Raw genomic sequence first — 53651 nt, 5'->3', positions numbered from 1 at the left:
GCCGGGAACAGCAGCGTGCCGTCACGATGCATCTCGTACAGCCGGTGCACACCCGTCGTCGTCTCCTCCGTCACCCCACGGATCTCCGAGGCGAGCTGGGTCCACTTCTGCGGGGACTCGCCCAGGGTGCGGTTGAGGAGCGTGAGGATGTGCGCGTACTCCTCGCTGTCCGCCGTCGCCGGGTCCGGGGCCTCGCCGGCCTTCTCGAACTCGACGCCCTTGTGGACGAGGAGGGTGGCGTCACCCCCGTCGTCGAGGATCATGTTGGGGCCACCGGTGGGGGTGTTCGGCCAGGTCAGGGCCTGCTCCGTGCACCACCAGTACTCCTCCAGCGTCTCGCCCTTCCAGGCGAAGACCGGGACACCGGCGGGGGCCTCCGGGGTGCCGTTCGGGCCGACGGCGATGGCGGCGGCGGCGTGGTCCTGGGTGGAGAAGATGTTGCAGGACGCCCAGCGGACCTGGGCGCCCAGGGCCACCAGGGTCTCGATGAGCACGGCCGTCTGCACGGTCATGTGCAGCGAGCCGGTGATGCGGGCGCCGGCCAGCGGCTGCGCCTCGGCGTACTCCTTGCGGATGGACATCAGGCCGGGCATCTCGTGCTCGGCGAGCGTGATCTCCTTGCGGCCGAACGCCGCGAGGGAGAGATCGGCGACCTTGAAGTCCTGTCGGTTGGCGACCGTCGTCATAACGGGCTGCTCCTCGTATTGGGGTCGAGGGTGGGCAGGGCGGCTCTGCGGCGGTGGGCACGAACATGCCCGGACCGCTCGCAGCGCAGTCCGTCGGAGGCCCTCTCTCCCTCGGCCGGTCCGGCGTACGGACCGATCGACCGCCATCAGCAGCGACGTCTGACACTGCCGTCGAATCTACACCGAACGGCCCAGCCGCTCCCAGTCCGGCGGGGCCGGGAGCGGCTACGGGGCGGGGCCGGGACCGTCAGTGGCCGGATTCCTTCGGTGTGCCGCCCGGGTTCTTGGCCGGGTTCACACCGGCCGCGGCGGCGGCCTCGTTGTAGATGTCCGGCTCCAGATAGATGACCCGGGCGATGGGGACGGCCTCGCGGATGCGGGACTCGGCGGCGTTGATGGCGTTGGCGACCTCGGTGGCGGTGTCGTCGTGCTGGACGGCGATCTTCGCGGCGACCAGCAGTTCCTCCGGGCCGAGGTGGAGCGTGCGCATGTGGATGATGCCGGTGACGGTGTCGCCGTCGACGACGGCGGCCTTGATCTTGTCGACCTGGTCGGTGCCGGCGGCCTCGCCGAGCAGCAGGGACTTGGTCTCGGCCGCGAGGACGATCGCGATGGCGATCAGCAGGATGCCGATGCAGAGGGTGCCGATGCCGTCCCAGACCCCGTTGCCGGTGCCGATGGCGAGGCCGACGCCACCGAGGGCGAGGACCAGACCGATGAGGGCGCCGAAGTCCTCCAGGAGGACGACGGGAAGCTCGGGGGCCTTGGCGCGGCGGATGAAGTCCGTCCAGCTGAGGGAGCCGCGCGACTCGTTGGACTCCTTGATCGCCGTACGGAAGGAGAAGCCCTCCGCGATGATCGCGAAGACGAGGACGCCCACCGGCCAGTACCAGGCCTCCAGCTCGTGGGGGTGCTTGATCTTCTCGTAGCCCTCGTAGACGGCGAACATGCCACCGACCGAGAAGAGGACGATGGAGACGAGGAAGGCGTAGATGTAGCGCTCGCGCCCGTAGCCGAAGGGGTGCTGGGGGGTGGCTTCGCGCTGGGCCTTCTTGCCGCCGAGGAGGAGGAGCCCCTGATTGCCGGAGTCGGCGAGCGAGTGGACGCTCTCCGCGAGCATCGACGACGAGCCGCTGAACAGGAACGCCACGAATTTGGCCACTGCGATCGCGAGGTTGGCGCCGAGGGCCGCCACGATCGCCTTGGTTCCGCCTGACGCACTCATGGGTGCCTGATGTCCCTTCGTCGGTGCCGCTGCCCCGGTCGGCCGCGGTACGGCCGGACATTGTTGCAGCCGCCGGGGCGGACGGTACGTCAGGCCACCACAGTGGCGCGGAACAAGGTTCCCGTACCGGACACTTCGACCTTCTCGTCGGCTGGTACGAAGACCGACTGGCCCGGCCCGAGGGCGAGTTCTCCGGTTTTCAGGGCGCCGGCCGTGCAGAGCAGGATCTGCGGGCCGGCCGCGGTGAGGTCCACGGGGGCGGCGCCCGGCGGGAGGGCGAAGCGGGAGAGGCGGAACTCGTCGATCGGGGTCTCGTAGACCTCCTCGCCCAGCGGGGACGCCTCGGGGCGCAGGATGCCCGGTTCGGCGGCCTCGAAGCGGACGATGCGCAGGAGTTCGGGCACGTCGACGTGTTTGGGCGTCAGACCGCAGCGCAGCACGTTGTCCGAGTTGGCCATGATCTCGACGCCGAGGCCCTCGATGTAGGCGTGCGGGACGCCGGCGCCGAGGTACAGGGCCTCGCCGGGCTGGAGGCGCACATGGTTGAGCAGCATGGCCGCGATCACTCCGGCGTCGCCGGGGAAGTGGTGGGCGAGCCCGGCGAGGTGGGCGTGGGCGCCGCCGGTCCGCTCGGCCGCCTCGGCCACCGCCGCGACGGTCTCGGCCGTACGGGCCGGATCGGCGCCGAGGATCGCGCCGAGGGCCTCGCGCAGGGCGGCCTCCTCCGGGTGGGCGCGCAGCAGGTCGGCGTACGGCTTGAGGCTGTCGACGCCCAGCGCCTCCATCGCCTCGGCGGCCTCGGTGGGCCGGCGGAAGCCGCACAGGCCCTCGAAGGGGGTCAGGGCGCAGATCAGCTCGGGCTTGTGGTTGGCGTCCTTGTACACGCGGTGGGGAGCGTCGATCGGTACGGCGCGGCGCTCCTCCTCGGCGTACCCCTGGCGCGCCTGGGCGAGGTCGGGGTGGACCTGGAGGGAGAGCGGAGCTCCGGCGGCGAGGAGCTTGAGGAGGAAGGGCAGCCTGGGGCCGAACTTCTCGACGGCGGCGGCACCGAGTTCGCGGACCGGGTCGGCGTCGATGATCTCGTTGAGGGGCTGCTCGGCGGGTGGTGCGGAGCGGTCGGCGGCGCCGGGGCGGGTGGTGCGGGAGGGGGCGCCGGGGTGGGCGCCCATCCACATCTCCGCCTGTGGTTCGCCGGTCGGGGCGATGCCGAGCAGGGCGGGGATGGCGGTGGTGGAACCCCATGCGTACGGGCGCACGGTGTTGGAGAGCCGGTCCATGAAATTCGTCCTCGTGCGGGGCGGGATGGGTGGATCTCGTGGCGGCGAGGTGAGGGGGCGACGGGGCTGCGGGCGCGGTCCGTCGCGGGGTGCGCGGGTCGGGCGCGGGTGCGCCCGGTCAGGCGCGGGCTTCCGAGGCCAGGGACAGGTAGACGGCGGCGAAGTCGGTGATCGCGAGGAGTTCGGCGAGGGCTTCGAGCCGGGTGCCCTCCTCCGGTTCCAGTTCGCTGATCGCCGTGTCGTGGCCCAGGGCCAGTTCGCGGGCGGCGGGTGCGGCACTGAGGCCGCCGACGGCGCGGTCGCGGAGCAGGACGACGCGGGCGTGGAGCGGTTCGGACTCCTCGACCCGGTCGCGGAAGAAGTCGTCGGGGTCGGCACCGGCGGCGAACGCCCCGGCCAGCAGTCCGCCGTGGGCGGGCAGCGCCTCGGGGAGCGCGGCCGAGAGGGCCGGGCGGCCGGAGAGCTCGCACAGGACGGCGGCGAAGCGGCGGCCGACCGGTCCGGAGGTGTCGCCCTCCGTCCAGATCAGGGGCAGGGTGTCGGCCAGTTCGGCGGCGAGGGTCTTGGCCGGGTTGCTGTACGTGGCGATCGCCGGCCCGCACCGTTCGGCCGTGCGGTCCAGCCGGTCGGCCACGGACTGGAGCGCCTCGGCGGGCGCGGTGACCAGGCCGACGCGGTCGAGGAGGGCGAGCAACGGGGTGAACAGGGCCCAGAGCGTGCCGGGGCCGGCGGCCGAGGTCTCGGCGTCGTACTCGCCGTGCGGGGCGGAGGCCATCGGGACGACGAGGCCGTGCACGCCGTCGACCGCTTCGCGCAGCGGTGAGGTGCGGGGGGCGACGGCGACGACGGTGCAGCCCCGGCGGTAGGCCTGCTCGGCCAGGAGCGCGAGGCCCGGTTCGGAGCCGTCGGCGGTGGCGATGAGGAGCAGGTCCACGGAGCCGGCCCAGCCGGGCAGCGTCCAGCGCAGCGCCCCGGCGGCGGGGGCCACGCCGGTCGGGTGGATGCGGGTGACCGGGGCGGAGGCGCCGGCCAGGGCCGCGATGAGATCGGCGACGCCGGTCGCGGCGGTGCCGGGCCCCGCGACCAGGACGGCGCGCGGGCGGCCCTCCGGGTTCAGCTCGGTGATACCGGCCTCCGCCGCGTGGCGGGCGGCGGTGCGGACCCGGGCCCCGGCCTCGGCGGCGCCGCGGAGCAGACCGCGGCGGTCGGCTCGGGCCAGGGCTTCCGGGGCGTCGAGCAACGACTCGTCGAGCATGGGGACGGTCCTCCGATCACGTGCCGATCACACCGTGCGGGCGGGGCCCGGACTACGCGGGGCGGCGGGCCTCGTCGACGAGCAGGACGGGGATGCCGTCCCGTACGGGGTAGGCCAGGCCGCAGTCGGTGCCGGTGCAGATCAGTTCCGGGCTGTCGGCCGCCGACTTGTCGTCGAGGGGCGAGTGGCAGGCCGGGCAGGCCAGGATCTCCAGGAGGCCGGCTTCGAGCGGCATGGGGCGGGTCCCTTCGGGCGGTCGGACGGCGTGGGTGCGACGGGGCGCCGGTGGCGCCGGGTGCGGTGTTCGGTGCCGCGTGGTGTTCGTTCCCTGGGGAACGGGCGAGGTCAGCCTACCGCTGGGGTGGCGGGGGCGCGGCCCGGCCCGGCGGGTGGTTCCGCGGATGTGGCGGGGCGGGGTGGCGGGGCCGGGGGTGGTGGGGCGCGGGTGGTGGGTGCCTGCGGCAGGCGTTGTCCCCTCCCCGCCCCTTCCCGTAACCGGGGCGCCGGCCCGGACCCCGCGCCTCAAACGCCGGCGGGGCCGGATGTGGCCGGGTGGGGAGGCGTCAGGTCCCGGAGGTGCGGATCAGGGTCAGGACCTCGTCGCGTACGGCCGTCATGGTGGCTTCGTCCCGGGCCTCCACGTTGAGGCGGAGGAGGGGTTCGGTGTTGGAGGGGCGGAGGTTGAACCACCAGGTGGGGCCGGTGACGGTGAGGCCGTCGAGATCGTCGGTGGTGACGCCTTCGCGGGAGGCGAAGGCGGAGCGGACGTCGGCGGTGCGGGCCGGCTGGTCGTCGACGGTGGAGTTGATCTCGCCGGAGCCGGTGTAGCGGTCGTACTGGGCGACGAGGGCGGAGAGCGGCTCGTCGGTGCCGCCGAGGGCCGCCAGGACGTGGAGGGCGGCGAGCATGCCGGTGTCGGCGTTCCAGAAGTCGCGGAAGTAGTAGTGGGCGGAGTGCTCGCCGCCGAAGATCGCGCCGTGGGCGGCCATCTCGGCCTTGATGAAGGAGTGGCCGACGCGGGTGCGGACGGGGGTGCCGCCGTTCTCGCGGACGACCTCGGGGACGGTCAGGGAGGTGATCAGGTTGTGGATGACCGTGCCGGTGCCCCCGTTGCGGGCCAGTTCCCGGGCGGCGACCAGGGCGGTGATCGCGGACGGGGAGACGCCCGCGCCCTTCTCGTCGACGACGAAGCAGCGGTCGGCGTCGCCGTCGAAGGCGAGGCCGAGGTCGGCGCCCTCGGCGAGCACGCGCGCCCGGAGGTCGACGATGTTCTTGGGGTCGAGCGGGTTGGCCTCGTGGTTGGGGAAGGTGCCGTCCAGCTCGAAGTACATCGGGACGAGGTCCAGCGGGAGGCCGTCGAAGACCGTCGGGACGGTGTGGCCGCCCATGCCGTTGCCCGCGTCGACGACCACCTTCAGGGGGCGGATCCCGCTCAGGTCGACCAGGGACAGCAGGTGGGCGGCGTAGTCGGAGAGCGTGTCGCGGCGGGTGACGGAGCCGATGCGGCCGGCCGGGCCGGGGGCGCCGGTCGTCGTCCACTGTTCGACCAGGGTGCGGATCTCGGCGAGGCCGGTGTCCTGGCCGACGGGGGCGGCGCCGGCCCGGCACATCTTGATCCCGTTGTATCGCGCCGGGTTGTGGGAGGCCGTGAACATCGCGCCCGGCAGGTCCAGCGCCCCGGAGGCGTAGTACAGCTGGTCGGTCGAGCAGAGGCCGATCAGGGTGACGTCGGCGCCGCGGGCCGCCGCGCCCCGGGCGAAGGCGCCGGACAGGGCGGGGGACGTGGGGCGCATGTCGTGGCCGACGACGACGGCCTCCGCGCCGGTCACCTGGACGAAGGCCGACCCGAACAGCTCGGCCAGGTCCTCGTCCCACTGGTCGGGCACGACCCCCCGCACGTCGTACGCCTTCACGAGCTGCGACAGATCTGCGGTCACGGGCCGGTCCTCCTGAGGTGTCTTCGGACCGCCAAACTACCCGGCGGCCGAGGGCGCCCCGGCCGGCGGTCAGGAGTCGGGCGACCGCAGCACGCGGAGGTGGCCACGGCGGGCGACCTCCATCGGGTCCGCCGTGCGCGGGCCGCCGCGGCCGCCGTCGCCCCGGTCCTGCGGGCGCGCCGCCTCGCGGACGGCGTTGGCCAGCGCTTCGAGGTCGTCACCGCTGGGGCGGGTGGGGGCGGAGGGATCCGAGAGCCGGACGACCTCCCAGCCCCGGGGCGCGGTCAGGCGCTCGCTGTGCTCGGCACAGAGGTCGTAGCAGTGGGGCTCGGCGTAGGTGGCGAGCGGGCCGAGGACCGCAGTCGAGTCGGCATAGACGTACGTCAGTGTCGCGACGGCAGGGCGGCCGCACGCGGTGCGCGAACAGCGACGTACAGGGCTCACGATGTTGGACGGTACCGCACTCTTGAGCGGGCTGCGACGACTCTCCCTCAGCTCACCCCACCGTGTCGGCCTGTGAAACCGGACACACCGGACCCCCGGGCAACTCCCCTGACCTGGGCGGGAGGAGAGGCACGCGCCGTCGCGCGGTGGTCGCCGTGGTCGCCGCGCGGTGTAAATCCTGTCATGCGACCGGGTCGCGGCACGAGGGAGCGGGGCCGAAAACGTGACGCCCCCTGGCTGGATCGAGCCCCGCGCGCAGGCGCCCCGGCCGGGTCCCGCGCAGCGCCGGTCCGCGCCCGCGATGCGGGGTTACGCTGCGTCAGTGATGGACAGTTCCGTACCTTCCCACTCGCCCGAGCCCCGTCCCCGCCGCCGCGACCGGCACGGGCGGGGGATGCGCGGCCCCGTAGCCCCGCCGCAGGTGCCGCTCTCGGCCAGCAGGGCGGACAGTTTCCGCGATCTGGTGCAGGACTCGGTGGAGCGGCTGGAGCGGCGCTGGCCGCAGCTGGCCGAGGTCGACTTCGTGGTCCTCGACGTGCCGGAGACGTCCGAGGAGACGGTGCCGCTGGGCAGCGCGGTGTCAGCGCGCAAGGAGCGGCCCGCGCAGATCGCCGTCTACCGCCGCCCCGTCGAGATCCGCACCAAGAACCGCGACGAGCGGGCGCTGCTGGTCCATGAGGTCGTGGTGGAGCAGGTCGCGGAGCTGCTCGGGCTGGCGCCGGAGTCGGTGGATCCCCGGTACGGGCAGGAGTAGCCCGCCGTACGCGGGTGGCGGCGCGCGCCGGGGGGAACAGCCGGCCGTACGCCAACGGCGGACGGCGGGGCGCCCCGGGAAGGGTCCCCGCCGTCCGCGTGCCGCGTGCCGTGCGTCAGTCGTCCAGGACCGAGAGGTTCTGCTCGGCGGCCGGAACCTCGACCGTGCCGCCGTCGTCCGGCAGGGTCTGGACGGTGAACATCGGGATGCCGTCCTGGGGCACCGTCAGCGTCCGGGCGGCGTGCACCGGGCCGCCCGACTCGGTGCGGACGGTGAGCGCGTACGTGCCCTTGAGGCCGGCCGGGACGGGCGGGGTGACGGCGAGGGTCGTACCGGCCGGGACCTGGTAGGTCTTGCTGACCGGGGTGCCGCCCCCGCTGCCCGCGGAGGCGGTCACCTTGACCGTGCCGGCGGCGCCGGGGGCGGTGAGCGAGAGGACCGATCCCTTGGCCCGGTTGTCGGCGGCGGTCGCCTGCGCGCCGACCGGGCCGGTGGCCGGGATGTAGCCGGTCTCCCGCTTGTCGCCCTTGCCCCGCACGATCCGCAGCGCGGCCACGACGGGGGTCGCCCTGCCCTTCTCGCTGGGCGTCAGGAGCAGCGATCCGGCCTCGCCCCGGGTGAGGTCCTTGAGGTCGACGCCCGCGGTCATACGGGACTTGACGTGCAGGTCCTCGTGACCGACCGGGGAGATCGCGCCGGTCTTGCCGAGGAGTTTGACCGTGAGGTCGGCGTCGTTGTCGCTCGGGGCGAAGGCCACCAGCCGGACCGAGGTCGCGTCTGCCGGGATGCCCGGCAGGACGACGGTGCCCGAGGGGTCGGCGGAGGCGGGGAGCCAGTCGGAGCCGGCGGTGTCGTCGGCGGTGCGGACGACCGCGCCGACGCGTCCGGTGCGAGTGGTGACGTGGACGGTCACATCGTCCACGGCCTGGCTGGTCAGCGTCGAGATGAGGACGCGGACGCCGGCCCCGGCGGGGACCGTGATGCCCTCGCCGACATCGGACTTGAGCGTGCCCTCGGGGCCGTACAGCTCGATGTCGGCGACGGCGGCGGTGTCGTCCGGGTTGGTGAGGTGGACGTAGTCCTCGCGGGTCTTCGCGGTGCTGGCGGCCGGGAACCAGAAGTCCGTGTCGGGCGCGGTGCAGCTGACGCCGAGCAGGCCGCGGCCGTCGCCCGCCTCGATGGTGGTGGTCTGCTGGGTGGTCCAGCCGGGGGCCAGCCGGCCGGTGGCGGTGCCGACGAGTGCGGGGGCGTCCGCGCCGGACGCCTCGCCCGTGCCGGGCTTGCCGGGCTCCTTGAGCGCGACGACGGGCTTGCCGGGCTCCGCCTTCTTGGACTTCTTGTCCTTGTCGTCCTTGTCGTCCTTGGCCTTCGTGTCGGCCTTGGCCGTGGCCGGTGCCAGGAGTTCGGCGGTGCCGGCCGGGCCGGAGGCGCCGCCCCCGCCGGAGAGCGGCGTGAAGGAGGTGTACGCCGTCTCGGCGAGGTCGGAGAGGCCGGGCGCCGGGCAGAGCAGGCTGGTCCGCTCCACGGGCAGCCGCTCGGCCGTCCTCGCCGACGTGGTGGTGCCCTGCTCCGGGGCGGTGACGGCGGCGAAACCGGTGACGGCGGCGAGGGCGACGACGCCCGCGATCAGGGACAGGCTGCTGGTGGACTTCACTCGGACTCGCCTCGCGATGCGTTGCCGGTCTGCCACGGGTGCGGGCCCGGGGCGGGGTTCTCGTCGGGGTTCTGCGGGTCGTAGGGGGCCGGGCCGCCGGGCGCGCCCTGGGCGTCGTACGCCCCTTGTGCGCCGTACTGGGTGCCGTCGTACGCACCGGCGTCGTACTGCGCCTGGTCGTACGACGGCGCGTTGCCGTACTGGCCCTGGTCGTACGGGGCGTATCCGCCCTGCTGCTGCGGATACCCGTACGCGTCGTAGCCGCCGGCGCCGCCCGTGCCGTCGGGCTGCTGCTGCGGGGCGGTGCCGTACGCGGGGTCCTGGTACGGGCCGTCCTGGTACCGGCCGTCCGGATACTGGCCGTCCTGGTACTGGGCGTAGCCGGCGTCCTGGTACCGCGTGCCGTCCCACTCGCCGTACTGCTGCTGCGGCACCGCGCCGTACTGACCGGTGTCGCCCTCCCCCTGCGGGGGCGGCGTCGCGTACTGACCGGTGTCGCCGTCGCCCTGCGGGGGCAGCGTCGCGTACCCGCCCGTGTCGCCCTCGCCCTGTGGTGCGGCGAAGGTGTCGGGGGCGTCCTGCTGCCGGGGGACGAAGGCGCCCGGGTCCTCGTCCCCGTGCGGCGCGGGGGCGCCCGGGGGCGGCCCGTCGCCCTCGCCGTCGGGCTCGCCCTCCGCCAGGGCGGCTGCGCGCAGCCTGCGGGCCCGGCGGCCCTCCCCCGCGACCGGCTCGGCCGGGACCGCGAGGTCCGCGTCGGGCAGGTCGTCGTCGATCTCCCGGCGCCGGCCCGGCAGGGCCATGACCACGAGGACGACGGCGAGGAAGATCTGGGCCCAGATCCACGCCCGGTGGGTCAGCGGCGTCTCGTACGTGAGGGAGAGGGTGCCGCCCTCGGCCGGCAGGGCGAAGCCCTGGGCCCAGCCGTCGACGGTCTTGCGGTCGAGCGTCCGGCCGTCGAGCGTGGCCTGCCAGCCGGGGTCGGCGGCCTCGGCGATGCGCAGGGTCCGGCCCTCGGCGCCCGCCGGGATCTCGGTGTGCGCCTCGACGGGGCCGGATTCGACGGGCAGCGGCTCGTCGGCGGCGGCGGCCGGGACGATCATGACGCGGGCGACCTGGCGGCGGTCCACCCGCCACAGGGCGCTGCCGTCCAGCTGGCTCAGCCGGCTGAGGCCCGGGGTGGCGTCGAGCAACCGGCTCATCTGCTTCGGGGCCCCGTCGCGCACGAGGACGTAGCGGATCGCGAAGCCGCTGAGCTGGCTGCCCTGGTCGGCGCCGGAGCCGGCCACCAGATTGGCGACAACCTTGTCGAGGTGGCTGTTGCCGCCCCCGGACTCGGCCAGTTCGGCGTCGCCGAGGCGGGCGCCGGAGCCGCGGACCAGGGTGTATTCGACCAGGTCGGACGTGGTGCCGCCGAGCACCAGGGTGCGCGGCTGGTCGCGGGTGCCGGACTCCTCGGCGACGAAGGCGGGCACCTGGACCGGGTCGCGGCGCTCCAGCGGCCCGGCCGCGCCGCCGATCATCCAGCCGGCGGCGGCGAGCACCGGGGCGGCCGCGGCGGCCAGCGCGATCAGGGCGGCGACGGGCTGGCGCCAGCCGAAGCTCTGCTCGGCGACCCGGACCCGGGCGCCGTCGGCGCCGACCAGCGCGGCGGCGATGAGCGCGGCGCCGTAGACGAGGGTGGCCGGTCCGGCCCAGCCGGAGCCGTTGGCCAGGGCGGCGAAGACGAGGCCCACCAGGGCGGCGGCCCAGGCGGTCCGTACGGCGAAGCGGCGCTCCGAGCGCAGCAGCGCGGCCAGCGCGGCCAGCACGATGCCGAGGAGCAGGACGCCGCCTGCCGCCTTGGGACCGCCGGGGCTGATGCCGAGCAGGTCCAGGGCGGAGGCGTCCCCCGAGCCTGTCTCCAGACCGGCTTCCTTGAGGAAGGATGAAGGGCTGGCCAGCAGCGAGAGCGACCAGGGCGCGAGGACGAGCAGCGGGGTGCCGACGGCGGCGGCGAAGCGCAGGGCGTACGCGGTGATGTCGTTGCGGCGCAGCGCCAGGACCCCGAGGCCGAGCACCACGGCGAGCGGCCAGACGATCGGCGTGAACGCCATCGCGAGGGTGAGGAGCAGGGTGTACGCCCAGGTGGCGCGCCAGCTGCCTCGGGCGTCCCCGGTGGCGCGCATGCCGTGCGCGGAGACGGCGGTGCGCGCGATCAGCGGGAGCAGGACCGCGAGGACGGCGGTGCCCAGCCTGCCGGTCGCCAGGGCGCCGGTCGCGGCGGGCAGGAAGGCGTACGCGATGCTCGCCCAGGCCCGCAGGAGCCGCGAGGGCAGCAGCGGGCGGGAGACGAAGTAGGCGGTGAGTCCGGCGAGCGGGACCGAGCAGACGAGCAGCAGGGTGAGCGCGAAGCCGGTGGAGCCGAGGAAGAGCGCGGACAGCGCCGAGAGCACGGCCAGATAGGGCGGTGCGGTCTGGGTGCCGCCGGTCCCGACGGTGTGCCAGCCGTCGGCGTAGCGGCCCCAGAGGTCGGAGACGTCGGCGGGGGCGGGCAGCAGGGCGCCGCCCGCCAGGGCGCCGCCGCCGAGCAGGCCCCGGCAGGCGACGAGCGAGACGAGGAGGAGGACGGCGAAGAGGACCGGGCCGGGTTTGCGGCCGATCTTCTTCAGCCGGGCGAACTGGTCGATCTCCAGGTAGTCGGCGTCGTCGCCGCCCGGTCCGGACTCGACGGCGCCGTGCCGGGAGCCGCCGGAGTCGGCGTCGGAACCGCCGCCGAGGTTCCCGGCGACCTGCTCGACGGTCGCGCGGACGGTGGCGCCGGGGGCGGGGAAGAGGCCGCGCAGTTCGGCCTGGTCGACGGCGCCCTTGCCGCGGCTGCGGCGCGCTCCGAGGATGCGGCCGGGGCGCAGCAGGGTGCCGAGGAGGCCGGCGACCTCGTCGAGCGCCTGGCCGGGCACCTTGCCGACGAGGTAGGCGAGGGTGCGCAGCAGGGTGCCGAGGACGAGCCTGAGCAGGACCCAGGGCAGCCTTTTGCCGGGGGTGTTCGCCAGCATGGTGTAGACGGCGCCGGCCTTGTCGACGCGGTGCGGGTTGGCCACCGAGCGGCCGGCGCAGTCGATGGGGCGGCGTTCGCGGGCGGATGCCTCGGCGTGCCGCAGGACGGCGTCGGGGGCGACGAGCACCCGGTGTCCGGCCCGGTGGGCGCGCCAGCACAGATCGACGTCGTCGCGCATCAGGGGGAGCCTGCGGTCGAAGCCGCCCAGCTCCTCCCAGACATCACGGCGGATCAGCATGCCGGCGGTGGAGACGGAGAGGACGGTACGGACCTGGTCGTGCTGGCCCTGGTCCTGTTCGCGCCGGTCCAGCCCGGTCCAGCGGCGGCCGCTGTTGGCGATCGAGACCCCGACCTCCAGCAGCTGGCGGCGGTCGTACCAGCCGCGGAGCTTGGGGCCGACGATCGCGGCGTGCGGGTCCTCGTCGACGACCCGCAGCATCTCGGCGAGGGCGTCGGGTTCGGGCGCGCAGTCGTCGTGGAGCAGCCAGAGCCACTGCACCGGTTCGCCGTGCGGCAGTTCGGGCAGGTCGTAGGCGTCGTCGCGCCAGGTGCGGGTGACCGGGTCCCAGCCGCTGGGCCGCTTCAGATAGGGCAGGTCGTCCGGGGTGAGGACGCCGGCGGTGCGGCTCGCCTCGTCGACGGCGGTGCCGAAGCTCGTACGCCGCGCGAGGTGCAGGACGCGGTCGGCGCCGAGCGCCTCGGTGACCAGGCGCGCGGAGTCGTCGGCACTGCCGGTGTCGGCGGCGACGGCGTTCTGTACGGGGCGTTCCTGCCCGAGGAGTCCGGCGAGCGCGTCGGGCAGCCAGCGTGCGCCGTCGTGGGAGACGAGCACGGCGGTGACGACATGCCGGGGGAACTCGGGGGCGGTGGCGGCCGCGTACGGCGCCGCCGATTGGCTGTGCACGGACATCGAGGTACGGGCCCTCCGGCCGGGTCCGGGGGGCGTCCCCCCGGGGGCTGCTTCGGTGTACACGCGCGCTGTGTCGGGTCGTTGGCGCGTCTCGGACGGGGCCCCACACTAACGGTACGGATAACCGGGGTGGTGAGGGAGCGGGGAACGGGGACGGTGGTACGGGGCGGAGGGGCGCCCGGACACGACGACGGCCCGCCGCCTGCGGGCTGGGTGCAGGCGGCGGGCCGTGGCCGAAAACCATGGGGCCGGGGCGTGGTCGGTTCCCGGCCGGGCGGAGCGGGTGGGGTCAGACGGCGGCCTTCTTCAGGCGGCGCCGCTCGCGCTCGGAGAGACCGCCCCAGATGCCGAACCGCTCGTCGTTGGAGAGGGCGTACTCCAGGCATTCGGAGCGGACCTCGCAGGCGAGACAGACCTTCTTCGCCTCGCGGGTCGACCCGCCCTTCTCGGGGAAGAAGGACTCGGGGTCGGTCTGGGCGCACAGTGCGCGCTCCTGCCAGCCGAGTTCCTCGTCCGCGTCCTCGACCAGCAGTTGCTGGAACAGCTCGGTCATGTGCGCCCCTCGTCTGTCTCTTGCGTCCCCGTGATGCGGCCGTGATCGAATCGACCGAACGACACGGGTGAAATTACAGGTGTGTAGCTCTGGGCGAGTCAAGCCCGCATCTGCTATTGGGCCCCGCATTCACTCTGCGGAACCAAGCGTACGCAGAAAGTGTGCAAATCACCAAAAACCTGACATATGCCATAGCCTCCTTCACCCCCGAACCTGCCACTGGAAGGAACTCCCCCGGGGGCGGACACGTTGCGATTCGGTCACCGAAGCGATCAAGATCACAGTCGGATCACGGACGGCCGCGTTTCGGGGCACGGCTGTTGCGCCACATCTCCGGCGCCGCGCCTGCATAAACCTTTCTCCGGATGGCGTAACCGGATGAGGTGAAACATTACCCCCAAATCGGGCATCGGGTTGACAGGCGCTGCTCCTCCCCGCTCTCCTTGATGGCATGCCAGCGACCTCAGCGATGCGCGCCACCCACGTCCGTGGGTTCCGCAGAGCTGTCCAGGCCCGCTGTTGCTGTTCCAGCTGTCTCGGCTGTTGAAGCCCGCGCGCTCCAGCCGTATCCAGCTCATCCCGGACCCCCGGACCCCGCCCCCTGCGGCCTGACGGCCCCTGCGGTCACCCGGTCCCGCGGTCCTCGCGACACCCCAGCACCCGCACCGCACCCGCGCCACCTGCCGAGGAACCACCGCACCCATGAACAGCGACAGCGACCTCCAGATCGCCGGGGACCTCCTCGAGGTTCCGCACCTCCTGCGCCCCGCCCGCGAACACCCCGCCACCGTCGCGGAATTCGTCGGGCTCGCCCGCGCCGTCGCCGCCGACCGCGCGGCCTGGGCGCCGCTCGTCCGGTACGACACCGCCACCCGCTGGTACCACCGGCTGCGCACCGGCCCCGGCTACGAGGTCTGGCTGCTCAGCTGGGTCCCCGGCCAGGGCAGCGGACTGCACGACCACGGCCCCTCCTCCGGCGTACTGACCGTGCTGGACGGCGAACTGACCGAGCGTACGGACCGCGGCACGCGGACCCTGACCGCCGGCGCCCAGCGCGTCTTCGCCCCCGGCTACGTCCACGAGGTGGCCAACGACTCCCTCGAACCTGCCGTCAGCCTGCACATCTACTACCCGGGCCTGACCGACATGCCGATGCACGCCACCCAGTGCGCGGCGGCCCCCGCCCCGACCCCGGCCTGAGGCCCCGGGCCCGAGACCACGGGCCTGAGACCCCTCCCCAACGATCGGGCCGCGCCTGACAGTCCCACCCGTCGCCCGCCACCACCCCCACAACGATCAGGCCGCGCCTGACAAACTGTCGCCATGCGCATTGTGGTTCTGGCCGGCGGTATCGGTGGTGCTCGTTTTCTTCGTGGCCTCAAGGAGGCCGCGCCGGACGCGGACATCACGGTGATCGGCAACACCGGTGACGACATCCATCTGTTCGGACTCAAGGTCTGCCCCGACCTCGACACCGTGATGTACACCCTGGGCGGTGGCATCAACGAGGAGCAGGGCTGGGGCCGCACCGACGAGAGCTTCCACGTCAAGGAGGAGCTCGCGGCCTACGGCGTCGGCCCCGAGTGGTTCGGGCTCGGCGACCGCGACTTCGCCACCCACATCGTCCGTACGCAGATGCTCGGCGCGGGCTATCCGCTCAGCGCCGTCACCGAGGCGCTCTGCGCCCGCTGGCAGCCGGGCGTGCGGCTGCTGCCGATGTCCGACGACCGGGTCGAGACGCATGTCGCCGTCGACGTCGACGGCGAGAGCCGGGCCGTGCACTTCCAGGAGTACTGGGTGAAGATGCGCGCCTCGGTCCCCGCGCGGGCGATCGTGCCCGTCGGCGCCGATCAGGCCAAGCCGGCGCCCGGGGTGCTGGAGGCCGTCGCCGGGGCCGACGTCATCCTCTTCCCGCCGTCCAACCCCGTCGTCTCCATCGGGACGATCCTCGCCGTGCCCGGGATCCGCGAGGCGGTCGCCGAGGCCGGGGTGCCGGTCGTCGGCCTCTCCCCCATCGTCGGCGACGCGCCGGTGCGCGGCATGGCCGACAAGGTGCTCGCCGCGGTGGGCGTCGAGTCGACGGCCGCTGCCGTCGCCGTGCACTACGGCTCCGGGCTGCTCGACGGCTGGCTCGTCGACACGGTGGACGCGGGCGCGGTGGACGAGGTGGAGGCCGCGGGCATCCGCTGCCGCGCCGTTCCGCTGATGATGACCGACGTGTCCGCGACCGCCGAGATGGCCCGGCAGGCGCTGGCCCTCGCCGAGGAGGTGCGCGCGTGAGCGCCACCGGGGAGGCCGTGCAGGCCGTGCCCTCCTACCGGGTGTGGGCGCTGCCGGGCATGCCCGAGGTCCGGGCCGGGGACGATCTGGCGAAGCTGATCGCCGCCGCCGAACCGGGGCTGGCCGACGGCGACGTCCTGCTCGTCACCTCCAAGATCGTCTCCAAGGCGGAGGGCCGGATCATGGAGGCCGCCGACCGGGAGGCGGCCATAGACGCCGAGACCGTACGCGTGGTGGCGCGGCGCGGCCCGCTGCGGATCGTGGAGAACCGGCAGGGCCTGGTGATGGCCGCCGCCGGGGTCGACGCGTCGAACACCCCCGCCGGCACGGTGCTGCTGCTGCCCGAGGACCCCGACGCCTCCGCGCGGGCGATCCGCCGGGGGCTGCGCGACACGCTCGGCGTCGACGTCGGCGTCGTCGTCACGGACACCTTCGGGCGGCCGTGGCGCAACGGGCTCACCGATGTGGCGATCGGGGCCGCCGGGGTGCGGGTCCTGGACGATCTGCGCGGCGGCACCGACGCGTACGGCAATCCGCTCGGCGCCACCGTCGTCGCCACCGCCGACGAACTGGCCTCCGCCGGGGACCTGGTCAAGGGCAAGGCCGAGGGGCTGCCCATCGCGGTCGTGCGCGGGCTCGACCAGGTGCTGGACCCGGACGACGCCGAGGGCGCGCGGGCCATGGTGCGGGGCGCGGCCGACGACATGTTCCGGCTCGGCACGTCCGAGGCGGTCCGCGAGGCGGTGACCCAGCGGCGCACGGTGCGCTCCTTCACCGACGAGCCGGTGGACCCCGGGGCGGTCCGCCGCGCCGTGGCCGCCGCGGTGACGGCCCCCGCGCCGCACCACACGACCCCCTGGCGCTTCGTCCTGCTGGAGTCGGCCGCCTCGCGGACCCGGCTCCTGGACGCGATGCGGGACGCCTGGACCGCCGACCTGCGACGGGACGGCAAGAGCGAGGACTCCATCGCCAAGCGCGTCCGCCGCGGCGACGTCCTGCGCCGGGCCCCCTACCTCGTGGTCCCCTGCATGGTGATGGACGGCTCCCACACCTACGGCGACCCCCGCCGGGACACCGCCGAGCGCGAGATGTTCGTGGTCGCCGCCGGCGCCGGCATCCAGAACTTCCTGGTCGCCCTCGCCGGCGAACGGCTCGGCTCCGCCTGGGTCTCCTCCACGATGTTCTGCCGCGACGTCGTCCGCGACGTCCTCGACCTCCCCGCCTCCTGGGACCCGCTCGGCGCCGTCGCCGTCGGCCACCCGTCCGAGCCGCCGACCCCGCGCACGGGCCGGGACGCGGAGGACTTCGTCACGGTGCGGTGAGGGCGCCGGGCCCGCGGCCGGACCGGCCGGGAGGCGGTGGGAGGATCCTGCCGATGCTGGCGCGCAAGGAGGCACGGTGGAGAACGGCTCGTCGCATGACCATTCCGACTGGGACGAGGTGGTGCGCGCGGCCCGTGAGCGGGCCCGCTCACGGCAGGCCCTCATGGTCGAGCGTTACGGACTGTCGGGCGACGTCCAGTACGACTGGTCGCTCGACGACGCGCGGATCACGTGGTCCCGCGACGGGAGGACGTTCCTCACCGGACGCCTCACGATGATCGGCAGCGTGAGCCTCGCCGAGCGGAGCTGGCTGTGGGCTTGGGCCAACGATTCGCTGCCGCCCGCGGTCCTGGGAGACATCGAGCGGGTGCGGGTCTTCGGGGAGACGCACGGGTATCCGGTGCTTCCGTGGCGGGGCTTCGCCCACGACGCCGGGCTCGTGGCCGAGGCCCGGATGGTCGCGGCGTCGGTGCTCGACGCCGACGGCCTCTGGGCGGATCAGGTGGACGACATGCAGCTGCACTTCGCGATCCACGGCCTGGAGACGGTCGCCGAAGCGCCCTGAGCGGGACCCGCCCCGTCGGCCCGCCCCGCTACAGCGGCGCGATGTTGCGCGGGGTCATCCGGGGGGCGCGGCGGGGTGGGGTGTGGCCGGAGAGCAGGATGAGGCGGGTCGCCCGGTGGCGTTGGCCCTCGTAGGGGGCGAGGAGGGTGAGCATCGCCTCGTCGTCGGCGTCGCGGTCGCCGGCCAGGGCGTGGCCGACGATGCCGGGGAGGTGGAGGTCGCCGACGGTGACGGCGTCGGGGGCGCCGTTGGTGCGTTGCAGGGTTTCGGCGGCGGTCCAGGGGCCGATGCCGGGGACGGCCTGGAGGCGGGTGAGGGCGTCGGGCAGCTCCATGGCCGCCGCCTCCTCCATGCGGCGGGCCACCCGGACCGCGCGCAGGATGGTGGCCGAGCGCTTGCTGTCGACGCCCGCGCGGTGCCACTCCCAGGAGGGGATCAGGGACCAGGTGCGGGCGTCGGGCATCACGTAGAGGCCGTACTCCTGGGGGCCGGGGGCCGGCTCGCCGTACTTGCGGACCAGCAGCCGCCAGGCGCGGTACGCCTCGTCGGTGGTGACCTTCTGCTCCAGGACGGAGGGGATCAGGGACTCCAGCACCAGGCCGGTGCGGAGCAGGCGGAGTCCCGGGCGGCGGCGGTGGACGGCGGCGATGAGCCGGTGGCGCGGGGTGAAGTCCTCCGGGGCGTCGCCCTCGCCGAGCAGCGTGGGCAGCTGGTCCAGCAGCCAGGACGCGCCCGGCCCCCAGGCCGTCGCCTCGATCCGCCCCTCGCGGGCGACGACATGGAGCGTGCCGGGGCCCGCCGGGGTGCGGCTGGCCCGGCGGACCGAGCCGTCGGCGGACATCCGGAACGTGGGATCGGCGGGGCCACGGCGCAGCGGGCCGAGAACGAGCCGCAGGTCGAGCGGGCCGGGCGGGGTCCAGTCGCGGGTCAGCGCCGCCGGTACGGGCGTCGCCGTCTGGCGCGGGACGGCCGCGCGCGGGGCGCTGCGGGGGGCGAATCGTCCTGCCACGGGTGAAGGTCCTCGGTAGTCGGGGCTGCCAGTCGAGGGTACGGCCGAATCCGGCCGGCCGGGCCGTCCTCGTACGGGTGGACCGCTCCGGTCATGCGTCCGAGGAGAACCGGAGGAGCCGCCTCATCCGTCCGAGGAGCGCCCGGCGGGTCCGGTCATGCGTCCGAGGAGAGCCCGGGGAGGCCGCCTCATTCGTCCGAGGAGAACCGGAGGGAGGCCGCCTCATTCGTCCGAGGAGAACCGGAGGGAGGCGGCCTCATTCGTCAGAGGAGAACCGGAGGGAGGCGGCCGGCAGCCGGGCCCCGCACCAGACGCGGACGCCTTCGCGCAGTTCGTTGTCGGCGCCGACGTGAGCACCGTCACCGACGACAGCGCCCGCCAGGACCGTACGGCTGCCGATCCTGGCCCCGGCGCCGACGAGGGAGTCCGTGATCACGGCGCCGGGTTCGACGACGGCGCCCGCGAGGACGGTGGAGCCCTCGATCCGGGCGCCCGCGCCGATCACGGCGTCGTCGCCGACCACCGTGCCGCCGGAGAGTTTGGCGTCGGGGGCGACGGTGGCGGTGGGCAGGACGAGCCGGTCGCCGCAGCGGCCGGGGACGGCCGGGGAAGGGGCGCGGCCGAGGACCAGGTCGGCGGAGCCGCGTATGAACGCCTGGGGGGTGCCGAGGTCCAGCCAGTACGTGGAGTCGACCATGCCCTGGAGGTGGGCGCCGTCGGCGAGAAGTCCGGGGAAGGTCTCGCGTTCCACGGAGACGGGCCGGCCGGCCGGGATGGTGTCGATGACCGAGCGGCGGAAGATGTAGGCGCCCGCGTTGATCTGGTCGGTGACGATCTCCTCGGGCGTCTGGGGCTTCTCCAGGAAGGCGGTGACGCGGCCGGTGTCGTCGGTGGGGACGAGGCCGAAGGCGCGCGGGTCCTCGACCCGGGTCAGATGGAGCGAGACGTCCGCCCCGGACTCGGCGTGGGTGGCGGCCAGGGCCCGGATGTCGAGGCCGGTGAGGATGTCGCCGTTGAAGATCAGGACCGGTTCGTCGGGCCCGGAGACCAGGCGCTCCGCGACGTTGCGCAGGGCGCCGCCGGTGCCGAGCGGGTCGCGTTCGGTGACGTACTCGATGTGGAGGCCCAGCGACGAGCCGTCGCCGAAGTACGGCTCGAAGACCTCCGCCAGGTACGACGTCGCGAGGACGATGTGCTCGACCCCGGCGGCCCTGGCACGCGCCAGCTGGTGCGTGAGGAAGGGGACGCCCGCGGCCGGAACCATGGGTTTGGGCGTGTGCACCGTGAGCGGGCGCAGCCGGGTTCCCTTGCCGCCGACCAGGAGGATCGCTTCTTTTGCCTCTGTCACAGCACTGTCTCTGCTTCCTGCTGGGGCCGGGCCGGGGTTTCGGCTGGCCAGTGTATGCAGACCGGGGGTGTCGTCCTCGGTCGGCGGCCCGCAGCAGGTCTCCGGCGCGTCCGGCGCCGGGCGGCCCCTGTCGCGTCAGCGGCCCTGCAGCCGGGCCGATCCGGTCCGCGCGGTGCCGAGCTTCTTGTAGAGACGCGCTCCGGGGCATTCGGTTGCGAATCCGTCGCGGTGTCCGGAGATGACGTTCAGTTTGACCTTCCTGCCCTTCTTGTACTTGTTGCTCCCGGCGGAGACGAGTGTCACCTTGCCCTTGGGGTTGGCGCCGAACAGGCCGAGCTTCCAGGCCGTGAGCTTCTCGACGGCGGTGACGGCCGCGGCGGGCGGGTTGGAGGTGGAGAAGGTCCCGAGCACGGCGATGCCCATGGTGTTGGTGTTGAAGCCGAGGGTGTGCGCGCCCATGACGGCCTTCGTCACGCCTCCGGCGCGGCCCTCGTAGATGTTTCCGCACTTGTCGACGGCGAAGTTGTAGCCGATGTCGCGCCAGCCGCTGCTCTTGACGTGGTAGCGGTAGATGCCGCGCAGCACCGAGGGCGCCTGGGAGCACGTGTAGTTGTTGCCGGTGGCGCTGTGGTGGATGAAGGCGGCCTTGACGCTCTTGGTGTACGCGAAGCTCTTCTCGCGGAGCTTCTCGTCGGCGCCCCAGCCCTTGCGGGTGATGATGCGGGGGCGGGGGCCGATGTACGGCTTGGCACCGGGGGCGAATCCGGCGGCCGCCCGCGTGGCCGCGCGGCTCAGGGCGGGCAGGGCGGCGGCGCCGAGCGCGGTGGTGCGGCCGGCGCCGGCCGCGCCAGTCGCGGTCTCCGCCCGGGGCGCGGCCCCGGGGTCGACGAGTTCGAGTCGGAGTCCGGCGGGGAGCGGCGCGGCGGACGCGCCCCGGGCTCCGGGACCCTCGGGCACCACCCGTACCTCGACGCCGTCGGAGTCACCGACCCAGAGCGGGGCGGTGGATCCCCGGGCGGCGCCGGAGTCGCGCTCGGTGGTTCCGGCGTCGGCGGAGTGCTCGGCGTTGTGGGTCTCCAGCTCCTGCCAGGGCGACCAGCGGCCGGTGGCGGTGGCGCGGGTGCGGACCTGGGCCGTGCCGCGGAGTTCGGTGTTCACGTCGTCCCAGACGACGCCGACCAGGGAGAACGGCTCGACGCGGGGTCTCGACAGCCCCTGCCCCGGGTCGGCGGCGCCGGCGGACCGGGTGGCGGGCGCGGTCAGGGGGGTCAGGGCCAGGGAGCGGGTCGAGCCGGGCGGTTCGGCGGGCTCGGACGCGGCGGCCGGACGGGCGGAGGTGTCGGGGGCGGCGCCCGCGGGCGCGGCGAGCGGCAGCACGAGGGCCGACGCGCAAGTGACACCCAGGGCGGATACAAGGAAGGCACGCATACACACGATCCTTGACACAAGGGGACGACTCCGGCTACCGGGACGGTGCGGGTGAGTTGACGCCCCGTCTGCCGAACCGGTGTACGGGGTGTCCGCCGCACCGGTGGCCCTCCACCGCCGCCGCGTACGCTTCCGTCCATGAACGCCAGCGACCGCACCCCTGCCGACCTGCTGCGTTCCGCGCTCGCCGCGGACCCGGCCCGCCCCTTGGTCACCTTCTACGACGACGCCACCGGAGAACGCGTCGAACTCTCGGTGGCCACCTTCGCCAATTGGGTGGCCAAGACGGCGAACCTGCTCCAGGGCGACCTCGCGGCGGAGCCCGGCGACCGGCTCGCGCTGCTGCTCCCGGCGCACTGGCAGTCCGCGGTCTGGCTGCTGGCCTGCTCCTCGGTCGGCGTGGTCGCCGAGGTGGGGGGCGATCCGGCCGCCGCCGATCTCGTGGTGACCGGACCGGAGGGCCTGGAGGCGGCGCGGGCCTGCTCCGGGGAGCGGGTCGCCCTGGCGCTGCGCCCGCTGGGCGGCCGGTTCCCGCAGGTGCCGGAGGGCTTCACGGACTACGCCGTCGAGGTGCCGGGCCAGGGCGACCGCTTCGTCCCGTTCGCGCCGGTGGACCCGGGCGCTTTGGCCCTGGTGGTGGACGGGAGCGGGCTGACCGGGGCGGAGCTGGTGGAGCGGGCGCGGCGGGACGGCGCGGCGCTGGGGCTGGACGCCGGTTCGCGGCTGCTGTCGGGGCGGGCGTACGACAGCTGGGACGGGCTGAGCGCCGGGCTCTTCGCCCCGCTCGCGACCGGGGGGTCCGTGGTGCTGTGCCGGAACCTGGACCGGCTGGACGCGCAGGCGCTGGCGCGGCGGGTGGAGAGCGAGCGGGTCACGCTGAGCGTGTGACGCCCCCGGTTGGCACCGCCGGTGGGGCCGGGTCCGTCAACGACCCGGTACGACAAGCGGCCTGAGAGCCACTCGTCCGGACCAGCGTGGGCCGAGCCCTCCCGGCGATCCGTCAACTCCGGTACATGATCTGCGGTACGGACCACTCAAGGCACAACCAAGCGTGAAGTTCAGCCGTCTACTTGTGCGACCGGCGGCCATGCGCGCTGCCGAACGTGAAGGATGGACGCAGACGTGACCGAAAGCGCCGGCACACCGGACGGGCCCGAGGACCCGGACGGGAAGGGAGAGCGGACGCCCGACGCGGCGGACCCGGCGGCGGGCGGCGCGCCCGGCCCGGACTCCGGTGAGCGGTCCGCCCCGGCCGACGCCCCGGGCGGCGAGACGCGCAGCGGCTCGGGCAGCGGCCCGGGGCACGGCGCCCGGCCCGAGGACGGCGTTCCGGCGGCCGTCGCCGTCACGGTGCGGCGCAAGCGGCACTGGCTGCGGTGGACGGCGCTCGGCGCCTCGTTCGTCGTCCTGGCCGCCGCGGGCACCGGCTGGTGGCTGTACAAGAAGCTGGACGGCAACATCCGGACGGACACCTCCGCCGCCGCCGAGCTGAAGGCGTACGAGAAGGAGCGTCCGGCCCAGGTCGTGCACGACGCGCAGAACATCCTGCTCATCGGCTCCGACAGCCGGGCCGGGGACAACCGGAAGTACGGGCGCGACGAGGGCGGCAGCCAGCGCTCCGACACCACGATCCTGCTGCACCTGGCGGCCGACCGGAAGAGCGCGACCGCGATGTCGCTGCCGCGCGATCTGATGGTGGACATCCCGCAATGCCATAAGACGGACAAGAACGTCAGCAAGCCGCAATTCGCTCAGTTCAACTGGGCCTTCGAGATCGGCGGAACCGCCTGCACCATCCGGACCGTCGAGAAGATGACCGGCATCCGGATCGACCACTACATGGTCGTCGACTTCAGCGGCTTCAAGAACATGGTGAACGCGGTGGACGGCGTCGAGATCTGCCTCAAGGAGCCGATCGACGACAAGTCCGCCCACCTCAGGCTCCCGGCGGGCCGCCAGAAGCTCAACGGCGAGCAGGCCCTCGGCTACGTACGGGCCCGCAAGTCCATCGGCAACGGCAGCGACACCGAGCGCATGGACCGCCAGCAGCAGTTCCTCGGCGCCCTGGTCAACAAGGTGCAGAGCAACGGCGTCCTGCTCAACCCCACCCGGCTCTATCCGGTGCTGGACGCGGCCACCAAGGCACTCACCACCGACCCCGGGCTGGACAGCCTGAAGGACCTGTACGACCTGGTACGCGGGATGCGCAGCGTGCCGACCGAGCGGGTCCAGTTCCTGACCGTGCCCCGGCAGTCGTACCGACTCGACGCCAACCGGGACGAATTGGTACAGCCCGACGCGGACAGACTGTTCAAGCAGCTGCGCGACGACGAACCCGTCGCCGTGGTGCCCGCGGACCAGCTGAAAGAGGACGGAGGAAAGAACACTGACGCCGACCCGGCCCCGGGCCCGTCGCCCACACCCACGTACTCGGGAAACAATGCGGCGGCCGACCTGTGCAAGCAGTAAAGCAATAGCCAAACAGTCATAGACGTTCGGCGCGCAATGGGAAGAATGCCCGGTTGTAAAGGCCGTGGAATGTGTCACGCCCGTCGCTGCGCACCGAACAGGACGGATAGTGTGACGCGATCCGGTGCTTCCGGCCTGCTGGCCGCGCACGTCAGGAACCAGGAACTGAGCGCCCTTTTCGGGGGGAGGGCGCGTCGCGTGGCACCGACGGAGGACTCAAGCGACCGTGGATGCGCAAGGCCGTGGGCGGGCGGACGAATTCGATCCCGCAGACCAATGGGTTCTCAACCCGGAGACCGGCGACTACGAATTGCGACTGAATCACTCCGGAGGGGATTCGACCCGGGCCCCGGGGGTTCCGGCTCCGCGTGGTTCCGCGCACGAGAGCGCGGGACGTGAGGGGGGCCGGCGCCGAGGCGCGCCCGCCGAGCCGACCGTACCCCGCCAGGGCGGCCGGCGCGCGGCCGGTCCGCGCGGCCAGGAGGCCGCCGCGTCCGCCGGGGACGGCCCCGGCCGCCGCAAGCGCAAGGCCCCCAGGAGCCGCCGCAAGAAGGCCCTGGTCTGGACCGGCGGCGTGATGGCCTTCCTGCTGGTGGGCGCCTCGGCCGGCGGCTACTGGCTGTACCAGCACTTCAACGGCAACATCAGCACCGTCGACATCGGCGACCGCGGCAACAAGGACGTCGTCACGGCCAACGCCCCGCTCAACATATTGGTCATCGGCACGGACAAGCGGACCGGCAAGGGCAACGAGGGCTACGGCGACAAGGGCAGCGTCGGCCACGCCGACACCAACATCCTCTTCCACGTCTCCGAGGACCGCACCAACGCCACGGCGATGAGCATCCCGCGCGACCTCATCACCGACATCCCGGAGTGCAAGTCCAAGCAGGAGGACGGCTCGGAGAAGACCATCCCGGGCCTGAACCACGTCCGGTTCAACCGGAGTCTCGGCGAGGCCGGCCGCGACCCGGGGTGCACGATGGACACCGTCAAGGAGCTGACCGGCCTCCAGGTCGACCACTTCATGATGGTCGACTTCAACGCGGTCAAGACCCTGTCCACGGCGGTCGGCGGCGTCAAGATCTGCCTCGCCCACCCGGTCAAGGACAAGGACTCCAAGCTCGACCTGCCGGCGGGCGAGAGCACCGTCGAGGGCGAGGAGGCGCTCGCCTTCGTCCGCACCCGGCACGCCTACACCAACGGCAGCGACCTCGACCGGATCAAGGGCCAGCAGCAGTTCCTCGCCTCGATGATCCGCGAGATGAAGTCGAGCGACACCCTGACCAGCCCGACGAAGCTCTACAAGCTCGCGGACGCGGCGACCAAGGCCCTCACGGTCGACTCGGCCATCAACTCGGTGCCGAAGCTGACGACACTGGCCAAGGAACTGACCAAGATCGACACCAAGAACATCACGTTCGTCACCATGCCGGTGATAGACAATCCGGACGAACCCAAGCCCGTCACCGTGGTCGCCCATCCGACCCAGGCGGAGCAGCTCTTCTCGATGATGCGCGACGACACCTCGCTCACCGAGGTGGCCGCGCAGAAGAAGAAGGCCAAGAACAAGCAGGACGCGCTCCTCAAGGGAACCAAGGCACCCGCCGCGGACGTCCGAGTCGACGTCTACAACGGCGGCGAGGTGCCCGGCGGTGCGCAGCAGACCGTGCTCTGGCTCCAGAACGACAAGGGCGTCCTGAAGTCCACGAACAAGGCCAACGCGCCGCAGAAGGCCGACAAGACGACGCTCGTGTACGCGCCGAACCAGGCCGACCAGGCCCGTGCGCTCGCCGAGATGATGGGACTGCCCGGCTCCGCCATGAAGCCGGGCACCGAGGACGCCGTGGGGAAGCAGCCGATGGTGCTGACGCTGGGGAAGGACTTCAAGGGAGCCGGTACGCCCATCAAGGCCCCCGCGAAGATCGACATCCCCAAGGCCAGCGCCGACAAGTCGGAGTGCGCGAAGTGACACCGGGTCACCGCGCCATACGAGTCTGAGCAGCAGGGGGGTCCGGTGGGACGGAGCGGTATGCCTGGGGAGGGGACCCGACCACGCGTCGGTCCCGCCGGCCGACTCGGCTGGGACGACGGGCTGTACGGCGCGGAGGACGGGAACGACGGTGAGCACTCCGCACCGTCCGACGCCGCGGGGGGCGGCGGCAACGGCCACCGCGCCGGGAGCCACGGCGGGCGCCGCGGCCGGTCCTCCCGCCGCGCGCCCGGGAAGAAGAAGCACCGTGTCCTGCGGTGGGTGGCCTTCTCGGTCGCCTTCCTCATACTCGGCACCGGCGCGGCCGGTTACCTGTATTACGAGCACCTCAACAGCAAGCTCCGCAAGGGCGAGCGCAGCGCCGGCAACAGCGGCGCGAAGAAGGCCGCGCCCAACGCGGCGGGCCAGACCCCGCTGAACCTCCTGCTGATCGGCTCCGACAGCCGCAACAGCGCGGAGAACCTGAAGCTCGGCGGCTCGAAGAAGAGCGTGGGGGCGGAACCGCTCGCCGATGTGCAGATGCTGCTGCACGTGTCGGCCGACCGGAAGAACGCCTCCGTCGTCAGCATCCCCCGGGACACCCGCGTGGACATGCCCGCCTGCGAGAACCCGGACACGCACAAGAAGTACCCGGCCACCAACGGCCTCATCAACGTCTCGCTGCGCGGCGGGGCCGGCTGCACCCTGGACACCTGGGAGAAGCTCACCGGCGTCTACATCGACCACTGGATGATGGTGGACTTCGCCGGTGTGGTGGACATGGCGGACGCCGTGGGCGGCGCCGAGGTGTGCGTGAAGCAGGACGTGTACGACCTGCCGAAGCCCCGGGTGCCCGGCGGCTCGTACCTGCGGATGAAGGCGGGCACGCACAAGATCAAGGGCAAGCAGGCGCTGCAGTGGCTGCGCACCCGCCACGCCTTCGGCAGCGACATCGGCCGTTCCCAGGCCCAGCACATGTACCTCAACTCCGTGATGCGCGAGCTGAAGAGCCAGAACGCCTTCACCGACACCGGCAGGCTGATGAACCTCGCCGAGACCGCGGTCGAGTCGCTCCAGGTCTCGGAGGAGATCGGCACGGTCAAGAAGCTGTTCGACCTCGGCATGCAGCTGAAGAACGTGCCGCTGGACAAGATGAACATGCTGACCATGCCGCGCATCACCGACCCGGAGGACGACAACCACGTCCTGCCGAAGCCGGGGGCGGCGGACAAGCTGTGGGCGCTGCTCCGCGAGGACCAGTCGCTCGACCCGAAGGACCGGGCGAAGGAGAAGAAGAAGGTCGCCCAGGGTCCGAAGGCGGGCGCTCCGGCGTCGCTCGGGATCACCGTGGTCAACGGGACCGGGGCCGACGGGCAGCAGCCTGCCCCGGGCCGCGCCGCCGCCGTCCGCGACCTCCTGACCTCCAAGGGCTTCACCGAGGCCGACACCACCAGCGAGCCCGGTTCGGCGCTGACCACCGAGGTGTCGTACCCGCGCAGCGCCGGGGCGCAGGGCAAGGCGGACGCGCTCTCGGTGGCGAAGGCGCTGGGGCTGCCGACGACCGCCGTCAAGGACACCCCGGACGGGGCCGGGCTGACGGTCACGGTCGGCTCCGACTGGCGTACGGGCACCGAGGCGCCGAAGACGGCCGGTGACGACGACAGCGACCCGCTGGAGGGCACCGAGGCGGTCAACAGCGCCAAGACGGACGACTGCATGGACGTCTACTGGCCCTACCGCACGCCGTAGCGGACCACGCGGTACGCGAGAGGGGGCGCCCGGTCCGGCCGGGCGCCCCCTCTCGTCGTCCGCGCGGGTCAGGCGACCGTCGTGCCCGCCTCGCCCAGCGAGGGCCGGCGGCTCGCGATGACCCGCTTCGCCAGGGAGCGGGGGCTGGTCAGGAAGCCGAAGCCCCAGGACATGTGCATGGTGGCCAGGGCGACGGGGATCTGCGCCCGCGCCTTCAGGGACAGGCCCTTGCCCGCCGGGAGGGATCCGGCGACGATCGCTGCGGCGTACCCGCCCGGGACGACCAGCGCCCAGGGGGTGACGGCCGCGCCCACCACGAGACCGGCCGCGATGGCGACGACGGCGGCCGGCGGGGCCAGATAGCGCAGGTTGATCGAGCCGGAGTGGTAGCGGGCGACGACATGGCGCCAGCGGCCGTAGTCCTTGTACTGCTTGGCGAGGGCCCGCACGGAGGGGCGCGGGCGGTACTGCACGCGCAGTTCGGGCGAGAACCAGATCAGGCCGCCCGCCTCGCGGATGCGGAAGTTCAGCTCCCAGTCCTGGGCGCGGATGAACTCCACGTTGTAGCCGCCGGCCTTCTCCAGGGCCTCGCGGCGGAAGACGCCCAGGTATACGGTCTCGGCGGGGCCGGCCGCGCCGCCGGTGTGGAAGGCCGCGTTGCCGACGCCGATCTTCGACGTCATGGCGGCGGCGACCGCGTCCTCCCAGGCGTTCTCGCCCTCGGCGTGCATGATGCCGCCGACGTTCTGCGCGCCGGTCTCCTCCAGGAGGCGGACGGCGGTCGCGATGTAGTCCGGCGAGAGCATGCCGTGCCCGTCGACGCGGACCACGATCGGGTGGCGGGACGCCTGGATCGCGGCGTTGAGCGCGGCGGGGGTGCGGCCGGTGGGGTTGGGCACGGTGTGGACCCGGGGGTCCTCCGCGACCAGCTCGGCGGCGATCGCGTCGGTGCGGTCCGTGGACGGGCCGAGCGCGATCACCACCTCCATCTCGCCGGCGTACTCCTGCTCCAGGATGTGCCGGACGGAGTTCCTGAGATGACGTTCCTCATTGAGCACCGGCATGATCACGGAGACGGCGGGGTGCTGCGCGGCAGACATGTGGTCCTCGGATGGTCCTCGGGGGCGCCGGGGGTCTCGCACCCCACCAAGCGGCATGATTCGGCCGCCCACGTTACCGCGAATGGGGGACACCGGCGCGCGCCACCGGCCGGGCTGCCGGGATGGAGATCGTATGGGCCTACCGTACGAATTGTCCCTCTTTCAGCGGAGGTCCCTCCCATGCCCGCACCCCGGCGCTCCCCCCGTCCGCCCCTGCCGCACCAGGTCCCGCCGCGCCCCCGCCGCCCGCCGAAGCGGAACGAGCGGCCGCGCTGGGGCATGCGGGTGGCGACCGGGCTCTCCGTGCTGGTGCTCGGCGCGGGCGGCATCGGCCATGCCGTGGTGAACGATCTGGAGAACGGGATCGACCGGATCGACCCCTTCAAGGACATGAAGAACCGGCCCGCCGGCGGCCACGGCATGAATCTGCTGCTGGTCGGCACCGACGGCCGCGACCGGATCACCGCCGAGGAGAAGCGGAGGTACCGGCTGGGCGGTGCGCCCTGCCACTGCACGGACACGCTGATGCTGGTGCACCTGTCCGAGGACCGGAAACGCGCGAGCGTCGTCAGCCTGCCGCGCGACAGCTACGCGGAACTGCCCGCGCACCGGGACGGGACCAGCGGCAAGGAGCACCCCGCCCACCCGGTGAAGCTGAACGCCGCCTACGCCGAGGGCGGGCCGAGTCTGACCGTGCGGACCGTCGAGAAGATGACGGGCGTCAAGGTCGACCACTACCTGGAGGTCGACTTCACCAGCTTCATGACGACCGTCGACACCCTCGGCGGGGTGGAGATCTGCACCACCCGTCCGATGAAGGACGCCTACACCGGTCTCGATCTGAAGCCCGGGACCCATGAGCTCAACGGCGGCCAGGCCCTCCAGTTCGTACGCTCCCGCCATATCGACGGCGACGCCGACCTGGGGCGGATGCAGCGCCAGCAGAAGTTCATGGCCTCGCTGATCAAGCAGGCGACGAGCAGCGGGGTGCTGCTGAACCCGGTGCGGTTCCGCGAGGTGGCCTCGACGATGCTGAAGTCGGTCCGGGCCGACACGGGCTTCGGTACGGAGCAGATGCTGGAGCTCGGTCAGGCGATGCGGGGCTTCTCCGCCGCCTCGTCCGAGTTCACCTCGGTTCCGCTGGGGAACGTCGCCTACCCGGTCAAGGGCATCGGTTCGACGGTGAAATGGGACCCGGAGAAGTCCCTGGCGCTGTTCTCGGCCCTGCGGGAGGACAAGCCGCTGGCGGTGGCCCGGCCGCACCGGGAGCCCGCGAAGAAGGTCGACGTGGACCCCCGGCGGATCCGGGTGCAGGTCTACAACGGGACGGCGAAGGACGGGCTCGGCGCCACCGTCGACACCGCGCTGCACGCCACCGGTTTCGACACCACCCGCGCCCCGCTCACCGCGCCGGAGCGCGACCTCAAGCACACCCTGGTGACGTACGACCCGCGCTGGGACCGGTCCGCGAAGACCCTGGCGGCGGCGCTGCCTGGGGCGGAGCTGAAGGCGGTCACGGGGCAGGGCGGCACGCTGAGGGTGACGGCGGGCGAGGACTACCGGGCGGTGGAGCGGGTGCGCGCCGAGGAGCCGGACCCGGGCCGGTTCGGCGCGGTGAAGGGCGACGAGGTGGTCTGCCCGTAGCCCCGGGGCCCTCCCGGGCGGGGCGGGGGGCCGGGAGGGCCCCGGGGTCGGCTACTCGTCCTCGATGCCGTCGGCGGCGCGCTGCTCGCGCAGTTCCTTGATGGCGCGGCGCCGGGCCAGCCGGTGGGTGCGGCGGATCTGGGCCTCCTGGTAGCGCCGCTTGTCGCGCTCGGTCTCCGGGACGACGGGCGGGACGCGGCGCGGCCTGCCGTCCGCGTCGACCGCCGCGAACACCAGATAGGCGGTGCCGACCTGCGTGGCGGGGGTGGACTCGTTCCAGCGCTCGGCCATGACGCGGACGCCGACCTCCATGGAGGAGCGGCCGGTCCAGTTGACCTGGGCGCGGACGTGCACGAGATCGCCGACGCGGACCGGCTCCAGGAAGACCATCTCGTCCATCGAGGCCGTCACCGCGGGCCCGCCCGAGTGCCGTCCGGCCACCGCGCCCGCCGCGTCGTCGACCAGTTTCATGATCACGCCGCCGTGCACCGTACCCAGCAGATTGGTGTCGTTGCCGGTCATGATGTGGCTGAGCGTGGTCCGCGAGGCTGCGGTGGGCTTGCCCGGAATGTCATCCTCCGGGCGCGGGGCCTGATCTGTCATGCCCTCCACCTTATGCGCGGCCCCGGAGCCCGTCGCAATGCATCAGCTTCGCAACAGGCGCGGCCCGATTTCCCTCATCCCCTGTAGGAGCGGCGCCCCCGGCCTGCACACTGGTCCGTATGAACGAGTGGCCCGAGGGCTGGAGCGACGACAACCGCAGCGGCGACCGCTACGGGCAGGGAAGCATGAGCGACCGGCCCGAGGGCGCCCGCTCGATGCCGCATGTCCAGCGCCGTCCCGCCCCGCCCCGGCAGCGGCCCGCGCCCCCGAGGCAGCGGCCGGTGCCGCAGCAGCCCGCGGGCTACGACGAGGGCCCGCAGTACGACAGCGGGTACAACACCGGCCAGGTCTACGGCGGCGGCCGGGGCGGAGGCCAGGGCGACGGGCCGGGGGGCGGCGGATATCCGCAGGGCCGCCCGGCGGCCGCGCCCGACTGGCGGCGCCGGATCAAGATCGGCGCGCTGACCCTGGTGGTCGTGGTGCTGGCGGTCTCCATCGGCACGTACTTCTGGGCCGACTCCAAGCTGAAGCGCGAGGTCGACCTCTCCAAGGTCATCGAGCGGCCCGAGGGCGGCGACGGGACGAACTACCTGATCGTCGGCTCCGACAGCCGCGAGGGCATGACGGCCGACGACAAGAAGCGGCTGCACACGGGCTCGGCCGAGGGCAAGCGGACCGACTCGATGATGATCCTGCACGACGGCTCGAACGGCCCGACGCTGGTCTCGCTGCCCCGTGACTCGAACGTCGAGATCCCCTCGTTCGTCGGCTCCGAGTCCGGCAAGCGGTACCCGGGCAAGGGCCGGACCACCAAGCTGAACGCGGCGTACGCCGAGGACGGCCCGGAGCTGCTCGTCCGCACGGTGGAGTTCAACACCGGCCTCCGTATCGACCACTACGTGGAGATCGGCTTCGGTGGCTTCGCCAAGATCGTGGACTCGATCGGCGGGGTGGAGCTGGACATCCCGAAGGCCTTCAAGGACAAGTGGTCCGGCGCCGACTTCCAGGCGGGCAAGCAGACCCTGGACGGCCAGCAGGCCCTCGCCTTCGTCCGGACCCGGCACGCCTTCACCTCCGACCTGGACCGCACGAAGAACCAGCAGAAGTTCCTCTCGGCCCTGGCCGCCCAGACGGCGACCCCGTCCACGATCCTCAACCCGTTCAAGCTGTACCCGACGATGGGCGCCGGCCTGGACACGCTGATCGTCGACAAGGACATGTCCCTGTGGTCCCTGGGCCAGATGTTCTTCGCCCTCAAGGACGTCACGGGCGGCGACGGCACCTCCCTGAACATGCCGATCTCCGGATCCACCGGCGGCAACCTGGTCTGGGACAAGGCCAAGGTCAAGCAGCTGGTCGAGCAGCTGAAGAACGACGAGAAGGTCACGGTCACCGACAACTGACCACGGCCGAAGGGCCCGGACGCGCCGTCCGGGCCCTTCGGCGTTCCCCTACGCCCTCCCGAATCCGCCGCTCACGCGTGCCGAACGCCGTCATGCGGTGCCTGCGGCCGGGCCCTGCGGCTCCGTCTCGTCCACTCAGTCGCGGAAGTGACGGGCCAGCCAGGGGCTGAGCAGGGTGCGCGGGACGAGTTCCCGGTACGTCTCGTCCCCGGGCAGCGGGACCACGAGCCACTGGCCGGGCGGGAAGAGCTTCCCCCTCACGAAGGCCGTGCCGCCGTACACGGAGCGCAGGAAGGCGGGCACGGAGTCGCGGGGGACGTCGTGGAACTCGACCCCGTCGACGGTGATCCGCGCGTCGTCCTCGGGGAAGACCTGGACGGTGACGGCGGGCGTGCCGCCCAGCTCGACGAACGCCTCGTGCGGCAGCGAGCCGTCGGTGTCGAGAACGGCGAAGGCGCCCGCCGAGGTGCGGCGCGAGGTCTGGTCGGCACCGATGTCGTCGGTGACGGTCATCTCCAGGCCGTACGCGCGGGCGACCTCGCGGATCGCGGTGACGGCGGCCTCGGTGCTCGGCAGATGCGGATGTCCCATGCCGTCGATCATGCCCGAGCGGGCCGAACGGACGGGGCGGGTGTCGGTGCCCGGTCGTAGGCTGCGTTCCGTGAGCGAGGAACGGGAGGTTCCGGTGATCGGGACGACGGTGGCCGAGGTGATGTCCGAGCTGGCCGCGCTGGAGGACCCCCGGGCGCGAGCGGTGAACGAGCGGCACGGCGACGACCACGGGGTGAACCTCGGAAAGCTGCGCGCGCTGGCCAAGCGGCTGAAGACCCGGCAGGACCTGGCGGAGGAGCTGTGGGACACGGGCGACACCGCCGCCCGGCTGCTGGCCCTGCTGGTCTGCCGTCCGAAGGCGTTCACCCGGGACCGGCTGGACGCCATGGTCCGCGAGGCACGGGCGCCCAAGGTCCTCGACTGGCTCGTGACCTACGTGGTGAAGAAGAGCCCGCACGCCGAGGAGCTGCGCCTCGCCTGGTCCGCCGACCCCGATCCGGTGGTCGCCGCCGCCGGCTGGGCGCTGACCACCGAGCGGGTGGCGAAGAGGCCGGACGGACTGGACCTGGGCGCGCTGCTCGACGTGATCGAGGCGGAGCTGAAGGACGCCCCGGACCGCTTGCAGTGGGCGATGAACCACTGCCTGGCCCAGATCGGCATCTCCCACCCCGCGCACCGGGCGCGGGCCCGCGCCATCGGCGAACGGCTGGAAGTCCTCAAGGACTACCCGACGCCCCGCGGCTGCACCTCCCCCTACGCCCCGGCCTGGATCGACGAGATGGTGCGCCGGAACGAGGGGGCGTAGCGAACGCGCGAAGCCCCACCGCCGGAACGGGTCCGGGGCGGGGCTTCGGGGGGCGTGGTTACGGCAGGTTCCTGGCCATCACGATGCGCTGGACCTGGTTCGTGCCCTCGTAGATCTGGGTGATCTTGGCGTCGCGCATCATCCGCTCCACGGGGTAGTCCCGGGTGTAGCCGTAGCCGCCGAGCAGCTGGACGGCGTCGGTGGTGATCTCCATGGCGACGTCGGAGGCGAAGCACTTGGCGGCGGCGCCGAAGAAGGTGAGGTCGCCGTCGACGCGCTCGGACTTGGCGGCGGCGGAGTAGGTCAGCTGGCGGGCCGCCTCCAGCTTCATCGCCATGTCGGCGAGCATGAACTGCACGCCCTGGAAGTCACCGATCGGCTTGCCGAACTGCTTGCGCTCCTGGACGTAGCCCTTGGCGTAGTCCAGGGCGCCCTGGGCGACGCCGAGCGCCTGGGCCGCGATGGTGATGCGGGTGTGGTCCAGGGTCTTCATCGCGGTGGCGAAGCCGGTGCCCTCCTCGCCGATCATGCGGTCGGCGGGGATGCGGACGTTGTCGAAGTAGACCTCGCGGGTCGGGGAGCCCTTGATGCCGAGCTTCTTCTCCGGGGCGCCGAAGGAGACGCCCTCGTCCGACTTCTCGACGACGAAGGCCGAGATTCCCTTGGAGCGCTTGGTCGGGTCGGTGACCGCCATGACCGTGTAGTACTCGGAGACGCCCGCGTTGGTGATCCAGCGCTTCACGCCGTTGAGGACCCAGAAGTCGCCGTCGCGGACCGCGCGGGTCTTCATGCCGGCCGCGTCGGAACCGGCGTCGGGCTCGGAGAGGCAGTACGAGAACATGCCCTGGCCCTTGGCCAGCGGGCCCAGGTACTTCTTCTTCAGGTCCTCGGAGCCGGAGAGGATCACCGGGAGCGAGCCGAGCTTGTTGACGGCCGGGATCAGGGAGGAGGAGGCGCAGGCGCGGGCCACCTCCTCGATCACGATGACGGTGGCGAGCGCGTCGGCGCCGGCGCCGCCGTACTCCTCCGGTACGTGGACCGCGTGCAGGTCGGCGGCGGTGAGGGCGTCCAGCGCCTCCTGCGGGAAGCGGGCCTCCTCGTCGACCGCGGCCGCGAACGGGGCGATCTTCGCCTCGGCGAGCGCACGCACCGTCTCACGGAGCATCTCGTGCTCCTCGGCCGGACGGTACAGGTCGAAATCGGTCGAACCCGCCAAGACGCTCACTCCCCAAGCTGCTAACTACCGTTAAGTAACCCAATTTTAGGGGTCCGCCCCGGCCCCGGCATACGGACGCGGGCCGTGAGCTTCACGACAGCCGGAACGGGCCGGTCCAGGGGCCAGGACTATGCTCGTGCACCGCACGTCTGCCCGCATCTCACAGGAGCACGTTCATGGCCCTCAGGATCACTGTGATCGGCACCGGCTACCTCGGCGCCACCCACGCCGCGGCCATGGCAGAGCTGGGCTTCGACGTCCTGGGCCTCGACATCGTGCCCGAGAAGATCGAGCTGCTGTCGGCGGGCCGGGTGCCGATGTACGAACCCGGGCTGGAGGAGATCCTGCGCCGGCACGTCGCGGGCATCGAGGGCTCCACCGGACGGCTGCGCTTCACCACCTCGTGGGCCGAGGTCGCCGAGTTCGGCGATGTGCACTTCGTCTGCACGAACACCCCCCAGAAGCAGGGCGAGTACGCCTGCGACATGAGCTACGTCGACAGCGCCTTCGACTCCCTGGCCCCCCTGCTCACCCGGCCCGCCCTGGTCGTCGGCAAGTCCACCGTGCCGGTCGGCTCGGCGGCCCGGCTCGCGGCGCGCCTGGCGGAGCTGGCCCCGGCGGGCGAGGGGGCCGAGCTGGCCTGGAACCCGGAGTTCCTGCGCGAGGGCTTCGCCGTCCAGGACACCCTGCACCCGGACCGGATCGTCGCCGGCGTGGAGAGCGAACGCGCCGAGAAGCTGCTGCGCGAGGTGTACGCGGGGCCGATCGCGGAGGGGTCCCCCTTCGTGGTGACCGACTTCCCCACCGCCGAACTGGTGAAGACGTCCGCCAACTCCTTCCTCGCCACCAAGATCTCCTTCATCAACGCCATGGCGGAGGTCTGCGAGGCCGCCGACGGCGACGTGGTGAAGCTGGCCGAGGCCATCGGCCACGACGAGCGGATCGGGAGCAAGTTCCTCCGGGCCGGCATCGGTTTCGGCGGCGGCTGCCTCCCCAAGGACATCCGCGCCTTCATGGCCCGCGCCGGTGAACTGGGCGCCGATCAGGCCCTCACCTTCCTGCGCGAGGTCGACTCCATCAACATGCGCCGCCGGGGCCACATGGTGGAGCTGGCCCGCGAGGCCGTCGGCGGGAGCTTCCTCGGCCGCCGCGTCGCGGTGCTCGGCGCCACCTTCAAGCCGGACTCCGACGACGTGCGCGACTCCCCCGCACTGAACGTCGCCGGCCAGATCCACCTCCAGGGCGGCCAGGTCACCGTCTACGACCCCAAGGGCATGGACAACGCCCGCCGCCTCTTCCCCACCCTCGGCTACGCCGACTCCGCCCTGGACGCGGTGCGCGGCGCGGACGTCGTCCTGCACCTGACGGAGTGGAGCGAGTTCCGCGCGCTCGACCCGGAGGCCCTGGGCACCGTGGCCGGGCGCCGCGTCCTCCTGGACGGCCGCAACGCCCTGGACCCGGAGGTCTGGCGCGCGGCCGGCTGGACGTTCCGCGCGATGGGCCGCCCGAAGGCCTGAGCCCCGGCCCCGCTCAGCCGCGCCTCGCGCGGTAGGCGCGCATCTTGGCGCGCGCCCCGCACACCGACATCGAGCACCAGCGGCGGCGCCCCGCCGGGCTGCGGTCGTAGTACGCCCACCGGCAGTCCGCCGCCTCGCACGCCTTGAGCCGGGCCCAGGTGCCGTCCGCGGCGGCGGCGGCCACGGCTGCCGCGACCCGGGCCGTGAGCCCCGGCGGCTCCTCCGCCGGCCGCAGCGCGGCCCCGCCCGCACCGTCCACGGCGACCCTCAGCGGCGCTTCGGCCAGCAGCCCGTCCAGCGCGCGGAGCGCAGCGTCGTCGGGGCGGTGGCCCGCATGGGCCAGACAGGCCGCGCGCAGGGCCTCGCGCAGCGCCCGCGCCGCCGGCACGTCCGGCTCCGCGAGGGCGAAGGCGGCGCGCCCGTCCGCCGTGTCCAGGGTGTCCGCGCCCGTCTCGACGTCCAGGGTGTTGACCAGCGCTTCGACCAGCGCGAGTCCACCGGGCGCGGAATCCCTCTCATTCATGGTTGCGACGTTACCTCCCATGCGGCAGCATGCAGTAACGGTTACCGGTTGAGCGACTCAAGCGGTAACCGCCTGTCCGTCGTTCCGCCCGAGGAGGAAGCACCATGGCTCTGGCAACAGTGGGTTCCGTCGTCCTGGACTGCCCCGACCCCGTCGCCCTGGCGACCTTCTACGCCGCGCTGATCGGCGGCGAGATCGAGCGGCAGGAGGGCTGGGTGGATCTCACGGGCGGCGCCGGGGCGCCGCTCGCCTTCCAGGCCGCGCCCGGGTTCGTCCCGCCGGCGTGGCCCCGCCCGGACGCCTCGCAGCAGTTCCACCTGGACCTGACCGTGGAGGATCTGGACGCGGCCGAGCGCGAGGTGCTGGCGCTGGGCGCGACCGTGCTGGAGGCGGACGACCGGAAGCGCAGCTTCCGGGTCTACGCCGATCCGGCGGGGCACCCCTTCTGTCTCTGCGCCGGCTGAGAAGGGCTGGGGGCGGCGCCCCGGTGGCTCAGGCCGCCGGGGCGTCCAGCTGCTCGATCGTGGCGTGCGACGGGCCGCGCAGCGCCTGCTGCTCGCGGGCCACGTCCTCGGCGGCGCGCAGCACCCGTACGGCGTTGCGCCAGGTCAGCTTGGACAGGTCGGCGGCGGACCAGCCGCGGCCGAGGAGTTCGGCGATCAGGTTCGGGTAGCCGGCGACGCTCTCCAGGCCCCGCGGGAGGAACGCGGTGCCGTCGTAGTCGCCGCCGATGCCGATGTGGTCGATGCCCGCGACCTCGCGCATGTGGTCCAGATGGTCCGCGATGGTGGCCGCGGTGGCGACCGGGCGGGGGTGCGCCGCCTCGAACGCGGCGTGCAGCTTCATCGCCCGCTCGGTGGTGTCCAGGTGGTGCAGGCCGTGGGCGCGCAGGTTCTCGTCGGCGGCCTTCGTCCAGGCGACGGCCTCCGGCAGGACGAACTTCGGCACGAAGGTGGCCATCGCGATGCCGCCGTTGGCGGGCAGCAGGGCGAGGACGTCGTCGGGGATGTTGCGCGGGTGGTCGCAGACGGCCCGCGAGGACGAGTGCGAGAACATCACCGGCGCCGTGGTGGTGGCGAGCGCGTCGCGCATCGTGGTCGCCGCGACGTGCGAGAGGTCGACCAGCATGCCGGTGCGGTTCATCTCGCGGACGACCTCGTGGCCGAACGCGGAGAGCCCGCCGACGCCCGGCTCGTCCGTCGCGGAGTCCGCCCAGGCGATGTTGTCGTTGTGGGTGAGCGTCATGTAGCGGACGCCCAGGGTGTGCAGGGCCCGCAGGGTGCCCAGCGAGTTGTGGATGGAGTGCCCGCCCTCGGCCCCCATCAGGGAGGCGATCCGGCCCTCGGCGCGGGCGGCCTCCATGTCGTCGGCGGTCAGGGCGCGCCGAAGGTCGTCGGGGTAGCGGCCGAGCAGTTCGGCGACCACGTCGATCTGCTCCAGCGTGGCGGCCACGGCATCGTCGCCGGCCAGGTCGGAGCGTACGTAGACGGACCAGAACTGGGCGCCGACGCCCCCGGCGCGCAGCCGGGGCAGGTCGGTGTGCAGATGGGCCGACTGGTCGGTGGCGATGTCGCGGGCGTCCAGGTCGTAGCCGACCTGTTCGCGCAGTGCCCACGGGAGGTCGTTGTGACCGTCCACTACGGGGTACTCCGCGAGGAGTGCGCGCGCCTCTGCCAGCCGGTCCATCGCCGTCCTACTTTCCGAAGCCGAAGGAGTCGGCGCCCCGGACCTTGCTCCGCAGGCGCTTGCCCTTCTCGGTGGCCTGGCCGTTCAGGTCCGAGAGGAACTCCGTCATCCTCGCCCGCAGCTCCTCGTCGTGCGCGGCGAGCATCCGGACCGCCAGCAGTCCGGCGTTGCGCGCGCCCGCGATGGAGACGGTGGCGACCGGGATGCCGGCGGGCATCTGGACGATGGACATCAGGCTGTCCATGCCGTCCAGGTACTTCAGCGGGACGGGGACGCCGATGACGGGCAGCGGGGTGACGGAGGCGAGCATGCCGGGCAGGTGCGCGGCGCCGCCGGCGCCCGCGATGATCGCCCGGAGGCCGCGGCCGGCCGCCTCCTCGCCGTAGGCGATCATCTCGCGCGGCATGCGGTGGGCGGAGACGACGTCGACCTCGTACGGGATCTCGAACTCGTCCAGGGCCTTGGCCGCGGCTTCCATGACGGGCCAGTCGGAGTCCGAGCCCATGACGATGCCGACGACCGGGGCGGTGGAGGCGGGGGAGGTCATTCGGTGATCGTTCCTCGCAGGTAGTCGGCCGCGTGCCGGGCGCGCTCGCGCACGTCCGCCAGATCGTCGCCGTAGGTGTTGACGTGGCCGACCTTGCGGCCGGGCTTCACGTCCTTGCCGTACATGTGGATCTTGAGCTGCGGGTCCCGGGCCATGCAGTGCAGATAGCCCTGGTACATGTCCGGGTAGTCGCCGCCCAGGACGTTGCACATGACCGTCCAGGGGGCGCGCGGGCGCGGGTCGCCGAGCGGGAGGTCGAGGACCGCCCGGACGTGGTTGGCGAACTGCGAGGTGATCGCGCCGTCCATGGTCCAGTGGCCGGAGTTGTGCGGGCGCATGGCGAGCTCGTTGACGAGAATGCGGCCGTCACGGGTCTCGAACAGCTCCACGGCGAGGTGCCCGACCACGCCCAGCTCGGCCGCGATGCGCAGGGCGAGCTGCTGGGCCTCGCCCGCCAGTGCCTCGTCCAGCTCGGGCGCCGGGGCGATCACCGTGTCGCAGACGCCGTCGACCTGGACGGACTCGACCACCGGGTAGGCGACGGCCTGGCCGTGCGGGGAGCGGACGATGTTGGCCGCCAGCTCCCGTACGAAGTCGACCTTCTCCTCGGCGAGGACCGGGACGCCCGCCCGGAAGGGCTCGGCCGCGTCCGCCTCGGAGCGGACCACCCACACGCCCTTGCCGTCGTAGCCGCCGCGCACGGTCTTGAGGACGACGGGGAAGCCCCCGGTCTCCTCGGCGAAGGCCGCGGCGTCGGCCGGGTCCTCCACGATGCGGTGGCGGGGGCAGGGCGCGCCGATCTCGGTGAGCTTCGCGCGCATCACCCCCTTGTCCTGGGCGTGCACCAGCGCGTCCGGACCGGGGCGCACGGGGATGCCGTCCGCCTCCAGGGCCCGCAGATGCTCGGTGGGCACGTGCTCGTGATCGAAGGTGATCACATCGCAGCCGCGCGCGAAGGCGCGCAGCGTGTCCAGGTCGCGATAGTCGCCGACGACGACTTCGCCCACCACCTGGGCCGCCGAGTCCTGAGCGGTGTCACTGAGGAGCTTGAACTTGATGCCGAGGGGGATGCCCGCCTCGTGGGTCATACGGGCGAGCTGTCCGCCACCGACCATGCCGACTACCGGGAACGTCACCCGTCCAGGGTATCCGCACCGCCCGGCGGCGCCCGACGACGCCCTCGGGACGCGGAGGCGGGCGGTCCGGGGGTGGCGGCTGTCACAGCCTCGCCACACCTGTACCGGTACTCACGGGCGGCGAACGGATCCCCTGGTTAGCATGGCTGGGTTGACGGAACACGGAGCGGAACCGACAGACGGGCTGAACGAGACCATGAGCGAACGGGGCGCACTACGGGCGCGGCTGGAGCTGCTGGCCCGGGAGATCGCCAAGTTCGGCGTGGTCGGCGCGGTCGGCCTGGTCGTGAACATCGCCGTGTCCAATCTGCTGTGGCGCTACACGGACATCCCGACGGTCCGGGCGGGTCTGCTGGCGACGTTCGTCGCGATCCTCTTCAACTACGTCGGCTTCCGCTACTGGACGTACCGGGACCGCGACAAGACCGGCCGCACCCGTGAGCTGACGCTGTTCCTGCTGTTCAGCGCGGTGGGCGCGGTCATCGAGACCGGCGTGCTGTACGCGGCGACGTACTGGTTCGGCTGGGACACCCCGGTCCAGAGCAATGTCTTCAAGGTCCTCGGCATCGGCATCGCGACGCTGTTCCGCTTCTGGTCGTACCGGACCTGGGTCTTCCGGGCGCTGCCCGCCAAAGAGCCCGCCCTGAGCCCCGCCGCCGAGGAGCCCGCGTCCGCCGCCCGGCCGGTGCAGGTGCCCGCCCCCGCACCGGCCGCGGTCGTCCGCGTCGAGGCGGACACCGCCCGGCGCTGACCCTCCGCCGACCCGGAGCCGTACCGCCCGCGTCACCTCACCGGACGTTCCGGTTCCTTCCGGGGCAGGGCCACCTGGCTGAGGAAGAGCGCGAAGACCGGCGGCTGCTGCTGGAGCAGTTCCAGCCGTCCGCCGTCCGCCTCCGCGAGGTCGCGGGCCACCGCGAGGCCGATGCCCGTGGAGTTGCGGCCGCTGATGGTCCGCTCGAAGATCCGGGCGCCGAGGTCGGCCGGGACGCCCGGCCCCTCGTCCGTCACCTCGATGACCGCCTGGTTCCCGGTGACCCGGGTGCGCAGCGCGACCGTACCGCCCCCGTGCATGAGCGAGTTCTCGATCAGCGCGGCCAGCACCTGGGCGACCGCGCCGGGGGTGCCGACGGCGCTCAGCCCGTGCTTGCCGGAGCAGACGATGGCACGGCCCTCGCTGCGGTAGGCCGGGCGCCACTCCTCGATCTGCTGCTTGACGATCTCGTCCAGGTCGAAGACGACGGCGGAGCCGGTGCGCGGGTCCCGGGCGTTGGTGAGCAGCCGCTGGACGACGTCGGTGAGCCGCTCGACCTGGGCGAGGGCGATGTTCGCCTCCTCCTTCACCGTGTCCGGGTCGTCGGTGACGGAGATCTCCTCGATCCGCATGGAGAGCGCGGTGAGGGGGGTGCGGAGCTGGTGGGAGGCGTCGGCGGCGAGCCGGCGCTCGGCGGTGAGCATCCGCGCGATCCGTTCGGCGGAGGCGTCCAGGACGTCGGCGACCCGGTCCAGCTCCGGCACCCCGTAGCGCTTGTGGCGCGGGCGGGGGTCGCCCGAGCCCAGCCGTTCCGCCGTCTCGGCGAGGTCGGTCAGCGGGGAGGCCAGCTTGTTGGCCTGGCGTACGGCCAGCAGCACGGCGGAGACGATGGCCAGCAGGGCCACCGCGCCGATGATCAGCAGGGTGCGGCCCACCTCGCGGGTGACGGCGGAGCGGGACTCCTCGACCGTGACCCGTTCGCCGTGCTCACCCTCCTCGGTGGCGCTGATCACACTGCCGCTGGGGCGCTCACCGACCTCGATCGGGGCGCGGCCGGGCATCTTGACCAGGGCGTAGCGCGTGTCGTCGATCTGCTCGGCGAGCACCCCGGGGTTGATGCGCTCGGCGCCCAGCAGCCGGCTCTCGATCACGCTGATCAGCCGCAGCGCCTCGGAGTCCACGCTCTCCTGGGCGCTGGTGCTGATGGTGCGGGTCTCGACGATGACGAGGGAGACGCCGAAGACCGCGATCACCACGAGGACCACGGCGAGGGTGGAGTTGATCAGGCGTCGGCGCATGGCGGCCTCTGGTGTTCGTCAGCTCGTGGGACCGGGGCGCGTCAGCTCTTCTCGAAGCGGAAGCCGACGCCGCGGACCGTGGCGATGTAGCGGGGGTTGGCGGCGTCGTCGCCGAGCTTCTTGCGGAGCCAGGAGATGTGCATGTCGAGGGTCTTGGTCGACGACCACCAGGTGGTGTCCCAGACCTCGCGCATCAGCTGGTCGCGGGTGACGACCCGGCCGGCGTCCCGGACGAGGACCCGCAGCAGGTCGAACTCCTTGGCGGTGAGCTGCAGTTCCTCCTCGCCCATCCAGGCGCGGTGGGATTCGACGTCGATCCGGACGCCGTGGGTGGCGGGCTGCGGGGCGGGCTCGGCGGAGCCGCGGCGCAGCAGGGCCCGGACCCGGGCGAGGAGCTCGGCCAGCCGGAAGGGCTTGGTGACGTAGTCGTCCGCCCCGGCGTCGAGGCCGACGACGGTGTCCACCTCGTCGGCGCGGGCGGTCAGCACGAGGACCGGCACGGTGTGGCCCTCGGCACGGAGCCTGCGGGCGACTTCGAGGCCGTCCATCCCGGGCAGCCCCAGGTCGAGCACGACCAGATCGACGCCGCCCTGGAGTCCGGCGTCGAGCGCCGTGGGGCCGTCCTCGCGGACCTCGACCTCGTATCCCTCCCGCCGCAGGGCGCGGGCCAGCGGCTCCGAGATGGATGCGTCGTCCTCGGCGAGCAGTACACGGGTCATGGACTGATGGTAGTCCGCGGACGCGAGAAGGCGTGAGGTGATGCGCGGGGCCTTCGGGTCAGCGCCCGACTGGCGCCCGGACCTTCGAACAGGAGAGTGTGGACACCCTCTGACCTGTGATCCATCTAACAAGTCCTGGTATATCGACTTCTGTCGTGCCGTATGGTGTTTGAACGCCTGTTGCACGACTCAAGGACCCTTGGGCAGCTGTTCACGCCCGGGGTCCTTCCGCGTGCGGGGCCGGTACCCGCCGGCCCGGAACAACCAGTGAATGACCTGTGGGCCGGGCCCGGCACGCCGACGAGGGCGTGACCGGGCGTGGATCCCTGCGTGGTGGGCGTACCCGCGCAGGTGCCGGCCTCCCCCCACCGGGCGCGTCCCGCTCACGAGCGCCGCGTCCCGAGCACACAAGGATCGATCATGGCGTCCAGCCTGACGAAGGACCCGGCGAGCACCGCGGGCGGCGAGAAGACCTTCTTCGGCCACCCCCGCGGTCTGGCCACGCTCTTCATGACCGAGATGTGGGAGCGGTACAGCTTCTACGGGATGAAGGCGCTGCTCCCGCTCTATCTGATCGCGCCCGGCGGCCTGCACATGAACGCCACCACCGCGACGGCGATCTACTCCGCGTACATGTCGATGGTCTATCTGCTGACCATGCCGGGCGGCTGGGTGGCCGACCGGTTCTGGGGACCGCGCAGGACGGTCGCCATCGGCGGCGGCGTCGTCATCCTGGGCCACATCACCCTCGCGGTGCCGAACTCGGCGAGCTTCTTCGCCGGCCTGGCCCTGGTCGCGCTCGGCTCCGGGCTGCTGAAGGCCAACATCTCCACGATGGTCGGCCACCTCTACAAGGGGCCGGAGGACCCGCGCCGCGACGGAGGGTTCACGCTCTTCTACATCGGCATCAACATCGGCGCCTTCCTCGCCCCGCTCTCCATCGGCACGGTCGGCGAGAACGTCAACTGGCACTTCGGCTTCGCGCTGGCCGCGATCGGCATGGCGCTGGGCCTCGCCCAGTTCATGCTGGGCACCCGCCACCTGAGCCCGCAGAGCAGCGTCGTCACCACCCCGGCGACGGAGGAGCAGAAGCGCTCGGCCCTGCGCAAGGGCATGATCTGGATGATCGTCGCGGTCGTTCTGTACGGCCTGCTCGGCATCACCGGGAACTTCGCCGACTGGGCCACCGTGCCGCTCAGCATCGCCGGACTGGTCATCCCGATCACCGTCCTGGCCCGGATGAAGCGGGACAAGGAGCTGACGGCCACCGAGCAGTCCAAGCTCTCCGGCTACATCTGGTTCTTCGTCGTCGCCGCCGTCTTCTGGATGATCTACGACCAGAACGGTTCGACCCTGTCGATCTTCGGTGAGAACTCGACGACGAACACCCTGCTCGGGTTCGACTTCCCGACCTCCTGGTACCAGTCGCTGAACCCGATCTTCGTGATGGCGATGGCCCCCGTGCTGGCCTCGGGGTGGCTGTGGCTGAACAAGCGCGGCAAGGAGCCGAGCACCGCGGTCAAGTTCGCCTCCAGCCTGGTGCTGATCGGCGCCTCCTTCGCGGTGTTCCTGATCCCGCTGATCGACACGGCCGCCAACGGCGGCAAGGTCAGCCCGATGTGGCTGGTGGCGATCTACTTCGTCCAGACCGTCGCGGAGCTGTGCCTCTCCCCCGTCGGCCTGTCGGTGACCACGAAGATGGCCCCCGCGAAGTACGGCTCCCAGATGATGGGCGTCTGGTTCCTCGCGGTCACCGCCGGTGACTCGCTGACCGGTCTGCTCACCGCTCCGCCGGTCGGTGTCGACCTGGACACCACGGGGGCGGTCGCCGTCGAGGTGGTCCTCGCCGTGGTCGCCGGTGTCGGCATCTGGATGTCGCGCCGGAGCATCGCCCGGCGGATGGGCGATGTGAGCTGAGCCGCCCGCTCCGTAAGCGAACGAAGGGGCCGTCGCACCGTTTCGCGGTGCGACGGCCCCTTCGCCGTACGGGTTCTGCCGTCCGGGTCACCGGCGGAGGGGTTCTACGCGGTCCGGGTCACCGGCCCGCGCGCAGCCGGCGCCACGGGGTGAAGGTGAACACCGCGCCGCCGAGCAGGATCGCCGTGCCGGCGACCAGGCCGAGGGCGCGCAGCGCCCCGTTGTCCTCGGCGCCGGTGGCGGCCAGCCCGCCGCCGGAGGCCGTGCCGCCACCCGCCGCGCCGCCGGAGGCCGCGTCGCCGCCGCCCGCCGCGCCGCCTTCCTGGGCGGTGGTGTCGAGTTCGAGCGAGGCCTGGACCGCGCCCTTGACCTTGCAGGCGATCGGAATCTTCGCGCTGCCCAGGGTGACGTCGATCTGGAGGGTGCCGGGCGTGAGCGTCGACTTCCCGGAGGCGCCCGGCTTGTACGTACCGGTCATATCGGGCAGGTTGACCGGCTTGCCCTTGGTCAGCGGCTCCGGATTGCCCGGACCCGCGACATTGACCGCGCCCTTGTCGGCGCCGCCGAGGACGACCTTCATCGACGGCTTGAGCGCGCCCGCCGGCAGGTCCGCCGGGCTGTCCATGACGCCCTTGGCGGTCTTGACCGTGAGGGCGAAGGCGCCGCCGTTCCTCTTGGCGTTGATCGTGACCTTGGAGGCGATGTCGGCCGGTCCGGGCGACTCGCAGGCGAAGTGGACGGAGACCTCCTTGCCCGGGAAGTCGGTGGCGCCGCCGGATCCGCCGGTCGTCCCGCCGGAGGTGGTGCCGCCCGCCGTCGTGCCGCCGCTCGTGGTGCCGCCGGAGGTCGTGCCCCCGGAGGTGGTGCCGCCCGCCGTGGTGCCGCCGGCCGTGGTGCCGCCCGTGGTCGTCCCGCCGGCCGTGGTGCCGCCGGCGGTCGTGGAGCCCGAGGTGGTGCCTCCGGTGGTGCCCCCGCCGCCCTCGGTGACCTTGATCGTCGCGCCGGGCCGCACGGTCTCCTTGGGCGTGCACTTGGTGTCCGTGGAGACGGGCCAGGAGACGTTGAGCGTGTAGGCGTCCGGGGTCAGCGTCAGCTCACCGGCCTTCTCCAGCTTCAGCGACCCCTTCATGTCCGACATGACCATCGGGCTCTTCTTGGGGATGGCCGGATTCTGGCGGGGCCCCTCCACCTTCAGGTCCCCGGTGGCGGCGCCGCCCAGCTTGATCGTCCCGGACGGCTTGACCGTGTCCTTTTTGAGGTCGATGACGTCGGGATTGTTGGAGGCGGGCTGGAGCGTCTTCCACACGACCTCGACGGTGTCGCCGACCTTGGCCTCGGCGGGCGCGGTCAGCTGCACCTTCGTGGTGCCCTCGATGGGCGGCAGCTGGGAGACGGCCGGCGGGACGCACTCCGTCTTGAACGAGATGTCGGCGGCCTGGGCCGGGCTCGCGGCCAACAGCATGCCCGCCCCGCCGATCATCATCGCGACTCCCGCCGCGACCGTCCTGCGTTGCGTACTCACGAATGTCCCTTCGTCGTCGGTCTGTGCTCTGACGGTGCGGATTCGGGGGTGAACCACGGCAGGGCCGCGGTGGTGGCGCTGCCCGGCGCGGCGGCCGGGGCGGGTTCGGAGGCCGGGGCGCGGCGCGGTCTCGACAGCCGGCCGCGCACTCCGGCGCCGGCGGAGGCGCGCCGACCGCGCCCGGCGGCTCCCTGTCCGGAGCGCGGCCGGACCCGGTCGACGACCGCCATGCCGATCCGGAAGACGGCGGCGGGCACCACCAGGCAGAGCAGGATCCAGAAGAGCGTCACGCCCCACGGGCGGCCGACCCCCCAGGGCTGCTCGGCCAGCACCTTCGTGCCGTACTTCAGGGAGATCTGGTAGTCGCCGTGGGCGCCCGCCGACAGCTCCACGGGCAGTTCGACCAGCGCCTTGCGGCCGGGCTCGACGGTGCCGCGCCACTGCCGGTCCTCCCATTGGGGGGCGTAGACGCCGTGCGAGACGCCGAGCCGGAAGACCGGGTCCTTGACCGGGGCGGAGCCCAGATTGCCGACGGTGAACACGAGCCGGCGCGAGGGCGGGGCGCCGAACCAGGTGAGCAGTCCGCTGTCGCCCTCCAGCCGAGTGGCGGCGAGGACGGCGAGCCTGCCCTCCCCCGACTCCTTCGGCAGCGGGGCGACGGGATGGCCCGCGACGACGAACGGCGCGTCGGCCAGGGCCTGTTCCCCGGTGACCGTGGCGACGTGGACGACGCACGGGCAGGGCGCGGGCGGCTCGGCCACCGGCAGTTTCTTGGTGAACGCGCCCTTCTTGTCGGTGGTGACGGCCCGGCCGTCGCCGTTGGCGCAGGAGTTCGTCCCGCCGATCACCCCGCGCGCCGGGGTGGACTGCCCGCAGATGAGCATCATCAGCAGGGTGTCGGGCCGCCAGCCGGTGCCCTTGACCGTGACCTCGCCGCCTTTGCCCGCCTGCTTCTGGGAGAGCGTCAGCGCCGGTTTCGGGTCGGCGGCGGCGGCGTCCGGTGCGGCGGCCAGCAGGGCCGGCAGGAGTACGGCCAGCAGGGCGGCGGCCAGTGCGGCCGCCCGGGGCCGTGCGGCCCGGGGCGCCGCCGGCCCGCTCCGCCCCCGCGCGCTTTCGGTCCGTCGAGTCACGATTCCGCTCCCGCCTTCACCAGGTGCCTCTCGTCGGAATGCTGTCGGGAATCCGGGCCGGGGACCCGCCCCGGACCGTCGGGGTCCGGGTCCCGCCGCCCCCGGACGCGGCGCCGCAGGGCGTATCCGCCCCCGGCGACGGCGGCCAGGAGCGCCGCCGCGCCCGCGGCCACGGCCGGCCACGGGGCGAAGAGCGCGGAGGCCGCCGCCTCGGCGTGCGCGCCGCCCGCCGCCGTGACCCGCAGCCGCACGGTGACCGCGTCCAGGGCCGGGGCGTCCCGCCACGGTTCGGTGAGCCGGACCCGCTGGCCGGGCAGCAGTTCCACCGGCAGGGTGCGCGGGCCGCGCCGCAGCAGCGCCCCGAACGCCCCGTCCGCCTCGACGGCCAGCCGGGGCACCAGAACGGCGTTGCCCCGGTTGACCAGCGTGTAGTGGACGGCCCCCCGGGAGACCGCCACCTTCTCCACGGTGAGCGCGGCCAGCGTCGGGCCGCCGACCCGCAGCCGTACCCGTACGCCCACCGCACGGCCCCCGCTCTCGGCGACGACGGCGCCCGGATGGTCACCGGGCAGCGCGTCGCGCGGCACGGTGAAGGAGACCGGCACGTCGGCCCGGGTGCGGGCGGGCACGGTCACCTCCGTGCGCGCCGTCCGCAGCCAGGCGCCGGTGCCGGTGGAGCCGTGCGCGCCGCGCACCGCGAAGCCGCCGTCGTCCGTGTTGTACGCGTCGGCCCCGCGCAGCCGTACGGTCACCGGCTCCGCCCCCGGGTTGAGGATCGACAGCCGGTCCTGGAGCACGCTGCCCGGTAGGCCCTCCAGATAGAAGGAGGGCCGGGCGTCGTCCGGGGCCGTACCGTCCGAGGCGGGCCGCGCCGTCCAGGCCGCGGCGGCCGGGCGCGGCGCGGCCCCCGCCGGCGCCGCCGGGGCGAGGACGCACCCCAGGGCGACGAGCAGCGGCAGGGCCAGGCGGAGGACGTGACCGGTCGGCGGCGGCATGGGCGGCTCCCTCGGGCGTGACGGCGGGGGCGGTTCGCGCGGGATCAGCCGGTGGCGCGCTGTCCGCGCCGGGTCAGCCAGAGGACACCGGCCGCGCCGGTCAGCAGCACCGTGCCGCCGAGGGTGCCGAGCGCCACCGCCGAGTCCATCGGGCCGGTCTTGGGCAGTGCGTCACCACCCGTGTCGGCGGCGGCGCCGCCGCCCGCCGCGGTGACGTCCAGGCTGAGCGAGGGGCCCGGGTTGTTGGAGGGGGTGCAGGTCGTCGTCGTACCGAGCGCCTTGATGGTGAGCACTCCGGCGGTGAAGTCGACCTTTCCGCTCTTCTTCGGGGTGTACGTCCCCGAGAGGTCGTTGATCTTGATGGGGCTGTTGGCGGGGATCGCGGCGGAGTTGGCGGGGCCCGAGACCCGGACCTCCCCCGGGTCGGCGCCGCCGACCTTGATCACCGCGCTGGGGTTCATCGCGCCCTTGCCCAGTTCGACCGGGCTGGAGGAGACGCCCTTCTGGAAGGACATGGTCAGCTTGTAGCCGCCCCCGCTCTTGACGCTCTTGATGTCGATCGGCGACACGGCCGCCTTGTCGCCGATCGGTGTCTTGCACTGGTAGTTGACGTCGACGACCGTCGCGTGGGCGGCGGGCGCGGCCAGCAGCACGGACGCGGCCGCCAGTCCGGACGCCAGCGCGAGAGCTGTTCGCTTCTGGTACGACACCTCGAATTCCCCTCAGGCCGGGAGTCGCCCGCGCCGCTCCTGGCGGCACCATTAACTGACGACACATCAGATTGGGCGCTCAAGGTACGCCCGGGGCCTTGTGGAGGGAAGACAAAGAGCGCGCCGATCCGGCGCGCTCTTCGCGGGGGTGTCGTGAAGGCCGAGGCGGCCGGTGCGCCGCCTAGAGCGTGTCTCCTTGACCGGTGATTCTCGTGGTGGGGCTGGTTAGTCTGCTGCGATGACGGACAGCGAGCTGATCGTTGACCTGCGGGGTCGGCTGATCGAGACACTCAACGACTTCTGGGACGCGGTGAGCGAGCCGTGCGGACTGCCAGAGTGGTTCGGCCGGAACCTGGACGCGTGGTCGGACACGATTGAGACCCGGGGCATCTCCGAGGTGATCGACAGCCACGACGTCCTGATCGTGCATGTCGACCAGCGGGGCCTCTTCGACGGGCACCGGCAGGAGGCCGACGTCCTGGCCGGCATCTTTGACGGAGAACAAAACCAGCTCATTCTCCATGGGCGGACCTGACGAATCCTTCGGACGTCTGGCTCGGCGTCGGCTCCACATGAGGATGGCGGCAAGGTGAAGTGCGGCCTGGTAGGCGATGGCGAGCTTGTCCGTTCGCATGGCCAGGCCGCGCCATTGCTTGAGCCGGTTGATGCACCGCTCGACCGCGTTGCGCTGCTTGTATGCCTCGGCGTCGAAGGTCGGCGGTCGGCCTCCGGCACTGCCTCGCCGCAGACGGTGGCCGACCTGGTCGGACGGCTGGGGGATGACAGCGCGGATTCCGCGTCGGCGGAGGTGACTTCGGATCGCGCGGGATGAGTACGCACGGTCCGCCAGGACCGCATCGGGCCGGGTCCTCGGTCTCCCCGGTCCGCTTCGCGGAACGCGGATGGCGACCATGACGGTCTCGAAGGCTGGAGCATCACCCGCCTGCCCTGCGGTGACGCGGAGGGCCAGGGGCCGTGCACGGGCGTCGCTGGCAAGGTGGACCTTCGTGCTCAGGCCGCCGCGCGAGCGTCCGAGTGCGTGGTCGTCGGGTTCGGCCCGGCCTGGAGCCCCTTTTTTCTGGCGCCAGCGGAATGCTGGTGAGCCCGGCAGACGGTGGAGTCCACCGACACGGTCCAGCCGATGTCGTCAGCATCGTCGGCCGCTGCAAGGACCGCGGCGAGGATGCGTTCCCAGGTGCCGTCCACGGCCCACCTGATCAGCCGCTTGTGGGCCGTCTGGAACGAGCCGAGCTCGTCCGGCAGGTCCCGCCAGGGCGAGCAGGTGCGGTACTTCCACGCGATGGCCTCCAGGGTTCGTCGGTGATCGGCCCACCGCCGACCACGGACCGGATCTGCCGGCATCAGCGGCTCGATCCGGTCCCACATAGCATCAGTGATCACTAATCGGACGGACACATCCGATCAACTGACCAGCCGATCAAAGAGACACGCTCTAGGCGGGCGCGGCCAGCTCCGCCCAGACGGTCTTGCCGGGCTCGCCCGGGACGCGGACGACGCCCCAGTCCAGGCAGAGGCGCTGCACGATGAACATGCCGTGGCCGCCGGGGCGGCCGGCCCGGTGCGGGGTCCGGGGCGCGGGCTGCCCGGCGCCGCCGTCGGTCACCTCGACCCGCAGGGCCTTCGGCAGCCGGGCGATGCGCAGCTCGTCGGGACCGTCCGCGTGCAGACAGGCGTTGGTGACCAGCTCCGAGACGACCAGCAGGACGTCCTCGGCGGCGGCCCGGCGGTCGGCCGTCGACGCGGGGAGCCACCCCCAGTCGTGGAGGGCCTGGCGGGCGAAATCACGCGCCGTCGGCACGATGCCGCCGGACAGTCGCAGCGACAGCGTCCGCCACTGCCGCTCGGCGGAGGCCGCGCCGGCGTCCACGTCCACACGCGGGCCGGCGTCGGCGCCCGCGCCGTCCGGCTCGCGGCCGAGGTCGCCCGGCGGATGCTGCCGGGTGGTGCTCATCAGCGCTTCACCTCACCGATTCACCATGTCGCCATTGGGGATACGAATACGAATACTGCTGGGAACTACGCATACTGCTGGCCCTACGGATACCGCCGGGGACACGGACACAGGCGCACCACGCGGAGGCGTATGCCCGCCGCCCGGCAGCCGAGGTGTCTCCCGCCCCGGCCGAACGGCCACCGAGGGGTCTCCTGCCCGGCCGAATCGCGACAACACCCACGCCATCCTCGCGGATCACGTGACGAGGGCGACAGAAGGGGTTCCCGGGATCGCGGCACGGGGCACCTCAGGTGTCCAGGGCCTCTTCCAGGGAGTCATGGACGGCGAAGACCGCCTCGGCCCCGGTGATCTCGAAGACCCGCGCCACCACGGGCAGCATTCCGGCCAAATGGACCCCTCCCCCGGCCGCCTCCGCCTTGAGGCGGGCACCGAGCAGCACGTTCAGCCCGGTGGAATCACAGAATTCGAGGCGCGAGCAGTCGACCACGAGACGCGCACGCCCCTCCTCGATCGCCTGTTCCAAGGGCTCGCGCAGCAGATCGGCCGTGTGGTGATCGAGCTCACCCACCGGCGTCACCACCTCGCTGCGGCCCTCGGTCCGGGCCTCGACCTGAAGCCGCCCCCGGTTCGCGCTGCCGACCGTCCCGCGGTCCATGCCCGTCCCTCTTCGCCTCGTCACTGTCTGCATCACTGCGCATGCAGATGCGTTGCAGCTCTCGCTGACGTTGCTGAAACCCTACGCGTTTCGTGCGCCACGCGGTAGCGGAAGACCTCAACAAACCGGACATTTAGCGTCAATTGGTGGTTGTGAGGGGCCGCACGGACCGGGTAAGGGTAGAGGGACACCCACAACACGGCCGGCTTCGGAGGCGCCGCTTCACCGCAGGAACACGTATGGGCATCGGCAGCCATATGCCGAGAACGATGGAGGAGACCATGTCACCCCGGCTCGACGGACCGCGTACCCACGACGCGACGTCGGCATGTCCTCAGGGACTGACCGCATCAGACTCCCCTGCCGCGACCGTCCAGGACGGCACGCGCACCCGCACCACCCGTCACGACCGTGACACCGACCCCCACCCCGGCGCCGCCCCCGCGGGCGACGGTCTCGAAGGACTTCCCGAGATACCGCCGTACGCCGAAGTGGGCCCGCTGGACGCCAGGGCGCTGTCGAAGACGCTCTTCGCCCGGCTCGAATCCCTCGAAGAGGGCACGCACGAGTACTCCTACGTGCGCAACACGCTCGTCGAACTGAACCTCGCGCTGGTCAAGTTCGCCGCCTCCCGGTTCCGCTCGCGCAGCGAGCCGATGGAGGACATCATCCAGGTCGGCACGATCGGCCTGATCAAGGCGATCGACCGCTTCGAGCTGAGCCGGGGCGTCGAGTTCCCGACCTTCGCGATGCCGACCATCATCGGCGAGATCAAGCGCTTCTTCCGCGACACCAGCTGGTCCGTGCGCGTCCCGCGCCGCCTGCAGGAACTGCGGCTGGACCTGGCCAAGGCGGGCGACGAGCTCGCCCAGCAGCTCGACCGCTCGCCCACCGTGGGCGAGCTCGCCGACCGCCTCGGCATCACCCACGACGAGGTCGTCGAGGGCATGGCCGCGAGCAACGCGTACACCGCCAGCTCGCTGGACGCCAAGCCCGAGGAGGACGAGACCGAGGGCGCGCTGGCCGACCGGCTCGGCTACGAGGACCACGGGCTCGAAGGCATCGAGTACGTCGAGTCCCTGAAGCCGCTGATCGCCTCGCTGCCCGCCCGCGACCGCCGGATCCTCTCGCTCCGCTTCGTCGCCAACATGACGCAGTCGGAGATCGGCGAGGAGCTGGGCATCTCGCAGATGCATGTGTCGCGGCTCCTCTCCCGCACGCTGGTCAGGCTCCGCAAGGGACTGACCCTGGAGGAGTGAGCCCGCTCCCCCGCGAACGCGCCGAGGACCTGCCCCGCCGGGCAGGTCCGCGGGGGGGTGGCGGCCCCTCAGCCCCCCGTCGGCGCCACCCCGCGCCCCCCCCCCCGCCAGAACCGG

47 protein-coding genes and 1 pseudogene are annotated in these 53651 nt (G+C 72.7%); 18 read left to right on the top strand and 30 right to left on the bottom strand.

All coding sequences use genetic code 11. The features are described 5' to 3' along the window. The 7 genes from ACWCXC_RS34315 to ACWCXC_RS34285 form a co-directional block, all read right to left on the bottom strand. Positions 1 to 686: adenosylhomocysteinase (locus ACWCXC_RS34315; RefSeq protein ID WP_450891528.1), on the bottom strand; the 686-nt coding region annotated here is incomplete at its 3' end. 247 nt (positions 687 to 933) lie between these two features. Then, positions 934 to 1911 carry a cation diffusion facilitator family transporter gene (locus ACWCXC_RS34310; RefSeq protein ID WP_450683436.1) on the bottom strand — a complete coding sequence of 326 codons (978 nt, stop codon included), beginning with the start codon at positions 1909 to 1911 and terminating at the stop codon, positions 934 to 936. A gap of 89 nt (positions 1912 to 2000) precedes the next feature. Beyond that, positions 2001 to 3188: a mannose-6-phosphate isomerase, class I gene (gene manA / locus ACWCXC_RS34305; protein WP_450683435.1), complete on the bottom strand. Its 1188-nt coding sequence runs from the start codon at positions 3186 to 3188 to the stop codon at positions 2001 to 2003. A gap of 118 nt (positions 3189 to 3306) precedes the next feature. Then, positions 3307 to 4443, bottom strand: a complete 1137-nt coding sequence (locus ACWCXC_RS34300) for an SIS domain-containing protein (RefSeq protein WP_450683434.1) — start codon at positions 4441 to 4443, stop codon at positions 3307 to 3309. Between the two features lie 52 nt (positions 4444 to 4495). After that, positions 4496 to 4678: a Trm112 family protein gene (locus ACWCXC_RS34295; RefSeq protein WP_450683433.1), complete on the bottom strand. Its 183-nt coding sequence runs from the start codon at positions 4676 to 4678 to the stop codon at positions 4496 to 4498. A gap of 328 nt (positions 4679 to 5006) precedes the next feature. Continuing rightward, complete coding sequence (locus tag ACWCXC_RS34290) at positions 5007 to 6380, bottom strand: phosphomannomutase/phosphoglucomutase (protein WP_450891527.1); 1374 nt, start codon at positions 6378 to 6380, stop codon at positions 5007 to 5009. A gap of 69 nt (positions 6381 to 6449) precedes the next feature. Further along, on the bottom strand, positions 6450 to 6824 hold the full coding sequence (locus ACWCXC_RS34285) for a DUF3499 domain-containing protein (RefSeq protein ID WP_450683431.1): 375 nt from the start codon (positions 6822 to 6824) through the stop codon (positions 6450 to 6452). Positions 6825 to 7149: 325 nt separating this feature from the next. On the opposite strand from ACWCXC_RS34285, the gene ACWCXC_RS34280 reads away from it, so the two are divergent. Further along, entirely contained in the window at positions 7150 to 7578 is a 429-nt protein-coding gene (locus ACWCXC_RS34280) for a metallopeptidase family protein (RefSeq protein WP_450683430.1), read from the top strand. A 115-nt stretch (positions 7579 to 7693) separates the two neighbouring features. On the opposite strand, the gene ACWCXC_RS34275 is transcribed toward ACWCXC_RS34280, so the two are convergent. The 3 genes from ACWCXC_RS34275 to ACWCXC_RS34265 form a co-directional block, all read right to left on the bottom strand. Continuing rightward, entirely contained in the window at positions 7694 to 9232 is a 1539-nt protein-coding gene (locus ACWCXC_RS34275; RefSeq protein WP_450683429.1) for a DUF5719 family protein, read from the bottom strand. Further along, the gene (locus tag ACWCXC_RS34270) at positions 9229 to 13176 is read right to left on the bottom strand and encodes a glycosyltransferase (RefSeq protein ID WP_450891526.1); all 3948 of its coding nucleotides are present in this window, start codon (positions 13174 to 13176) and stop codon (positions 9229 to 9231) included. Before ACWCXC_RS34270 ends, ACWCXC_RS34275 begins: the two co-directional genes overlap by 4 nt. 289 nt (positions 13177 to 13465) lie before the next feature. Beyond that, positions 13466 to 13729, bottom strand: a complete 264-nt coding sequence (locus ACWCXC_RS34265) for a WhiB family transcriptional regulator (RefSeq protein ID WP_030927001.1) — start codon at positions 13727 to 13729, stop codon at positions 13466 to 13468. 702 nt (positions 13730 to 14431) lie between these two features. On the opposite strand from ACWCXC_RS34265, the gene ACWCXC_RS34260 reads away from it, so the two are divergent. The 4 genes from ACWCXC_RS34260 to ACWCXC_RS34245 all read left to right on the top strand — a co-directional run bounded on the left by ACWCXC_RS34260 (position 14432) and on the right by ACWCXC_RS34245 (position 17896). Then, complete coding sequence (locus ACWCXC_RS34260) at positions 14432 to 14929, top strand: cysteine dioxygenase (protein WP_450683427.1); 498 nt, start codon at positions 14432 to 14434, stop codon at positions 14927 to 14929. 123 nt (positions 14930 to 15052) lie between these two features. Next, positions 15053 to 16009, top strand: a complete 957-nt coding sequence (cofD, locus tag ACWCXC_RS34255) for a 2-phospho-L-lactate transferase (protein WP_450683426.1) — start codon at positions 15053 to 15055, stop codon at positions 16007 to 16009. Continuing rightward, positions 16006 to 17331, top strand: coding sequence for a coenzyme F420-0:L-glutamate ligase (locus ACWCXC_RS34250; RefSeq protein ID WP_450891525.1), 1326 nt, complete (start codon positions 16006 to 16008; stop codon positions 17329 to 17331). Before cofD ends, ACWCXC_RS34250 begins: the two co-directional genes overlap by 4 nt. A 76-nt stretch (positions 17332 to 17407) precedes the next feature. Beyond that, on the top strand, positions 17408 to 17896 hold the full coding sequence (locus ACWCXC_RS34245) for a DUF6882 domain-containing protein (RefSeq protein ID WP_450891524.1): 489 nt from the start codon (positions 17408 to 17410) through the stop codon (positions 17894 to 17896). Between the two features lie 28 nt (positions 17897 to 17924). Here ACWCXC_RS34245 and ACWCXC_RS34240 read toward each other — a convergent pair whose 3' ends face one another. The 3 genes from ACWCXC_RS34240 to ACWCXC_RS34230 form a co-directional block, all read right to left on the bottom strand. Next, a complete protein-coding gene (locus tag ACWCXC_RS34240; RefSeq protein ID WP_450683424.1) occupies positions 17925 to 18905 on the bottom strand; it encodes a DNA-3-methyladenine glycosylase family protein in 981 nt (326 codons plus the stop codon). A 256-nt stretch (positions 18906 to 19161) separates the two neighbouring features. Further along, positions 19162 to 20253, bottom strand: a complete 1092-nt coding sequence (locus ACWCXC_RS34235; protein WP_450683423.1) for a sugar phosphate nucleotidyltransferase — start codon at positions 20251 to 20253, stop codon at positions 19162 to 19164. Between the two features lie 135 nt (positions 20254 to 20388). Next, the gene (locus tag ACWCXC_RS34230) at positions 20389 to 21681 is read right to left on the bottom strand and encodes a peptidoglycan recognition protein family protein (protein ID WP_450891523.1); all 1293 of its coding nucleotides are present in this window, start codon (positions 21679 to 21681) and stop codon (positions 20389 to 20391) included. A gap of 138 nt (positions 21682 to 21819) precedes the next feature. On the opposite strand from ACWCXC_RS34230, the gene ACWCXC_RS34225 reads away from it, so the two are divergent. The 4 genes from ACWCXC_RS34225 to ACWCXC_RS34210 all read left to right on the top strand — a co-directional run bounded on the left by ACWCXC_RS34225 (position 21820) and on the right by ACWCXC_RS34210 (position 27871). Beyond that, positions 21820 to 22569: a TIGR03089 family protein gene (locus tag ACWCXC_RS34225; protein ID WP_450683421.1), complete on the top strand. Its 750-nt coding sequence runs from the start codon at positions 21820 to 21822 to the stop codon at positions 22567 to 22569. Between the two features lie 234 nt (positions 22570 to 22803). Beyond that, entirely contained in the window at positions 22804 to 24150 is a 1347-nt protein-coding gene (locus ACWCXC_RS34220) for an LCP family glycopolymer transferase (RefSeq protein WP_450891522.1), read from the top strand. 226 nt (positions 24151 to 24376) lie between these two features. Beyond that, positions 24377 to 26122, top strand: a complete 1746-nt coding sequence (locus tag ACWCXC_RS34215; RefSeq protein ID WP_450891521.1) for an LCP family glycopolymer transferase — start codon at positions 24377 to 24379, stop codon at positions 26120 to 26122. A gap of 60 nt (positions 26123 to 26182) precedes the next feature. Beyond that, on the top strand, positions 26183 to 27871 hold the full coding sequence (locus tag ACWCXC_RS34210; RefSeq protein WP_450683418.1) for an LCP family protein: 1689 nt from the start codon (positions 26183 to 26185) through the stop codon (positions 27869 to 27871). 68 nt (positions 27872 to 27939) lie between these two features. Here the strand turns inward: ACWCXC_RS34210 and ACWCXC_RS34205 are convergent, their stop codons facing one another. Further along, complete coding sequence (locus tag ACWCXC_RS34205; protein WP_450683417.1) at positions 27940 to 28971, bottom strand: glycosyltransferase family 2 protein; 1032 nt, start codon at positions 28969 to 28971, stop codon at positions 27940 to 27942. 180 nt (positions 28972 to 29151) lie between these two features. On the opposite strand from ACWCXC_RS34205, the gene ACWCXC_RS34200 reads away from it, so the two are divergent. Continuing rightward, on the top strand, positions 29152 to 30615 hold the full coding sequence (locus ACWCXC_RS34200; RefSeq protein WP_450891520.1) for an LCP family protein: 1464 nt from the start codon (positions 29152 to 29154) through the stop codon (positions 30613 to 30615). A 51-nt stretch (positions 30616 to 30666) separates the two neighbouring features. On the opposite strand, the gene ACWCXC_RS34195 is transcribed toward ACWCXC_RS34200, so the two are convergent. Further along, positions 30667 to 31218 carry an acyl-CoA thioesterase gene (locus ACWCXC_RS34195; protein WP_450683415.1) on the bottom strand — a complete coding sequence of 184 codons (552 nt, stop codon included), beginning with the start codon at positions 31216 to 31218 and terminating at the stop codon, positions 30667 to 30669. A gap of 119 nt (positions 31219 to 31337) precedes the next feature. On the opposite strand from ACWCXC_RS34195, the gene ACWCXC_RS34190 reads away from it, so the two are divergent. Next, positions 31338 to 32621, top strand: coding sequence for an LCP family protein (locus ACWCXC_RS34190; protein ID WP_450891519.1), 1284 nt, complete (start codon positions 31338 to 31340; stop codon positions 32619 to 32621). A gap of 135 nt (positions 32622 to 32756) precedes the next feature. Here ACWCXC_RS34190 and ACWCXC_RS34185 read toward each other — a convergent pair whose 3' ends face one another. Beyond that, positions 32757 to 33212, bottom strand: coding sequence for a hypothetical protein (locus tag ACWCXC_RS34185; protein ID WP_450683413.1), 456 nt, complete (start codon positions 33210 to 33212; stop codon positions 32757 to 32759). A gap of 121 nt (positions 33213 to 33333) precedes the next feature. Between ACWCXC_RS34185 and ACWCXC_RS34180 the strand changes: the two genes are divergently transcribed. After that, a complete protein-coding gene (locus ACWCXC_RS34180; protein ID WP_450683444.1) occupies positions 33334 to 33978 on the top strand; it encodes a DNA alkylation repair protein in 645 nt (214 codons plus the stop codon). Between the two features lie 58 nt (positions 33979 to 34036). Here ACWCXC_RS34180 and ACWCXC_RS34175 read toward each other — a convergent pair whose 3' ends face one another. After that, complete coding sequence (locus tag ACWCXC_RS34175) at positions 34037 to 35194, bottom strand: acyl-CoA dehydrogenase family protein (RefSeq protein ID WP_450683412.1); 1158 nt, start codon at positions 35192 to 35194, stop codon at positions 34037 to 34039. Between the two features lie 176 nt (positions 35195 to 35370). Here ACWCXC_RS34175 and ACWCXC_RS34170 point away from each other — a divergent pair, with 176 nt between their 5' ends. Further along, the gene (locus ACWCXC_RS34170) at positions 35371 to 36711 is read left to right on the top strand and encodes a UDP-glucose dehydrogenase family protein (protein WP_450683411.1); all 1341 of its coding nucleotides are present in this window, start codon (positions 35371 to 35373) and stop codon (positions 36709 to 36711) included. Between the two features lie 13 nt (positions 36712 to 36724). Here the strand turns inward: ACWCXC_RS34170 and ACWCXC_RS34165 are convergent, their stop codons facing one another. Then, the gene (locus ACWCXC_RS34165) at positions 36725 to 37234 is read right to left on the bottom strand and encodes a CGNR zinc finger domain-containing protein (protein WP_450891518.1); all 510 of its coding nucleotides are present in this window, start codon (positions 37232 to 37234) and stop codon (positions 36725 to 36727) included. A 104-nt stretch (positions 37235 to 37338) separates the two neighbouring features. Here ACWCXC_RS34165 and ACWCXC_RS34160 point away from each other — a divergent pair, with 104 nt between their 5' ends. Then, complete coding sequence (locus tag ACWCXC_RS34160) at positions 37339 to 37698, top strand: VOC family protein (RefSeq protein ID WP_450683409.1); 360 nt, start codon at positions 37339 to 37341, stop codon at positions 37696 to 37698. Between the two features lie 28 nt (positions 37699 to 37726). Here the strand turns inward: ACWCXC_RS34160 and ACWCXC_RS34155 are convergent, their stop codons facing one another. Genes ACWCXC_RS34155 through ACWCXC_RS34145 form a run of 3 tightly spaced genes read right to left on the bottom strand, consistent with a single transcriptional unit; the run spans position 37727 to position 40603 of the window. Beyond that, positions 37727 to 38920: a dipeptidase gene (locus ACWCXC_RS34155; RefSeq protein WP_450683408.1), complete on the bottom strand. Its 1194-nt coding sequence runs from the start codon at positions 38918 to 38920 to the stop codon at positions 37727 to 37729. A 7-nt stretch (positions 38921 to 38927) separates the two neighbouring features. Beyond that, positions 38928 to 39467, bottom strand: a complete 540-nt coding sequence (purE, locus tag ACWCXC_RS34150; RefSeq protein WP_450683407.1) for a 5-(carboxyamino)imidazole ribonucleotide mutase — start codon at positions 39465 to 39467, stop codon at positions 38928 to 38930. Further along, positions 39464 to 40603: a 5-(carboxyamino)imidazole ribonucleotide synthase gene (locus ACWCXC_RS34145; protein WP_450683406.1), complete on the bottom strand. Its 1140-nt coding sequence runs from the start codon at positions 40601 to 40603 to the stop codon at positions 39464 to 39466. Before ACWCXC_RS34145 ends, purE begins: the two co-directional genes overlap by 4 nt. A 196-nt stretch (positions 40604 to 40799) precedes the next feature. Between ACWCXC_RS34145 and ACWCXC_RS34140 the strand changes: the two genes are divergently transcribed. Next, positions 40800 to 41354 carry a GtrA family protein gene (locus ACWCXC_RS34140; RefSeq protein WP_450683443.1) on the top strand — a complete coding sequence of 185 codons (555 nt, stop codon included), beginning with the start codon at positions 40800 to 40802 and terminating at the stop codon, positions 41352 to 41354. A 32-nt stretch (positions 41355 to 41386) separates the two neighbouring features. Here ACWCXC_RS34140 and ACWCXC_RS34135 read toward each other — a convergent pair whose 3' ends face one another. Continuing rightward, positions 41387 to 42652, bottom strand: a complete 1266-nt coding sequence (locus ACWCXC_RS34135) for an ATP-binding protein (RefSeq protein WP_450683405.1) — start codon at positions 42650 to 42652, stop codon at positions 41387 to 41389. 41 nt (positions 42653 to 42693) lie between these two features. Next, a complete protein-coding gene (locus tag ACWCXC_RS34130) occupies positions 42694 to 43371 on the bottom strand; it encodes a response regulator transcription factor (RefSeq protein WP_450683404.1) in 678 nt (225 codons plus the stop codon). Positions 43372 to 43791: 420 nt separating this feature from the next. On the opposite strand from ACWCXC_RS34130, the gene ACWCXC_RS34125 reads away from it, so the two are divergent. Next, positions 43792 to 45288, top strand: coding sequence for a peptide MFS transporter (locus ACWCXC_RS34125; RefSeq protein WP_450683403.1), 1497 nt, complete (start codon positions 43792 to 43794; stop codon positions 45286 to 45288). Positions 45289 to 45406: 118 nt separating this feature from the next. Here ACWCXC_RS34125 and ACWCXC_RS34120 read toward each other — a convergent pair whose 3' ends face one another. From ACWCXC_RS34120 to ACWCXC_RS34105, 4 genes are read right to left on the bottom strand one after another with little or no spacing between them, the layout of a single operon-like run. Further along, positions 45407 to 46771 carry a hypothetical protein gene (locus ACWCXC_RS34120; RefSeq protein ID WP_450891529.1) on the bottom strand — a complete coding sequence of 455 codons (1365 nt, stop codon included), beginning with the start codon at positions 46769 to 46771 and terminating at the stop codon, positions 45407 to 45409. Between the two features lie 35 nt (positions 46772 to 46806). Further along, entirely contained in the window at positions 46807 to 47940 is a 1134-nt protein-coding gene (locus tag ACWCXC_RS34115) for a hypothetical protein (RefSeq protein WP_450891517.1), read from the bottom strand. Then, positions 47937 to 48935: a COG1470 family protein gene (locus tag ACWCXC_RS34110; RefSeq protein WP_450891516.1), complete on the bottom strand. Its 999-nt coding sequence runs from the start codon at positions 48933 to 48935 to the stop codon at positions 47937 to 47939. Before ACWCXC_RS34110 ends, ACWCXC_RS34115 begins: the two co-directional genes overlap by 4 nt. Before the next feature lie 44 nt (positions 48936 to 48979). Further along, positions 48980 to 49645 carry an LPXTG cell wall anchor domain-containing protein gene (locus ACWCXC_RS34105; protein ID WP_450683400.1) on the bottom strand — a complete coding sequence of 222 codons (666 nt, stop codon included), beginning with the start codon at positions 49643 to 49645 and terminating at the stop codon, positions 48980 to 48982. Between the two features lie 238 nt (positions 49646 to 49883). Between ACWCXC_RS34105 and ACWCXC_RS34100 the strand changes: the two genes are divergently transcribed. Then, positions 49884 to 50180: a barstar family protein gene (locus ACWCXC_RS34100; RefSeq protein ID WP_450891515.1), complete on the top strand. Its 297-nt coding sequence runs from the start codon at positions 49884 to 49886 to the stop codon at positions 50178 to 50180. 9 nt (positions 50181 to 50189) lie between these two features. Here ACWCXC_RS34100 and ACWCXC_RS34095 read toward each other — a convergent pair. From ACWCXC_RS34095 to ACWCXC_RS34085, 3 genes and pseudogenes are all read right to left on the bottom strand, one after another. After that, a pseudogene (locus ACWCXC_RS34095) lies at positions 50190 to 51031 on the bottom strand (IS5 family transposase); the annotation flags it as partial. Between the two features lie 67 nt (positions 51032 to 51098). Next, positions 51099 to 51617, bottom strand: coding sequence for an ATP-binding protein (locus ACWCXC_RS34090; RefSeq protein WP_450683399.1), 519 nt, complete (start codon positions 51615 to 51617; stop codon positions 51099 to 51101). Positions 51618 to 51906: 289 nt separating this feature from the next. Beyond that, the gene (locus ACWCXC_RS34085) at positions 51907 to 52275 is read right to left on the bottom strand and encodes an STAS domain-containing protein (RefSeq protein WP_450683398.1); all 369 of its coding nucleotides are present in this window, start codon (positions 52273 to 52275) and stop codon (positions 51907 to 51909) included. A gap of 281 nt (positions 52276 to 52556) precedes the next feature. On the opposite strand from ACWCXC_RS34085, the gene ACWCXC_RS34080 reads away from it, so the two are divergent. Further along, entirely contained in the window at positions 52557 to 53534 is a 978-nt protein-coding gene (locus tag ACWCXC_RS34080) for an RNA polymerase sigma factor SigF (RefSeq protein WP_450683441.1), read from the top strand. Positions 53535 to 53651 lie beyond the last annotated feature (117 nt).

The organism is Streptomyces sp. NPDC001515 (assembly GCF_053597115.1).
Note: the sequence above shows the minus strand (reverse complement) of the source record. Positions and strands in the feature narration are given on the sequence as shown.

What these genes read in the sequence shown, in the direction of transcription:
- ACWCXC_RS34310 (WP_450683436.1), bottom strand. Translation starts at nt 1,911, where the DNA reads ATGAGTGCGTCAGGCGGAACCAAGGCGATCGTGGCGGCCCTCGGCGCC.
- manA (WP_450683435.1), bottom strand. Translation starts at nt 3,188, where the DNA reads ATGGACCGGCTCTCCAACACCGTGCGCCCGTACGCATGGGGTTCCACC.
- ACWCXC_RS34300 (WP_450683434.1), bottom strand. Translation starts at nt 4,443, where the DNA reads ATGCTCGACGAGTCGTTGCTCGACGCCCCGGAAGCCCTGGCCCGAGCC.
- ACWCXC_RS34295 (WP_450683433.1), bottom strand. Translation starts at nt 4,678, where the DNA reads ATGCCGCTCGAAGCCGGCCTCCTGGAGATCCTGGCCTGCCCGGCCTGC.
- ACWCXC_RS34280 (WP_450683430.1), top strand. Translation starts at nt 7,150, where the DNA reads ATGGACAGTTCCGTACCTTCCCACTCGCCCGAGCCCCGTCCCCGCCGC.
- ACWCXC_RS34270 (WP_450891526.1), bottom strand. Translation starts at nt 13,176, where the DNA reads ATGTCCGTGCACAGCCAATCGGCGGCGCCGTACGCGGCCGCCACCGCC.
- ACWCXC_RS34265 (WP_030927001.1), bottom strand. Translation starts at nt 13,729, where the DNA reads ATGACCGAGCTGTTCCAGCAACTGCTGGTCGAGGACGCGGACGAGGAA.
- ACWCXC_RS34260 (WP_450683427.1), top strand. Translation starts at nt 14,432, where the DNA reads ATGAACAGCGACAGCGACCTCCAGATCGCCGGGGACCTCCTCGAGGTT.
- cofD (WP_450683426.1), top strand. Translation starts at nt 15,053, where the DNA reads ATGCGCATTGTGGTTCTGGCCGGCGGTATCGGTGGTGCTCGTTTTCTT.
- ACWCXC_RS34230 (WP_450891523.1), bottom strand. Translation starts at nt 21,681, where the DNA reads ATGCGTGCCTTCCTTGTATCCGCCCTGGGTGTCACTTGCGCGTCGGCC.
- ACWCXC_RS34225 (WP_450683421.1), top strand. Translation starts at nt 21,820, where the DNA reads ATGAACGCCAGCGACCGCACCCCTGCCGACCTGCTGCGTTCCGCGCTC.
- ACWCXC_RS34210 (WP_450683418.1), top strand. Translation starts at nt 26,183, where the DNA reads ATGCCTGGGGAGGGGACCCGACCACGCGTCGGTCCCGCCGGCCGACTC.
- ACWCXC_RS34205 (WP_450683417.1), bottom strand. Translation starts at nt 28,971, where the DNA reads ATGTCTGCCGCGCAGCACCCCGCCGTCTCCGTGATCATGCCGGTGCTC.
- ACWCXC_RS34200 (WP_450891520.1), top strand. Translation starts at nt 29,152, where the DNA reads ATGCCCGCACCCCGGCGCTCCCCCCGTCCGCCCCTGCCGCACCAGGTC.
- ACWCXC_RS34195 (WP_450683415.1), bottom strand. Translation starts at nt 31,218, where the DNA reads ATGACAGATCAGGCCCCGCGCCCGGAGGATGACATTCCGGGCAAGCCC.
- ACWCXC_RS34190 (WP_450891519.1), top strand. Translation starts at nt 31,338, where the DNA reads ATGAACGAGTGGCCCGAGGGCTGGAGCGACGACAACCGCAGCGGCGAC.
- ACWCXC_RS34185 (WP_450683413.1), bottom strand. Translation starts at nt 33,212, where the DNA reads ATGGGACATCCGCATCTGCCGAGCACCGAGGCCGCCGTCACCGCGATC.
- ACWCXC_RS34180 (WP_450683444.1), top strand. Translation starts at nt 33,334, where the DNA reads ATGTCCGAGCTGGCCGCGCTGGAGGACCCCCGGGCGCGAGCGGTGAAC.
- ACWCXC_RS34170 (WP_450683411.1), top strand. Translation starts at nt 35,371, where the DNA reads ATGGCCCTCAGGATCACTGTGATCGGCACCGGCTACCTCGGCGCCACC.
- ACWCXC_RS34165 (WP_450891518.1), bottom strand. Translation starts at nt 37,234, where the DNA reads ATGAATGAGAGGGATTCCGCGCCCGGTGGACTCGCGCTGGTCGAAGCG.
- ACWCXC_RS34160 (WP_450683409.1), top strand. Translation starts at nt 37,339, where the DNA reads ATGGCTCTGGCAACAGTGGGTTCCGTCGTCCTGGACTGCCCCGACCCC.
- ACWCXC_RS34155 (WP_450683408.1), bottom strand. Translation starts at nt 38,920, where the DNA reads ATGGACCGGCTGGCAGAGGCGCGCGCACTCCTCGCGGAGTACCCCGTA.
- purE (WP_450683407.1), bottom strand. Translation starts at nt 39,467, where the DNA reads ATGACCTCCCCCGCCTCCACCGCCCCGGTCGTCGGCATCGTCATGGGC.
- ACWCXC_RS34140 (WP_450683443.1), top strand. Translation starts at nt 40,800, where the DNA reads ATGAGCGAACGGGGCGCACTACGGGCGCGGCTGGAGCTGCTGGCCCGG.
- ACWCXC_RS34135 (WP_450683405.1), bottom strand. Translation starts at nt 42,652, where the DNA reads ATGCGCCGACGCCTGATCAACTCCACCCTCGCCGTGGTCCTCGTGGTG.
- ACWCXC_RS34130 (WP_450683404.1), bottom strand. Translation starts at nt 43,371, where the DNA reads ATGACCCGTGTACTGCTCGCCGAGGACGACGCATCCATCTCGGAGCCG.
- ACWCXC_RS34125 (WP_450683403.1), top strand. Translation starts at nt 43,792, where the DNA reads ATGGCGTCCAGCCTGACGAAGGACCCGGCGAGCACCGCGGGCGGCGAG.
- ACWCXC_RS34120 (WP_450891529.1), bottom strand. Translation starts at nt 46,771, where the DNA reads ATGATGATCGGCGGGGCGGGCATGCTGTTGGCCGCGAGCCCGGCCCAG.
- ACWCXC_RS34110 (WP_450891516.1), bottom strand. Translation starts at nt 48,935, where the DNA reads ATGCCGCCGCCGACCGGTCACGTCCTCCGCCTGGCCCTGCCGCTGCTC.
- ACWCXC_RS34100 (WP_450891515.1), top strand. Translation starts at nt 49,884, where the DNA reads ATGACGGACAGCGAGCTGATCGTTGACCTGCGGGGTCGGCTGATCGAG.
- ACWCXC_RS34090 (WP_450683399.1), bottom strand. Translation starts at nt 51,617, where the DNA reads ATGAGCACCACCCGGCAGCATCCGCCGGGCGACCTCGGCCGCGAGCCG.
- ACWCXC_RS34085 (WP_450683398.1), bottom strand. Translation starts at nt 52,275, where the DNA reads ATGGACCGCGGGACGGTCGGCAGCGCGAACCGGGGGCGGCTTCAGGTC.
- ACWCXC_RS34080 (WP_450683441.1), top strand. Translation starts at nt 52,557, where the DNA reads ATGTCACCCCGGCTCGACGGACCGCGTACCCACGACGCGACGTCGGCA.